This is a genomic window from Halomonas sp. 1513, assembly GCA_001971685.1.
GTDB lineage: Bacteria > Pseudomonadota > Gammaproteobacteria > Pseudomonadales > Halomonadaceae > Franzmannia.
Map to the genome: position 1 here is coordinate 3,147,907 of CP019326.1, position 57,671 is coordinate 3,205,577.

53 protein-coding genes (2 of these 53 only partly in view) are annotated in these 57,671 nt (G+C 65.4%); 21 read left to right on the forward strand and 32 right to left on the reverse strand.

Features of this window, described 5'->3' with window-relative positions; genetic code table 11:
• Positions 1 to 298: the end of a hypothetical protein gene (locus tag BWR19_14290; protein ID APX94007.1), read on the forward strand. It extends 335 nt beyond the left edge of the window; only the last 298 of its 633 coding nucleotides appear in the window; its start codon lies beyond the left edge, outside the window; its stop codon occupies positions 296 to 298.
• Positions 299 to 301: 3 nt separating this feature from the next.
• Here the strand turns inward: BWR19_14290 and BWR19_14295 are convergent, their stop codons facing one another.
• Both BWR19_14295 and BWR19_14300 read right to left on the reverse strand, forming a co-directional pair.
• Positions 302 to 667, reverse strand: coding sequence for a hypothetical protein (locus BWR19_14295; protein APX94008.1), 366 nt, complete (start codon positions 665 to 667; stop codon positions 302 to 304).
• A 68-nt stretch (positions 668 to 735) separates the two neighbouring features.
• The gene (locus tag BWR19_14300; protein ID APX94009.1) at positions 736 to 1,083 is read right to left on the reverse strand and encodes a molecular chaperone DnaK; all 348 of its coding nucleotides are present in this window, start codon (positions 1,081 to 1,083) and stop codon (positions 736 to 738) included.
• Positions 1,084 to 1,201: 118 nt separating this feature from the next.
• On the opposite strand from BWR19_14300, the gene BWR19_14305 reads away from it, so the two are divergent.
• The gene (locus tag BWR19_14305) at positions 1,202 to 2,398 is read left to right on the forward strand and encodes an MFS transporter (GenBank protein APX94010.1); all 1,197 of its coding nucleotides are present in this window, start codon (positions 1,202 to 1,204) and stop codon (positions 2,396 to 2,398) included.
• A gap of 54 nt (positions 2,399 to 2,452) precedes the next feature.
• Here BWR19_14305 and BWR19_14310 read toward each other — a convergent pair whose 3' ends face one another.
• The 18 genes from BWR19_14310 to BWR19_14395 all read right to left on the reverse strand — a co-directional run bounded on the left by BWR19_14310 (position 2,453) and on the right by BWR19_14395 (position 21,475).
• A complete protein-coding gene (locus BWR19_14310; GenBank protein ID APX94011.1) occupies positions 2,453 to 3,307 on the reverse strand; it encodes a universal stress protein UspA in 855 nt (284 codons plus the stop codon).
• A 110-nt stretch (positions 3,308 to 3,417) separates the two neighbouring features.
• A complete protein-coding gene (locus BWR19_14315; GenBank protein ID APX94012.1) occupies positions 3,418 to 3,597 on the reverse strand; it encodes a hypothetical protein in 180 nt (59 codons plus the stop codon).
• Between the two features lie 28 nt (positions 3,598 to 3,625).
• Complete coding sequence (locus BWR19_14320; GenBank protein APX94013.1) at positions 3,626 to 4,657, reverse strand: hypothetical protein; 1,032 nt, start codon at positions 4,655 to 4,657, stop codon at positions 3,626 to 3,628.
• Positions 4,658 to 4,705: 48 nt separating this feature from the next.
• A complete protein-coding gene (locus tag BWR19_14325; protein APX95041.1) occupies positions 4,706 to 6,673 on the reverse strand; it encodes a hypothetical protein in 1,968 nt (655 codons plus the stop codon).
• Between the two features lie 202 nt (positions 6,674 to 6,875).
• Positions 6,876 to 7,616, reverse strand: coding sequence for a hypothetical protein (locus BWR19_14330; protein APX94014.1), 741 nt, complete (start codon positions 7,614 to 7,616; stop codon positions 6,876 to 6,878).
• A 76-nt stretch (positions 7,617 to 7,692) separates the two neighbouring features.
• Complete coding sequence (locus BWR19_14335; GenBank protein ID APX94015.1) at positions 7,693 to 8,076, reverse strand: hypothetical protein; 384 nt, start codon at positions 8,074 to 8,076, stop codon at positions 7,693 to 7,695.
• Between the two features lie 18 nt (positions 8,077 to 8,094).
• Positions 8,095 to 9,048 (reverse strand): hypothetical protein, encoded by a 954-nt coding sequence (locus BWR19_14340; protein ID APX94016.1) that lies wholly within the window; start codon positions 9,046 to 9,048, stop codon positions 8,095 to 8,097.
• A gap of 43 nt (positions 9,049 to 9,091) precedes the next feature.
• On the reverse strand, positions 9,092 to 10,030 hold the full coding sequence (locus tag BWR19_14345) for a hypothetical protein (GenBank protein ID APX94017.1): 939 nt from the start codon (positions 10,028 to 10,030) through the stop codon (positions 9,092 to 9,094).
• A gap of 76 nt (positions 10,031 to 10,106) precedes the next feature.
• Positions 10,107 to 11,606: a hypothetical protein gene (locus BWR19_14350; GenBank protein APX94018.1), complete on the reverse strand. Its 1,500-nt coding sequence runs from the start codon at positions 11,604 to 11,606 to the stop codon at positions 10,107 to 10,109.
• A gap of 119 nt (positions 11,607 to 11,725) precedes the next feature.
• A complete protein-coding gene (locus BWR19_14355; GenBank protein ID APX94019.1) occupies positions 11,726 to 12,658 on the reverse strand; it encodes a hypothetical protein in 933 nt (310 codons plus the stop codon).
• A 24-nt stretch (positions 12,659 to 12,682) separates the two neighbouring features.
• Entirely contained in the window at positions 12,683 to 13,699 is a 1,017-nt protein-coding gene (locus BWR19_14360; protein APX94020.1) for a peptide ABC transporter ATP-binding protein, read from the reverse strand.
• Positions 13,700 to 13,701: 2 nt separating this feature from the next.
• Positions 13,702 to 14,721 carry a dipeptide ABC transporter ATP-binding protein DppD gene (gene dppD / locus BWR19_14365; protein APX94021.1) on the reverse strand — a complete coding sequence of 340 codons (1,020 nt, stop codon included), beginning with the start codon at positions 14,719 to 14,721 and terminating at the stop codon, positions 13,702 to 13,704.
• 62 nt (positions 14,722 to 14,783) lie between these two features.
• Positions 14,784 to 15,827 carry a D-arabinose dehydrogenase gene (locus BWR19_14370; GenBank protein APX94022.1) on the reverse strand — a complete coding sequence of 348 codons (1,044 nt, stop codon included), beginning with the start codon at positions 15,825 to 15,827 and terminating at the stop codon, positions 14,784 to 14,786.
• A gap of 280 nt (positions 15,828 to 16,107) precedes the next feature.
• Positions 16,108 to 16,962, reverse strand: coding sequence for a universal stress protein UspA (locus BWR19_14375; protein APX94023.1), 855 nt, complete (start codon positions 16,960 to 16,962; stop codon positions 16,108 to 16,110).
• Between the two features lie 39 nt (positions 16,963 to 17,001).
• Complete coding sequence (locus BWR19_14380; protein APX94024.1) at positions 17,002 to 17,229, reverse strand: hypothetical protein; 228 nt, start codon at positions 17,227 to 17,229, stop codon at positions 17,002 to 17,004.
• A 75-nt stretch (positions 17,230 to 17,304) separates the two neighbouring features.
• Positions 17,305 to 18,795 (reverse strand): sodium-independent anion transporter, encoded by a 1,491-nt coding sequence (locus BWR19_14385; GenBank protein ID APX94025.1) that lies wholly within the window; start codon positions 18,793 to 18,795, stop codon positions 17,305 to 17,307.
• A gap of 389 nt (positions 18,796 to 19,184) precedes the next feature.
• Positions 19,185 to 19,979 (reverse strand): hypothetical protein, encoded by a 795-nt coding sequence (locus tag BWR19_14390; GenBank protein ID APX94026.1) that lies wholly within the window; start codon positions 19,977 to 19,979, stop codon positions 19,185 to 19,187.
• Positions 19,980 to 20,017: 38 nt separating this feature from the next.
• The gene (locus tag BWR19_14395; GenBank protein ID APX94027.1) at positions 20,018 to 21,475 is read right to left on the reverse strand and encodes a serine protease; all 1,458 of its coding nucleotides are present in this window, start codon (positions 21,473 to 21,475) and stop codon (positions 20,018 to 20,020) included.
• 294 nt (positions 21,476 to 21,769) lie between these two features.
• Here BWR19_14395 and BWR19_14400 point away from each other — a divergent pair, with 294 nt between their 5' ends.
• From BWR19_14400 to BWR19_14430, 7 genes are read left to right on the forward strand one after another with little or no spacing between them, the layout of a single operon-like run.
• Entirely contained in the window at positions 21,770 to 22,390 is a 621-nt protein-coding gene (locus BWR19_14400; GenBank protein ID APX95042.1) for a hypothetical protein, read from the forward strand.
• Positions 22,381 to 23,493, forward strand: a complete 1,113-nt coding sequence (locus BWR19_14405; protein ID APX94028.1) for a hypothetical protein — start codon at positions 22,381 to 22,383, stop codon at positions 23,491 to 23,493. Before BWR19_14400 ends, BWR19_14405 begins: the two co-directional genes overlap by 10 nt.
• Positions 23,493 to 24,719: an ABC transporter substrate-binding protein gene (locus BWR19_14410; protein APX94029.1), complete on the forward strand. Its 1,227-nt coding sequence runs from the start codon at positions 23,493 to 23,495 to the stop codon at positions 24,717 to 24,719. The genes BWR19_14405 and BWR19_14410 overlap by 1 nt, the downstream gene beginning before the upstream one ends.
• 15 nt (positions 24,720 to 24,734) lie before the next feature.
• Complete coding sequence (locus BWR19_14415; protein ID APX94030.1) at positions 24,735 to 26,429, forward strand: ABC transporter permease; 1,695 nt, start codon at positions 24,735 to 24,737, stop codon at positions 26,427 to 26,429.
• A complete protein-coding gene (locus tag BWR19_14420; GenBank protein APX94031.1) occupies positions 26,426 to 27,055 on the forward strand; it encodes an ABC transporter ATP-binding protein in 630 nt (209 codons plus the stop codon). Before BWR19_14415 ends, BWR19_14420 begins: the two co-directional genes overlap by 4 nt.
• Complete coding sequence (locus tag BWR19_14425) at positions 27,052 to 27,732, forward strand: glycosyl transferase (protein APX94032.1); 681 nt, start codon at positions 27,052 to 27,054, stop codon at positions 27,730 to 27,732. Before BWR19_14420 ends, BWR19_14425 begins: the two co-directional genes overlap by 4 nt.
• Before the next feature lie 4 nt (positions 27,733 to 27,736).
• Positions 27,737 to 28,384 (forward strand): hypothetical protein, encoded by a 648-nt coding sequence (locus BWR19_14430; protein APX95043.1) that lies wholly within the window; start codon positions 27,737 to 27,739, stop codon positions 28,382 to 28,384.
• A gap of 8 nt (positions 28,385 to 28,392) precedes the next feature.
• Here BWR19_14430 and BWR19_14435 read toward each other — a convergent pair whose 3' ends face one another.
• From BWR19_14435 to BWR19_14485, 11 genes are all read right to left on the reverse strand, one after another.
• Positions 28,393 to 28,863 (reverse strand): hypothetical protein, encoded by a 471-nt coding sequence (locus tag BWR19_14435; protein ID APX94033.1) that lies wholly within the window; start codon positions 28,861 to 28,863, stop codon positions 28,393 to 28,395.
• A 231-nt stretch (positions 28,864 to 29,094) separates the two neighbouring features.
• Positions 29,095 to 29,763: a haloacid dehalogenase, type II gene (locus tag BWR19_14440; protein ID APX94034.1), complete on the reverse strand. Its 669-nt coding sequence runs from the start codon at positions 29,761 to 29,763 to the stop codon at positions 29,095 to 29,097.
• A 142-nt stretch (positions 29,764 to 29,905) separates the two neighbouring features.
• Positions 29,906 to 31,309: a hypothetical protein gene (locus BWR19_14445; protein ID APX94035.1), complete on the reverse strand. Its 1,404-nt coding sequence runs from the start codon at positions 31,307 to 31,309 to the stop codon at positions 29,906 to 29,908.
• Between the two features lie 257 nt (positions 31,310 to 31,566).
• Positions 31,567 to 33,048: an NAD-dependent succinate-semialdehyde dehydrogenase gene (locus BWR19_14450; protein APX94036.1), complete on the reverse strand. Its 1,482-nt coding sequence runs from the start codon at positions 33,046 to 33,048 to the stop codon at positions 31,567 to 31,569.
• Between the two features lie 191 nt (positions 33,049 to 33,239).
• Complete coding sequence (locus tag BWR19_14455; protein APX94037.1) at positions 33,240 to 36,023, reverse strand: ornithine decarboxylase; 2,784 nt, start codon at positions 36,021 to 36,023, stop codon at positions 33,240 to 33,242.
• Positions 36,016 to 37,044, reverse strand: coding sequence for a hypothetical protein (locus BWR19_14460; GenBank protein ID APX94038.1), 1,029 nt, complete (start codon positions 37,042 to 37,044; stop codon positions 36,016 to 36,018). The genes BWR19_14455 and BWR19_14460 overlap by 8 nt, the downstream gene beginning before the upstream one ends.
• Positions 37,045 to 37,049: 5 nt before the next feature.
• Positions 37,050 to 38,516, reverse strand: coding sequence for a biotin carboxylase (locus BWR19_14465; protein APX94039.1), 1,467 nt, complete (start codon positions 38,514 to 38,516; stop codon positions 37,050 to 37,052).
• Positions 38,517 to 38,696: 180 nt separating this feature from the next.
• Positions 38,697 to 39,572 (reverse strand): carbon-nitrogen hydrolase family protein, encoded by an 876-nt coding sequence (locus BWR19_14470; GenBank protein ID APX94040.1) that lies wholly within the window; start codon positions 39,570 to 39,572, stop codon positions 38,697 to 38,699.
• Positions 39,573 to 39,754: 182 nt separating this feature from the next.
• Positions 39,755 to 40,225, reverse strand: coding sequence for an AsnC family transcriptional regulator (locus tag BWR19_14475; protein APX94041.1), 471 nt, complete (start codon positions 40,223 to 40,225; stop codon positions 39,755 to 39,757).
• 23 nt (positions 40,226 to 40,248) lie between these two features.
• Entirely contained in the window at positions 40,249 to 41,262 is a 1,014-nt protein-coding gene (locus BWR19_14480) for an N-alpha-acetyl diaminobutyric acid deacetylase DoeB (protein APX94042.1), read from the reverse strand.
• A 216-nt stretch (positions 41,263 to 41,478) separates the two neighbouring features.
• Positions 41,479 to 42,678, reverse strand: coding sequence for an ectoine hydrolase DoeA (locus BWR19_14485; protein APX95044.1), 1,200 nt, complete (start codon positions 42,676 to 42,678; stop codon positions 41,479 to 41,481).
• A 330-nt stretch (positions 42,679 to 43,008) separates the two neighbouring features.
• On the opposite strand from BWR19_14485, the gene BWR19_14490 reads away from it, so the two are divergent.
• The 5 genes from BWR19_14490 (at position 43,009) to BWR19_14510 (ending at position 47,816) form a co-directional block, all read left to right on the forward strand.
• On the forward strand, positions 43,009 to 43,935 hold the full coding sequence (locus BWR19_14490) for a glyoxylate/hydroxypyruvate reductase A (GenBank protein APX94043.1): 927 nt from the start codon (positions 43,009 to 43,011) through the stop codon (positions 43,933 to 43,935).
• Between the two features lie 75 nt (positions 43,936 to 44,010).
• Positions 44,011 to 44,577: a nicotinamidase gene (locus BWR19_14495; GenBank protein ID APX94044.1), complete on the forward strand. Its 567-nt coding sequence runs from the start codon at positions 44,011 to 44,013 to the stop codon at positions 44,575 to 44,577.
• A complete protein-coding gene (locus BWR19_14500; GenBank protein APX94045.1) occupies positions 44,574 to 45,923 on the forward strand; it encodes a nicotinate phosphoribosyltransferase in 1,350 nt (449 codons plus the stop codon). The genes BWR19_14495 and BWR19_14500 overlap by 4 nt, the downstream gene beginning before the upstream one ends.
• A gap of 150 nt (positions 45,924 to 46,073) precedes the next feature.
• A complete protein-coding gene (locus tag BWR19_14505) occupies positions 46,074 to 46,751 on the forward strand; it encodes a hypothetical protein (GenBank protein APX94046.1) in 678 nt (225 codons plus the stop codon).
• A 138-nt stretch (positions 46,752 to 46,889) separates the two neighbouring features.
• Entirely contained in the window at positions 46,890 to 47,816 is a 927-nt protein-coding gene (locus tag BWR19_14510) for a hypothetical protein (protein APX94047.1), read from the forward strand.
• Positions 47,817 to 47,903: 87 nt separating this feature from the next.
• On the opposite strand, the gene BWR19_14515 is transcribed toward BWR19_14510, so the two are convergent.
• Positions 47,904 to 49,388, reverse strand: coding sequence for a porin (locus BWR19_14515; protein APX94048.1), 1,485 nt, complete (start codon positions 49,386 to 49,388; stop codon positions 47,904 to 47,906).
• A 475-nt stretch (positions 49,389 to 49,863) separates the two neighbouring features.
• On the opposite strand from BWR19_14515, the gene BWR19_14520 reads away from it, so the two are divergent.
• The 7 genes from BWR19_14520 to BWR19_14550 all read left to right on the forward strand — a co-directional run.
• Positions 49,864 to 51,135, forward strand: coding sequence for an ABC transporter substrate-binding protein (locus tag BWR19_14520; GenBank protein APX94049.1), 1,272 nt, complete (start codon positions 49,864 to 49,866; stop codon positions 51,133 to 51,135).
• Between the two features lie 15 nt (positions 51,136 to 51,150).
• Complete coding sequence (locus BWR19_14525) at positions 51,151 to 52,131, forward strand: ABC transporter permease (GenBank protein ID APX94050.1); 981 nt, start codon at positions 51,151 to 51,153, stop codon at positions 52,129 to 52,131.
• Positions 52,128 to 52,970 carry a sugar ABC transporter permease gene (locus BWR19_14530; protein APX94051.1) on the forward strand — a complete coding sequence of 281 codons (843 nt, stop codon included), beginning with the start codon at positions 52,128 to 52,130 and terminating at the stop codon, positions 52,968 to 52,970. Before BWR19_14525 ends, BWR19_14530 begins: the two co-directional genes overlap by 4 nt.
• A 207-nt stretch (positions 52,971 to 53,177) precedes the next feature.
• Entirely contained in the window at positions 53,178 to 54,797 is a 1,620-nt protein-coding gene (locus tag BWR19_14535; protein ID APX94052.1) for an alpha-glucosidase, read from the forward strand.
• Between the two features lie 84 nt (positions 54,798 to 54,881).
• Entirely contained in the window at positions 54,882 to 55,988 is a 1,107-nt protein-coding gene (locus BWR19_14540) for an ABC transporter (protein APX94053.1), read from the forward strand.
• 126 nt (positions 55,989 to 56,114) lie between these two features.
• The gene (locus BWR19_14545; GenBank protein ID APX94054.1) at positions 56,115 to 57,146 is read left to right on the forward strand and encodes a LacI family transcriptional regulator; all 1,032 of its coding nucleotides are present in this window, start codon (positions 56,115 to 56,117) and stop codon (positions 57,144 to 57,146) included.
• 129 nt (positions 57,147 to 57,275) lie between these two features.
• Positions 57,276 to 57,671 carry the start of an efflux transporter periplasmic adaptor subunit gene (locus tag BWR19_14550; protein APX94055.1) on the forward strand. The gene runs 864 nt beyond the window's last position, so only the first 396 of its 1,260 coding nucleotides appear in the window; the start codon lies at positions 57,276 to 57,278; the stop codon falls past the right edge of the window.

The following is a 57,671-nucleotide window of genomic DNA, read 5'->3' on the forward strand; positions in this document are numbered from 1 at the left end:
CCCCAACAAGCGCAGCGTACTGCGCTGCCTTGCGGTGGACGCCATGCGCGGCAACACCGGCCGCGGCGATCCCAATATCGCGCGACTCGGGCGCCTGTTCGAATGGCTGGCCGGCGAGGCCGAGCAGGCCAGCGGCGATAGCGCCCGCCTGGGCCTGATCGATCCGGTGCTGCGCCAGTATGCCGAGATCGCCGAACAGCTATGTCAGGTAGGTGAATGCGATGCCGAGCGTATGGCGGTGTTTTTACGCCACCAGCCGCGACAGCCGGCCGCGGCGAGTGACGAAGCCGCCGACTAGCACTTAGGCGCTGCCGGGCACCAAGGCGGTGACGGTAATCTCGACCTTGAGCTCATCGGCCGGCAGCGCCGCGCATACGCAGGTGCGCGCCGGTGCATGCCCCTCGGGCACCCAGGCATCCCAGACCGCATTCATCGCCGCCACATCGTGGCCATCCTTGAGGTAGATCGTCGCCGACAGCAGGTGCTCGCGATCGGAGCCGATCTCGGTGAGGAGCGCATCGACCCGCGCCAGCATGCTCTCGGTCTGGGCGGTGATATCGCCGTGCCGCGCCTCGGGCCCGGCCACCTGGCCACACAGCCAGGCCACGCCGTTGTGGATTACCGCGCGGCTCATGCGCGCCTTGGTGTCATGACGGGTGATAGACATTGCCCTGCTCCTGATTAGACTGCATAAGTGGCATGATGAACTGAAATTTTATCTGAATGCGACGGTTTTCACTGCGCTTTCGCGCAGTCGATGCATTTCAACACCAGCGGATCCCATTCGAGACGTTTGGCGGCGATCCACTCGCCGCAGCCGATACACTCGCCGAAGTCGCCGCGCTCGATGCGTATCAGTGCCGCCTCGATACGCTTCAGGGCCAGCTGGCGGCGCTCCTCCTCGGCCTTGGCCATGGCCTGGCCCTGCATCGCGTCCATCCGCGACAGCCGCCCCACCGAGGTCTGGTCGAGCACCACGGTGTCGCGTGCTTCGCTGCTCGACGCGCTATCGGCGAGCAGTTCCTGGCGCAGCGCCGCCAGCCGCGCCTCTACCGTCGGCATGTCGAGTTCGGGGTGGTTCATCTCGGGCTCCTCGCTAACCTGGCTACGCCGCACTTGTTATGCTGCACGCCTGCCGGCGTCGCGCCGACCATGCCATCATCTTGCCATCCGCGGCACGTCGACGCACAGGGAGGCGCAAATGGGGTATCGCACCCTGCTACGTCAGCACTACGGCCTGCTGGGCATCGCCTTCCTGGCGATGTTCACCTCGAGCCTCGGCCAGAGCTTCTTCATCGGCCTGTTTCAGGCACCGATCAGCCAGCAGCTGGGCCTCAGCGCCGGCCAGTTCGGCAGCGCCTACGCCCTGGTGACGCTGGCCGCCGGCTTCGCCATGCTGCGCTTCGGTCCCGCCATTGACTGGATCCCACCGCGACGCTTCGCCGCGCTGGTGCTGGGCGCGCTGCTCGTCGGCATCCTGCTGCTGACGCTCTCGCCGTGGTGGCTAGCCGGCCTGCTGGGGCTCGGTCTGGTGCGCTTCTGCGGCCAGGGCATGATGACGCATCTGGGCAACACCCTGGCCGGGCGCGAATTCAGCCATCAGCGCGGCCGCGCCCTGGGCCTGGTCGGCCTGGGGATGATGCTCGGCGAAACCCTGCTGCCACCGCTGATGGCGGCGCTGTTGATCTGGCTCGGCTGGCGTGAACTATGGTGGCTGTTCTGCCTGGTGCTCGCCTCGCTGTGGCTGCCGCTGCTGCTGCGCGCACGCTGGCCCGACGCACCGCGCCAGCGTCCGCGGCGCGGCCAGCCGCAGCAAGGCCCGCGACCGTTTCGCGACCACCGCTTCTGGCGCCTGCTACCGCTACTGATGATCCTGCCGGTGACCATGACCGGGATGTTCATCTACCAGGCCAGCATGACCGCCGACCTGGGCAGCAGCCTGGCCGTCTATGCGCTGGCACTAACCGGGATGGGCATTGCCAAGCTGCCCGGCGCGCTGCTCGGCGGGCGCCTGGTGGACCGTATCGGGCCGCTGCTGCTGGCGCGCTGCTACCTGTTGCCCTTTGCCCTGGCCCTGCTGCTGGCGCTGGTGGTGGGTGGCCACGTTGGCGTGTGGGCGCTGATGGTCGGCGGCGGACTGTCGATGGGTGCCCAGGAGCCGGTCGCCACCAGCCTGCTGGTCAAGCTGTGGGGCGTGGAGCACCTCGGGCGGGTGCGTGCCACCCTGAGTGCCTGCATGGTCTTCGCCACCGGCCTGGCGCCGGCAGTGCTGGGCATCGCTCTCGACCTGGGCAGCAGCTTCGGCCACATCCTGGCCGGCATGCTGGCGCTGCTGGTGGCCGGCTGGGGCCTGGCCCAGGGGCCGCTGACCCGCCTGCCGTCAACGCCGCGCGATTGACCGGCGTCCAGAGGGCAGCATGCCGCCAATGACGTATTGAAACGTCCGGGGGGCTCAGCGCAGCAGCAATACCGGCACGCTGGCGCGGCGCAGCATCGCCGTGGTGGTGCTGCCCACCAGCAGGTGACGAATCCGCGAATGGCCGTAGGCACCCATCACCAGCAGGTCGATGCCCTGCTCTTCCTTGTAGTTGCGCAGGGTCTCCTCCACCTCGCCGGCGCGAATCGCCCCCTGCGCCTCGAGCCCCGCGGCGCGCAGGGTCTCGAGCGCCCACTCGAGCTGCGAGCGGTTGTCGCCGGTCTCGGCGCCGACGATCACCACGTGCACCGGAATGCCCTCGAACAGCGGGCTCTTGGCGATCATCTCGACGCCCTTGCGGGTGGTCTTGCTGCCGTCGAAGGCGATCAGCACCTGGCTGGGTGTCTGGAACTGGTCCGGCACCATCAGGATCGGCCGGTGCAGGCTGCGCACCACCCGCTCGAGGTTCGAGCCCAGGTGGTCGACGGCCTGGTGAGCGGTCTCGCCGCGCTTGCCGATCACCAGCAGGCGGATCTCGTTCTCCAGCTCGCTGAGCGTCTCGACCAGGGTGCCGTTGCGCTGGCGGGTGGCCGGCTCGTCGACACCGGCTCCGACCGCCCGGGTCTTGGCCGCAGACAGCATCACCCGGCCCTGCTCCTGGGCCAGCTTGGCGCGCTGCTCATCGAGGTTGGCCAGCTCCTCCAGCAGGTGCTCCCGCGAGCCCAGGCCGATGTTGCCGGACAGGTCCGCCTCGGCGACCTGCGGGTGGTTGTCCACCACGTGCAGGAAGGTCAGCGGCGCCGCCAGCGCCTGGCTGGCCCAGGCTGCGTAGTCGCATACGCCTTCAGAAAAGTGCGAGCCGTCGATGGCGGCCATTACCTGATCTGTCATCGTGTCGTGTCCCGAACTGGCGTGGGTTGGCGCTCGGCGTCGAGCATCATGTTGCTGCCATATCCACTCGTTCTACACCATCGACTTGTGGAATCCCAGCGCATGGATCGTTACGAAACAGGCGCCACCCCTGGCGACGTCAACGCCGCCAGTGAAAAGAGCAGGCCCGAGATCGCAAACAGCGCACTGAAGCCCCAGTGGAACCACTGGCGGCCGGCGCGGTTGCGCTTGACCGCCTGGGTCACGGCGATATAGCTGAACAGCGCCGACAGTACGGTGAGCCACAGCATAGGAACACCTCCAGAAGCGCCTTGGCTGTTAGAGTCCGAACAGGTCGGCCTTGGGCGGCATGCCCACCTCCTCGACCAGTGCGTACACCTGGTCGAGCAGGTCGCGCTCGGGATAGTTGCCGTCGCAGGCCGCCAGCATCGCCTCGACCTGACGCTCGTTGTTGGCGCTGACCACCAGCGAGGTCACCGCTGGGTGCGCCAGGGCGAACTTGAGCGCGAAGTCGGTCCAACCGCCGTCCGGCTCGCCGATGTGCGCACGGATCTTGTCGAGCAGGGCGTAGCGCGAATCCCAGCCGGCGCGGTGCTTGAGGTCGTCTGCCGGCAGGCCCTCGCGCTGGACTCGCTTGTCGGTCAACATGCCCTGCAGCAGCGGGCGAATGGCCAAAAATCCCCGGCCCTCCTGCGCCAGGCGATCGAGAATCGGCAGTGCCTCGGGCTCGATGACATTGAAGAAGTGCGCCACGCCAGCATAGGCGTCGGTGTCCAGCGCCGCCCGGGCGTAGCCCATGGTATGCGGGAAGGTGATGAAGTGGCCCACCTTGCCTTCGCGCTTGAGCGCATCGAAGGTCTCGACGAGCGGTTCGAGTATCGCCGGCAGCGCGCCGATGCGTCGCGCGTCGCCCTCAGCCGCGTAGGCCTCGACCTTGGGCACGTGGGGGCCGCGCTGAAGGTGCTGGACCACGGCGATGCGGTCGGTATGCAGGTCGCGCAGCGCCTCCTCGACGCTGTCCCGCAGCACCCGGGGATCGACCTGCCCCTCCTCGTAGTCGGGCGTGGTCATCTTGATCACATGGTGGATGTCGTGGCGCTTGGTGTGCCGAGCGAGTATCTCGCTGAGCATCCAACGCGTGCCATAATCGCCGCTGGAGTGGATACAGTTGACGCCTGCATCGAGGGCTGCCTCGAGGGCCCGGCGCCCCTCGCGGTTCTGCTGCTCCGCCTCGGCCTGGCTGCGCTCGCCGGGAAGCGTCACGTGGTCCGCTGTACTGGTGAAGCGCATCGCGCCGAAGCAGAGCTCTGAGAGTTCCAGGTCGGTGTTGCCGAATCGTCTATAACGCATGGGATTACCTCGATGTTGTCGTTATCGGGAGGCCTGGCACTTGATATCTCAAGGCCGCTGTTTCAGGTATTTATAAACGGTGCTGCGCGAGACCCCGACCTCGCGTGCCACCTTGGAGACGTTGTACATGTGCCGCTGGCAGGCTTGCAGGATCTGCTCGGCGAGCAGTCGCTGGCGAGTGTCAGCGGCACCGCTTGGCGGCGTTGACGAAGCGTACTTCTCCTGGCGGCCTGGCGGCGCTGTCTGACGCTGGCGCGCCGGATCGGGAATCCCCACCAGCGTTTCCATCTCGAAGGTTGCCAGGACATGCTTGCGGGTGATCTTGCTCTCGTCGTTCAACACCACGAGACGCGTGAGAAAGTTACGCAGTTCACGGATATTGCCGGGCCAGTCATGACGGTGGAGTTCATCGAGGCCGCAGCGCGAAAGCGTGACCTCGGGGTCGATCTTGCCCAGGATATGCCTGGCCAGCTCGGCAAAGTCCGCACGCTCACGAATATTGGGCAACTGGATGGAAATCGTGCTCAGGCGGTAGAACAGGTCGGAGCGAAAGTCACCCGCCTGAACCGACTCTTGCAGGTTGGCATTGGTGGCCGCTACCACCTGGATGTCGACATCGATATCCGTGGTTCCACCCACCGGGCGATAGCGTCGATTGTCCAGCACGCGGAGCAACTTGACCTGAGTCGCCAGCGGCAGTTCGCCCAGCTCATCCAAAAAGATGGTACCGCCATTCGCCTGATGGAAAAGCCCGTTGGCGCCGCCCTTTCGCGATCCGGTAAAGGCGCCATCGACATACCCAAACAGTTCGGATTCGACGAGGTTCTCCGGGATCGCCCCACAGTTCACCGGTACGAATTGCCCCTCGCGGCCGCTGGCCTGATGGATATACTTTGCGAACACCTCCTTGCCGGTGCCGGTCTCGCCGGTAATCAGAATCGGCAAGGTGCGCTTGACCGCATTTTTCAAGTACTTCAGCTGCTCGAGCAGCTGTGGGTCGTTGGCCACGAAACGCGCGTTCGGGCAAGGTTCCGGCTCGGGTTCGGTGCTGTCGGCACCCCTGGAATCACAATCGCTGGAGGCGTCGCCACGCGACTGAAGGGTGTGCGTGGTCTGCAGCACGTTGGTATTCTCCACCGCCAGGAAGTAGTGGCTCCCCACATGGTCGGCGACCATGGTCTCGCCGGTGGCCAACACCTTGTCGATCACCTCGCCAAAGGGGGTGGTGAAGAGGTCATTGAAGTGGCTGTCACGGGAGACCCCCATTCCGTCGAGGATGAACAGTGCCTGACGGTTGGCGGCCAGCAAGTGCCCGTCAGGGGTCAGCGCAACCAGCCCGGCACTGACGGTGTAGCGATACTCACGCCGGCTATGAAACGATAGGATGAGATGCTGCTGATAACGCTCGCGGAAGTAGCCCATCTCGATGTTCTTGGCCGAGAAATTGACCAGCGCCAGGGTGTGCGGTGGCCGCGGGCAGGAGTCGGACGAGGCATCGAGAATCGCGATGATATTGCCGTCGGGATCAAATACCGGAGCCGCAGCACAGGTCAGCGTCTTGTAACGATCGAGATAGTGCTCGCCGGCATGCACCAGCACCGGCTGCTTGACCAGCGCACAGGTGCCGAGGGCATTAGTGCCTTGGAGAGACTCCTGCCACAGCGAGCCGAGGCGAATATTGCGCTGCCGCGCAACGCGCTTGAAATCGCTGTCGGCCCGCGCATCCATGATCAAGCCGGTCTCGTTGGCCAGCGCCACCGCAAAGCGCGTCCCGGCGATCTGGCCATAGAGAAGATCGAGTTCGGCCCTGGCGATACGACGTATCACGTTGAGTCGCTCGCGCTCTGCGCACAGCACGTCCTTGGCCACATAGTTGAGTTCCGGTTCATCCTGCGGCGAGAGGCCCACCGCCTGGCAGCGTCGCCACGACGCCTCGATCAACGCCTCCTGCGGTAACTCATTGTATGTCGTACTGGCTGACGTGATGCCGATGGCACTCTGGTTGTCGCGTGCCAACGACGCGTGTCGATGGTGGTTATCGCTGGATAGCATGGCGCACTCCTCCCGATACGCCGGCAGCACAGTGTGCCACTGGCGATGATTGTTATTGTTATTAAATAACATTCTTGAAGGATCCAACTTCATTCAAAGTTAACCATGTTCGCGGCAGAAGAGTCCAACCAAGGATGTAAGTGATTGACGACACCTAAACCGAGATTCAAGTTGTCTCACCGGGCAGCGGTGCGGCGTCGCCATCGGTGCCTACCGAAAAGACGTCATACTCGCGAATACCTGGCTCGCGCTGGCCGGTGATGCCGACCCAGCCGTTGGCGCCGACACGCTCCGGTTCGATATCCGCCACCTCGTAGTGCCACCAGTCCGGCTCGGCCTCACCGTCCCGCCACCCCTTGGCCTTGACCTGCAAGGCACCGCCCTCGGCCTCGACCCGAACGCGCAGCCAGCACCAGGCATCGGGCTGCCAGGGGAAGAAGCTCTCGCCCCAGATTCTGGCCACGCCGTGGGGGCGTTGCGGGCCGCGTTCGGCCTCGCCCTCAGGGTTGTAAGCAACCAGAAACAGGGTCTGGCGCTGCTCGAGCTTGGGCGCTTCATACTCCACCAGGCCGTGGTTAGCGCCCTTGAAGCACTCGCAGGTGATGCCCTGCTCGGTGCCGCGCTCGCCCTCGCCGTCACCGCGCACGATGACACCGAAACGCGAATCGCCGCTGGTGCTGCGCATGCGGGTCAGCACCTCATAGCTCACGGCTCCCCGAGGCACTCGCTCCCAGGCCCAGGCGCGCCGGTTGTTGGTATCAATGCGGTGCCGCAGCAGTTTGCCGCCGATGGCATCCGCTGCGTCCTGGACCTCGAGGCGATGCCCGCCGGGAATCCAGGCATCCCGCCAATCGGCCGGCGGCTCGCCGCTGGGATAGTCGGAAAAGTCGGTCAGATATTGCGCCACTGTGTTCTCCTTGCACGCACCGAGAATTGTCGATAGCGCCCTTGCGGTCAGGAAGGGCGCTATCAAAGGCCTGCCCTCAGGCCGTTTCCGGCATCTCGCGCAGCTCGAGCTTGTAGCCCGTGGGGTCTACGGCAAAGGCGATGCGCATGCCGTTCTGCATGGTCTTGGGCGGCAGCGAGAACTCAACGCCACGTGACTTCCACTCCTCATAGGTATCGTCGACGCTGACCACGTCGAAGGCCATGTGGCCGTAACCATCGCCCAGGTCGTAGGAGCGCCCGTCGTGGTTGTAGGTCAGCTCGATCTCATGACCGCTCTTGGGCTCGCGCAGAAAGGCGATGGTGGCATCGTTGCCGGGCAACTCCTCCCTAGCGACGAGCTCGAGGCCTATCTTCTGGGTGTAGAAGTCGATGGACTCGTCCAGGTCTTCGACACGTATCATGGTATGTACCAGTCGCATTGCTTGCTCCTCACTCGGCTATTTGATGTTCTCGTTGGCCCACTTCTTGTGAACCGCCAGTGCCATCAGGCGGCGGTCACGCCACTGCTGACGCGCCTTGTGCTGATCCATGGGCACGCGTTCGCGAAAACTCTTGTCGATGTAGTCCAGTAGCGGCCCAGCCCAGGGCACCAGGTCGCGCTGTTCCATTGCGATATTGCGGTTCATGGCCTCGTACTTCTCGGCATATTCCTTGAAGCCGTTGGGCGCGTTGAGATCACCGACCTCCAGCGGCCCGATGAACGACCAGCGCTGGCTGATGCCCTCGGACATCGCCTTGTCCACGTCCGCAGGCGACACCACACCCATGGCCACCAGGCGGAAGGCTTCCTGTAGGATCGGCGACTGGAAGCGGTTCATGATGAAGCCGGTGATCTCCTTGTGCAGGGTGATGGGGGACATGCCCATCGCTTCGAGCCGCTCGCGGGTCTTCTGGGTGACCTCGGGATCGGTCCAGGGCGCTGGCACCAGTTCGAGAATCGTCACCACATAGGGAGGATTGGTGGGATGGACGATCATGCAGCGGTGTCGGCCCTCGAGTCCCTCGGTGAACTTGGAGGTCACGATCGACGACGATGAGCTGGCCAGCACCGCATCCTTAGGGGCGATCTTGTCCAGCTTGGTAAACAGCTCGCGCTTTAGCTCGAGCACTTCCGGGGCATTTTCCTGAACATGGATGGCCCCCTCGACGGCTCCCTCCATGCTTTTGACAGGGATCATCCGGCTCATCACGTCATCGGTGGTGCGGTCGTTGAGCAGACCGTTCTGCTCGAGATCGGCCACCGTCTCGCGCATCAGGGGGATCGCCGCCTCTGCCGCACCATCCTTGGGGTCATAGAGGGTGACCTCGTAGCCCCCGCGTGAGAAACAGATGGCAAAGGCACGTCCGATAATGCCGCTTCCGATCATTGCTACGCGTTCCGCCATGATCATTCTCCTTGGTCTATCGTGTGGTTGTTCGACGCGTCGGATCCGTTCAGCGATTCACGACCCTCGGATCCAGCAGGGTATAAAGCATGTCAGCCAGCAGGTTGAGGGTGATATAGAGCGCGGCCACCGTGGTCAGCCCCGCCGCCACCACCGGGATATCGAGCATGCGGATGGAGTCCATCAGCAGGCGCCCGAAGCCGGGCCAGGCGAAAACGGTTTCGATGACCATCGAGCCGGCCAGTATCCAGCCGAACTGCAGGGCGTACAGCGTGACGTAGGGGATCAAGGCGTTGCGCAGGGCATGCACGTAGATCACCTTGGTTTCGCTGAGCCCCTTGGCGCGTGCCGTGCGCACATAATCCTCGTTGATGACCTCGAGCACCGTGGAGCGCATCATCCGCGTCAGATAGGCCATCGGCATCAGCGACAGCACCACCATCGGCATCAGGATATAGCGCGCCTGTGTCCAGATCGGCGAGCCGGGGTCCGCACGGCCGGAGGAGGGCAGGATGCCCAGCGCCGACGAGAACAGCAGGATGGCCATGATCCCAACCCAGAAGTTGGGCGCGGCCTGACCGATCAGGGCCACGAAACGCGCCACGTAATCGATCATCGAGTTGCGGTGAACGGCGCTGATCACCCCCACCGGAATCGAGACCAGGGCGGCCAGCAGCATGGCGGGAAGCGCCAGCTCGGCGGAGCGGCCGAGGCGCTCGATAATGATTGGCACCACATCGGTGCGTTGACGATAGGAGACACCAAAGTCCAGCTGTACGGCACTGCGCATGAACTCGAAGTACTGCACGATCATCGGGCGATCGAAGCCCATCGAACGGCGATAGCGCTCGAGTACTTCAGAGGACGCATCGGGCCCCACGTACATCATCGCGGGGTCCCCGATGACGAACATCATCAGAAAGGCCAGGGTCAGGGCGGCCAGGATAACGATCAGGCCCTGGACCACGCGGTTGGCTAGGTAGAACATCGACGGCGCTCCCGGAAAGCTATCTTGTTATGGTGGCCAAGGCGCAGCCGGCCAGTGCCGGCCGCGCCAAGGTAGGTCACTCCCTCACGTAGATGGAGGCCCAGTCTTCCACGAGCATCGAAGGATGCGGGTAGTAGCCGCCGATACGCTCGTTGACGCCCATCGGGATCGGCATCAGATAGGTGTAGAGCCACGGCGGATCCTCGTGGAGGATCTCCTGCATCGCATAGTTGAGCTCCTGGCGACGCTCCTCATCGATGGTCGAGGACAGCTCGCGATACATCTCCTCCCACTCTTCGTAACGATCGCTGTAGGTCGCCCAGTGGGTCGAGTTGGTCTGGCGCCCGTCGTGGACCGCCCACATATCGGTTTCCGGTGTGTTCTCGGCCGCCGACCAGGCGAAGGCATGCACGCTCAGGGTCCGCGCCGCCCAGCGCTCACGCACCACGCTCCAGTCGAGCTGGCGCACCTCACCCACATCCACGCCAATCGCACCCCAGTAGGCAGCGGCGATTTCGGCATAGTCGAAGGACTCTGGTGTCATCACATCGATGGTGTCGATACGGAAGCCATCGGGATAGCCGGCTTCAGCCATCAGTTCCATGGCCCGCTCGAGGTCGAAGGGATAGGGATCGAGGTCGGGATGGTCATTGGGGGGGTTGACCACGTTGACCATCTGCAGATCCTGGTTGCCGAAGGCCAGGGCATCTACCATCTCTTCACGGTCGATGGCGTAGTTGAGGGCCTGGCGAACCCGCGGATCGCGCAGCTCCTCGTACATGTCCATGTTGAAGCCCAGCATGCCGCGCACCAGGCTTGGCCCGATGACCGTGGTCACGCCATCGGCCTCCTCGGCACTATCCACCAGGTCGGGGCGCAGCCGGATGATATCGACATTGCCATCGATCAGTTCCGAGAGTGCCGTGGACTCTTCAGGGATATTGCGGAAGACCAGTTGCTCGACGTTGCTGTTGTCGTGCCAGCCCCAGTAGTCGTCATGGCGATCGAGGATCACCCGATCGTCGGCGCGATACTCGTTGAGCTTGTAGGGGCCGGTGCCCATGGGCTGGAAGCGCTTGTCATCGATCTCATCGATGGCCTGGTAGTGGCCCGGTTCCATGATGAAGGCGCCGTTGCGCGATAGCTGGCTCGGCAGGATCGGCGCCGGCTCGGTGGTGTGGATGATGACCTCGTAGTCGTTGACGATCTCCACGTGATCGATGGGCACGTCGAGGAACTTGTCACCGCTGGGAAAATCGTCCCGGAAGGGGCGCTCGATGCTGTACTTGACGGCCTCGGCGTTGAACGGCTCGCCGTTGTGGAAGGTCACGCCCTCGCGCAGCTTGAAGCGCCAGGCGTTGTCGCCTTCCGGTTCCCACTCGGTGGCCAGCGCCGGGCGCAGACCACTCATCTCACCCTCTTCGGCACGGGCATCGAAGTCCCACACCAGCGGCTCGAATAGAGCATTCGAGACCATCTGCTCGGAGTAGTTGACGTTCATCACCGGATCGCCGATGACATCGATGGTCTCATACAGCACGTAGGTAACCGTATGGGCTTGCACGGCACTCGCCATCGCCGTCAAGGCAAGCGACGGTAGTAGTGCACGACGTATCATCTTGGATGGCATTTTCATTGTTGTCTCCCGATTGCTGTTAGCGTGCTTTTCTGCGTTTGAAACGTCTTGCAACCTCCTCATTCAGCCTTTACGTCGAAGTGATCCCTCACCCAATCCCCGAGGAGATTGAAGGCAAGGACGGTGAAGGTAATCGCCAGGCCGGGGAACAGCGCGAACCACCAGTTGCGCAGCATGACGTCACGCGCATCGGCAATCATGTTGCCCCAGGTAGGAATTGCGGGAGGAATCCCCAGGCCAAAGAAACTCAGGGAGGCCTCGTAGTAGATGGCGATGGCGAGGGTAAAGCTGGCCACCACCAGCATCGAAGCCAGCGCATTGGGCAGCACATGCTTGAAGATCAGGCGCACGTTGCCGGCGCCCAGCGCTCGCGCGGCCTGTACGTACTCGGTCTCGCGCACCTTGATCACCTCGGAGCGCACGATGCGCGCGTAGTAGGCCCACTGAGTCAGGGCGATCACGAAGATCAACTCGACCACCCCGGAGCCGATCAACGCCATCACGATCAGGCCGATCAGCAGGCTGGGAAAGGCCAGCTGCAGGTCCGCCAGGCGCATGATGATGCCGTCGAGCCAGCGGCCGAAGAAGCCGCTGATCAGGCCCATGAAAATCCCCACCAATCCACTGACGATGACCGCTGCCACCGCCACGATCAGGGTCATCTGGGAGGCGTGTATCAGACGGCTGAGAATGTCACGTCCCAGTGAATCGGTGCCCAGGAAGTAGATGGGATTCGAGTTGGAGTCGGTCCACACCGGCCACAGCATGCGGTTGCTGATATCCACCGCCCGCGGATCATGCGGCGCGATCCACTGCGCTGTCAGCGCCACGATCACCAGCATCAGCAGAAGCAGTGCCGATGCGAGTGCCGCCTTGGAGCGATACAGCGAGCGCAGCGCGCGTTTCCACTCGCTTTTCCTGGGGGCCACTATCTGGGCATCGTGCTTGCCGTTGCCAACGGGAGGCTGAGATGTTGCTGTCGTTGTTGTCATTGTGCTGACTCCTGGTCCGCTGTTTCAGCGATGAATGCAGGCCTTGAAGTGACCGGGACTCTTCTCCTCCAGGGGCGGCACGACCTCGGCGCACTCCTTGGTGGCGATCGGGCAGCGCGTGCGAAACACGCACCCTGAGGGCGGGTTGATCGGACTCGGTATATCGCCCTTGAGGATGATGCGGGTCTTGTCGTCACGACGACGGGGGTCGGGGACCGGCATCGCCGACAGCAGCGACTGGGTATAGGGGTGGGTCGGGTCGGCGTACAGCTTGTCTGCGGGCGCCATCTCCATCACCTTGCCCAGGTAGAGCACGATCACCTTGTCGCAGGCGTGCTCGACGACACCCAGATCGTGGGAGATCATCAGCATGGAGAACTCGTACTCCTCCTTGAGATCCTGCAGCAGGTTGAGCACCTGGGCTTGCACCGAGACGTCCAACGCCGACACCGGTTCATCGGCGACCAGCAGCTGCGGGCTCACCGCCAGGGCCCGGGCGATGCCGATACGCTGACGCTGGCCCCCTGAGAACTCATGGGGGTGACGGTTGACGTGGGCAGGCCCCAGCCCCACGGTTTCCAGCAGCCTGGCGATGCGCTCGTTGCGCTCTGCCATGCCGTACATGCGATGCACGTCGAGGCCTTCGCGGATGATCGGCCCCACCTTCATGCGCGGGTTCAGGCTGCCGTAGGGATCCTGGAAAATGATCTGGATCGCCTTGCGCATCGCCATCAGCTCCTTGCCTTCCGCCGTGGCGACATCGGTCTCACCGAATTGGATGCTGCCCGAGGTCGGGTCGATCAGGCGCATGATCATCCGCCCGATGGTGGTCTTGCCCGAGCCGGATTCGCCGACTAGCCCCACCACCTCGCCCTTCTTTACCGTGAAGGAGACATCGTCCACGGCCTTTACATGGCGCCGATTCTTGATGAAAAACGTCTTGCCAACCGGGAAGTATTTCTTGAGATTCACGACGCGGAGCAATTCGTCGTCGGGGAGCGCCTGCTGGTCGGCATCCTGCTTGAGTGCTGCTTCGCTCATGATCAGACGCCTCCTGCCTTGGCATGGTCATTGATTTCCTTCCAGCGCACGCAGCGCACCCGGTGGTCGTCACCGATGGACTCCAGCGGCGGCACCTTCTGGGTACAGATGTCCTTGGCATACCGACAACGCGGCTCGAAGCTGCAGCCCGGCGGCAAATTGTGCGGGCTCGGCACATTGCCGGGAATCGCCACCAGACGATCCCGCTTGCCCTGCTTGTGGCCAACCCAGGAGGGAATCGAGTTGAGCAGCCCCTGGGTATAGGGCATGCTCGGGCGCTCGTAGATATCGAAGACGCCGGACTCCTCGACGGCGCGGCCGGTGTACATCACCACCACCCGGTCGGCCATTTCGGCAACCACGGCCAGATCATGGGTAATGAACAAGATGCTGGTGCCGATCTCCTTCTGCAGGTTGCGCATCAGATCGAGGATCTGGGCTTGGATGGTGACGTCGAGCGCCGTGGTCGGCTCATCGGCGATCAATAGACGCGGATTGCACGACAGCGCGATGGCGATCATTACTCGCTGGCGCATACCGCCGGATAGCTGATGGGGGTATTCCTTGGCACGCTGGGCGGGCTCGGGAATGCTGACCAGGTCGAGCATCTCGATGGCGCGGTTCCAGGCCGCCTTCTTGTCGAGTTTCTGGTGCAGAGCCACCGCCTCGGCGATCTGGTAACCCACGGTAAACACCGGGTTAAGGCTGGTCATGGGTTCCTGGAAGATCATCGAAATGCGATTGCCACGCAGGGCTCGACGCTGCTGGGGCGTCATCTTCACCAGATCCTGACCCTCGAAGAATATCTCGCCGCCGGCGACATAGCCCTTGCCCTTGGGCAGCAGGTCCATGATGCCGAGGCTGGTGACGGATTTGCCGGAGCCGGACTCGCCGACCACGGCCAGGGTCTCGCCCTCGTTGATATCGAAGCTGACCCCGTCCACGGCGGGGACGATGCCGTCGTCGGTCTTGAAGTGGACCTGGAGGTCCCTGACGCTGAGAAGCGGTTTGTTAGCTGTCATCGGAAAGTGCTCTCTCTAGCAAAGGAGTGTCGCGGCCCGCCTCTGCGGGCCACTGCAATGGGCTAGGGAATCAGGACGGCGCGTCCTGGCACTCTTCCGTGATGCAGATCGTGAAGCGCCTGGTTGGCGTCTTTCAGCGCGTACTCGCGGGTCGCCAGTTCCACGGCGCCGCGGTCGGCCAGCGCCATCAGCTCTACCAGTTCCGGGTAGGTACCCACCAGATTGCCGATGATGCGCTTCTCGGTGACGACCATGTCGATGGTGGGGATCTCGATCTTGCCGCCGTAGCCGATCACGTAGTAGCCGCCGTTGGTGCGGGTCATCGCCAGGCCCTTGCTGACCGCGTCACCCTCGCCGACGAAGTCGAGCACCGCCTCGGCACCGTGACCGTTGGTCAGCGACATTACCGCCTCGACTTCACCGCCGTCGGCCTTGATGGCGTGGTGGGCACCCCCCGACTCGGCCAGCTTGAGGGCCGACTCGGCGCGATCGATGGCGATGATCTCGGCGCCGCACAGCGCGGCCAGGACCTGGACGCCAATATGGCCGAGGCCGCCAACACCCAGCACCACCACCTTCTGGCCGGGCACTAGATGCTGGGCGGCCTTCTTAGCCGCGTGGTAGGCGGTGAGACCGGCATCGGTGTAGGGTGCAACATCCTTGGGGGCCAGGCTGCCCGGCAGCGTGATCAGCGCCCGCTCATTGGTATACAGGTAGTCGGCATAGCCGCCCTGAGCGTTGATGCCCGGAAAGCTGCTCTCTTCGGCGTGCATGTCGTTACCTCGCCGGCAGGCAAGGCAGTGGCCGTTGGTGGCCAGGGGGTGGCAGATCACCGCATCGCCGGGCTTGACGCTGGTGACGCCGGGGCCAACCTCCTCGACCCAGCCGGCGTTCTCGTGACCCATGACGAAGGGCAGATCGATCGGTGCGTGCTCGCGCCAGATACCCTCGATGATATGCAGGTCGGTGCGGCAAACCCCGGCCCCGCCGATCCTGACGATGACATCATCGGGCTTTTCGATACTGGGGTCCGGCCAATCTTCATAGGTGACCAGATCCGGACGCTCGACCTTTTCGTCGTAGGCATGCAGCACGGCTGCTTTCATGGTCGATCTCCTTACGCATTGTGATTGTTATGGTGACGCTGAGCGGCGGCTCTTCGTTACTCTTTCCATTACTACGGCAAGAGTCGTGCCATACCATAACTTTCAATGAGTTAAGAAATACGATCCGGGGAATGTGTGTGTTTGTGCAGTCTGCGAGGCGTGCTCGGCGGGCACTTCTGGACAGTTTTGTACAAATACAGAAGGGGCTTAAGGAGATAGGCGTCGATGAGAGGGGTAGCTGCACGGCAACCGGCAGGGCGCCGGTTGCCGGCAGACCGGCTCAACGCAGCAGCAATACCGGCACGCTGGCGCGGCGCAGCATCGCCGTGGTGGTGCTACCCACCAGCAGGTGACGAATCCGCGAATGGCCGTAGGCACCCATCACCAGCAGGTCGATGCCCTGCTCTTCCTTGTAGTTGCGCAGGGTCTCCTCCACCTCGCCGGCGCGAATCGCCCCCTGCGCCTCGAGCCCCGCGGCGCGCAGGGTCTCGAGCGCCCACTCGAGCTGCGAGCGGTTGTCGCCGGTCTCGGCGCCGACGATCACCACGTGCACCGGAATGCCCTCGAACAGCGGGCTCTTGGCGATCATCTCGACGCCCTTGCGGGTGGTCTTGCTGCCGTCGAAGGCGATCAGCACCTGGCTGGGTGTCTGGAACTGGTCCGGCACCATCAGGATCGGCCGGTGCAGGCTGCGCACCACCCGCTCGAGGTTCGAGCCCAGGTGGTCGACGGCCTGGTGAGCGGTCTCGCCGCGCTTGCCGATCACCAGCAGGCGGATCTCGTTCTCCAGCTCGCTGAGCGTCTCGACCAGGGTGCCGTTGCGCTGGCGGGTGGCCGGCTCGTCGACACCGGCTCCGACCGCCCGGGTCTTGGCCGCAGACAGCATCACCCGGCCCTGCTCCTGGGCCAGCTTGGCGCGCTGCTCATCGAGGTTGGCCAGCTCCTCCAGCAGGTGCTCCCGCGAGCCCAGGCCGATGTTGCCGGACAGGTCCGCCTCGGCGACCTGCGGGTGGTTGTCCACCACGTGCAGGAAGGTCAGCGGCGCCGCCAGCGCCTGGCTGGCCCAGGCTGCGTAGTCGCATACGCCTTCAGAAAAGTGCGAGCCGTCGATGGCGGCCATTACCTGATCTGTCATATTCCTCTCCCTGGCGGCAGCAATGAGCGTTGGTAGCGCTTAACGAAACACGCCGTGACACGCCGCACGCGCGGTCAGGTCGGCGCTACGCCGAGCGTGGTGAGCGCCACCGCCGATGAATGCGTCGCCATGGCGCGGCGTGGCACGACGGTTTTCCCACGGCATGAAGACCCGGCAGACGTCTTCTAGCCGCTTGCTGCGGTAGGTCGGCACCACGGTGGAGGCAATCGGGGCAAAGCCTAGGTTGAGTAGCTTGAGAAAGTACATGCGAGTCTCCTCTTAAGGTGTATTGAAAATGGCGCGGCCGCCGGCTGCTGTGCAGCAACGGCCGCAGGGATCGAATCAGTGCCCGCCCATCAGTTTCTCGACGGCCGCGGGGTCGTCGTGCACCGCGTAGCGGTCGACGATAGTGGCGCTGGCTTCATTGAGCCCGATCAGCTCGACCTCGGTGCCCTCGCGGCGGAACTTGATCACCACGCGGTCCAGCGACTGGACGGCGGTAATGTCCCAGAAGTGGGCGCGGGATAGGTCGATGGTGACCTTCTCCACGGTCTCCTTGAAGTCGAAGGACTCACCGAAGCGCTCGGAAGACGCGAAGAACACCTGGCCGACGATCGTATAGATGCGGCGGCTGCCCCCGTCGGCCTCTTCGGAGCCGATGTAGAGGATGTTGCCGACCTTGTTGGCGAAGAACATCGCCGCCAGCAGCACGCCGACGAACACCCCAATGGCCAGATTGTGAGTGCCCACGGTGACCACCACGGTGGCCAGCATCACGATATTGGTGCTCATCGGATGCTTCTTGAGATCGCGGATCGAGGCCCAGCTGAAGGTACCGATGGAGACCATGATCATCACCGCCACCAGCGCCGCCATGGGGATCTGTGACACCCAGTCGGCGAGGAACACCACCATCATCAGCAGCACCACGCCGGCAATCAGGGTCGACAGCCGGGTGCGCCCACCGGACTTGATGTTGATCACCGACTGGCCAATCATCGCGCAGCCGGCCATGCCACCCATCAGGCCGGAGCCGATGTTGGCGATGCCCTGGCCCTTGCACTCGCGGTTCTTGTCACTGGGCGTATCGGTGAGGTCGTCGACGATGGTGGCGGTCATCATCGACTCCAGCAGGCCGACCACGGTGAGCATCAGCGCATAGGGCAGCACGATCCACAGCGTCTCGAGGTTGAGCGGCACGTCCGGCCACAGGAACACCGGCAGGGTATCCGGCAGCTCGCCCATGTCGCCTACGCTGCGGATATCCATGCCGCTGATCATGTACACCGCGGTCAGCACCACGATGCACACCAGCGGCGAGGGGATCGACCTGCCGATCACCGGCAGGTAGGGAAATCCGTAGATGATCGCCAGGCCCGCCACCGTCATGGCGTAGACGTGCCAGGTGACGCCAGTCAATTCCGGCAACTGGGCCATGAAGATCAGGATCGCCAGGGCGTTGACGAAGCCGGTGACCACCGAGCGTGATACGAAGCGCATCAGCTCGGCGAGCTTGAGATAGCCGGCGATGATCTGCAGCACCCCGGTGAGCAGGGTGGCCACCAGCAGGTACTCGAGGCCGTGATCGCGGACCAGGGTCACCATCAGCAGCGCCATGGCGCCGGTGGCAGCCGAGATCATCCCCGAGCGACCGCCGGTGAAGGCGATGATCACGGCGATGCAGAAGGAGGCGTAGAGGCCGACCTTGGGGTCGACCCCGGCGATGATCGAGAAGGCGATGGCCTCGGGAATCAGCGCCAGGGCAACGACGATGCCGGCGAGGGTGTCGCCCTTTATGTTGGAGAACCAACTCTGTTTCATTGTTTCGAACATTCTGCGGTCCAATCGAAGGTGGTTGTCGGGCCCGAAGGCGACAAGGATCTATCGACACCAGTTCGTGTAGCGCTGCGATCAGTCGAGGGTGTCGGCCGGATGGCGAATAGGGGCTATCCAGGCACAAGCGTGCCTGGCGATGAGCAAGGCATCGCTGAAGAAGTCGTGCGCTAGGGCGGCGTGGCGCCGGCCTGCTGGAGGGTGCTACTGGTCGTCACGATGGAGTATCCGTTACTCGTGTCGGGTGACGGGTCGCGCCATTGGCTTCAAGGTGTTAGACCTTGGTAGTAGCGATGACCACATGCGAGCCGCGGATTCTAGCAGAACTTATGCTGCATTGCACCTGAGGGGCGGGGAAAGAGGCCTGCCGAGGCGGCAGGCCGGAGAGGTCACGCCTCGGGGTCCGAGGAGGCCTGGGTACGCGCCTGGGCAGCAGGCGATGCCTTCATCTGCTTGAAGGCCTCCATGATGTCCATCGGCAGCGGGAAGACGATGGTCGAGGCGTTCTTGTTGCTCATGTCGCTCATGGTCTGCAGGTAGCGCAGCTGCAGTGCAGCGGAGTTCTCGGCCATGACGTTGGCGGCCTCGACCAGCTTGCGCGAGGCCTGCAGCTCACCCTCGGCGTGAATCACCTTGGCACGACGCTCGCGCTCGGCTTCGGCCTGGCGGGCGATGGCGCGGATCATGCTCTCGTCGAGGTCGACGTGCTTGATCTCGACGTTGGCCACCTTGATCCCCCAGGATTCGGTCTGCGAGTCGATGATCTCCTGAATATCATCGTTGAGCTTGTCGCGCTCGGAGAGCATCTCGTCCAGGTCATGCTTACCGAGCACCGAACGCAGCGTGGTCTGGGCCAGTTGGCTGGTGGCCACGGTGAAGTTCTCGACCTGGATGATCGCCTTCTCGGGATCGACGACTCGGAAGTAGAGCACCGCGTTGACCTTGACGGTGACGTTGTCCTGGGAGATCACGTCCTGCTCAGGCACATCCATGGTGATCACGCGCAGATCGACCACCTCCATCTTCTGAATGCCGGGAATGATGATGATCAACCCCGGCCCCTTGACCGCCTGATAGCGGCCCAGGAAGAACACCACGCCGCGCTTGTACTCCGGCAGGATACGGATCGATGCCGCCAGTATCATCACCACCAGTACCAGCGGTACGAGATAGGAAATCATCATGGCTGTCTCTCCTTGCATGCGTTGAGGATTGCAAACGTTCAGTGCGAATCGGCGACCGCTTCATCCTGCGGGGCGACCTCGACGGTCAAGCCATCCAGGGCGGTGACCGTCAGCGTCTGACCCTTGGTCACGGGGGTACGGCTATGCGCCCTCCAGGACTCGCCGTGCAGCCTGACGCGCCCCGCGCCGTCGAAATCTTCCAGCGCCACGGCGCGGGCGCCGAGCAGCTGCTCCTGACCGGTGCGCACCCGGGTCTTGCGCAGTCCCATGAAGCGGGTCATGGTCCACAGCATGAAGACCGCGGCGATCAGCGCCACGCCGCCGATCAGCGGCAGCGATACCTGCAAGTTGTCTGCGTCCATAAGAATCACCGATCCGATCACGAAAGCCACGATTCCGCCAATGCCGAGCACCCCGAAGCTCGGCATCAACGCCTCTCCCACGATCAGCGCCAGGCCGGCAAGAATCAAGGCCAGACCGGCGTAGTTGATGGGCAGCACCTGGAAGGCGAACAGCGCCAGCAGCAGCGAAATGATGCCGATGGTGCCGGGAATCAGGCTACCGGGGCTGGAGAGTTCGAAGATCAGCCCGTAGAAGCCGATGATCATCAGGAAGTAGGCGACGTTGGGGTTGGTGATCACCGACAGCAGTTGGGTACGCCAGTCGGGATCGAAGCGCTCGATGGTCAGGTCGGCGGTCTCGAGGGTGCGCTCGCCGCGCTCCATTACCACCTCGCGGCCGTCGATCTGCGCCAGCAGGTCGTCGATGTCGCTGGCCACCACATCGATGACGTTCATCTCCAGCGCCTGGCGCGCGGTCAGGTTGACCGCCTCGCGCACCGCCTCCTCGGCCCAGTCGGCGTTGCGGTCGTGGCGCTCGGCGAGGCCACGAATGTAGGAGACCGCGTCTTCGAGCACCTTGCGCTCCATGGCGGTCTCGCCGCGGCGCGGCTCGCGCTCGGCATCGTCGTTGCCGTTGGCCGCTTCTTCCTCGCCATTGGCGGCCTCATCGTCCTGGCCACCGTTGGCGTCGTCGGCATCATCGTCGCCGATACCCGGCAGGCCACCGCCACCCATCTGCACCGGCGTGGCAGAGCCGAGATGCGTGGAAGGCGCCATGGCCGCCACGTGACTGGCGTAGGTGAGGTAGGTGCCGGCACTGGCGGCGCGGGCACCGCTGGGCGAGACATACATCGCCACCGGCACGTCGGCGGTGAGCATGGCGCGAATCATGTCGCGCATCGAAGCGTCGAGGCCGCCGGGGGTATCGAGCTGTACGATCACCAGCTCGGCGCCGTCCTCGCTGGCCTGGCGCAGGCCGCGCTGAAAGTAGTCGCTCGTCGCCGGGCCGATGGCGCCGTCTATGGTCAACACCAGCGCCGTGCGCGGTGACTCCTGGGCCTGGGAGTGCCAGGCCAGCAGGGCACCCACCAGCAGACTCAAGAGACTGACCCACAGCAACCATCGACGGCTGAAAAGGTGCGCGCTCGTCAACATGATCCCCGTGCCTCACATTAGCGTTAATGATGTGATGCCGAGCCGAGAAGTTCGTTCACTCGACTTCGGAGCGCGGCGTATCGGTAACCCCATGTAGCCTGCCCCATCGCGGCAGTTGCCCTCAAGCGTTGAAAGCCGCGCATGGCACCGTCGGGCAACCCCAAGGTCATGATAGGGTGTAAGGCTGCGTCGATGGCTGCGACTGAGCCTGTGTCACCGCTATTACAAGGATCTCGTATGCGCCCAGCGTTGCCGCTCTCCGGCACGATTCTGACCCTCGCCGTCGGCTGGCAGGTGCTGGCCAGTGCCGCTGCCCCCCATCAGGAGATCCGCTTCGAGGCGGCCGATATCATCGACTGGCCGACACGCTCCTTCGAAGGCGAGACCCAATACCGCCTGGTCGACAAGGATGGCAACGAGGTGCTCCAGGCCCGCGCACGCCAGCAGGCGTCGGCCAAGTACCTGGAAGGCGAGTTCGACCTCGACGAGACCCCCTACCTGCATTGGTGCTGGCAGGTCGACGGCATCTACCCGGGACTCGATGAAACCACCAAGGACGGCGACGACTACCCCGGGCGGGTCTACGTGGCGCGCAAGACCGGCCTGCTGCCGTGGCAGGTGCAGTCGGTCAACTACGTGTGGTCGTCGACCCAGGAGGCCGGCAGTCACTGGCCCAACGCTTTCACCTCCCGCGCTCAACTACTGGCCCTGCAGGGCGGCGAGGCGCGCGTCGGCGAGTGGGTCGCCGAGGTGCGTGACCTGCGCGAGGATTTCGAGACGCTGTTCGGCGACCGCGTCGACAGCATCGACGGCCTGGCCCTGATGGTCGACGGCGATAACGCCGGGGTCGACGGCACCGCCTGGTTCACTCATCTCGGCCTGTCCTCCAGCGACGAGACGCCGACATGTCCGTGATCTCCCTCGACGCCGTCCGCAGCGCCCTGGCCAACACCCCCTGGGCCGATTCGCCGCTGCTGCCGCTGGAGGACAGCGGTCTGGCCCATTGGCACCTACGGCTGGGCGATAGCGGCGGGCTGCTGCGCATACCCAAGCAGAGTCAGATGGGCCTGGAGCCGTTAGCGCACCTGACCTACGAAGCCTGCTGCTTTGCACGCGCCGAGCCCAGTGGCGTAACGCCGGCACTGGCCAAGCACCTTCCGCCGGCCACCTCGCTGCCCCGCGGCGCGCTGGTGGTCACGGCCATCGAGGGCCGCCACGCCACGCTGCCGAACGACCTGACGGCGCTGATGCGCAGCCTGGCCGCCATTCACCGCCTGCCACTGCCCGACACGCCCGGGCGCGCCCCGCTGCTGGCACCCCACGACCCGCTGGCGGCGATGCATCATGAAGTACTCGACCAGGCGCGCTACCTGGCCGAGGCCGGCCTCGAGGCGTCAGCCGAGCGCGCCATTCGCGACGAGCTCGACCAGTTCGCCGCCACCCTCGATGCATCTGAGCGCCCGCCGCAGCGGCTGATCACCTTCGATGCCCATCCCGGCAATTTCCTGATCGACGGCCACGGCCGGGCCTGGATGGTCGACCTGGAAAAGGCCCGCTATAGCTACCCGGGCTTCGACCTCGCCCACGCCACCCTGTACACCTCCACCACCTGGGACCTCAACAGCCAGGCGGTGCTCGACTGCGATACCATCCTCGACGCCTACGCCGCCTGGGAGCAGGCCATGGGTGAGGCGGGCCGCGCCCATCGCGCCTGGCACCTGCCGCTGCGCCGCGCCATGTGGCTGTGGTCGATCACCTGGTGTGCCAAGTGGCAGGTGACCTCGGGGGCGCCGCCGCTGCGCGATGCCCGCGGCCAGGACTGGTCACGCCAGCACAACAGCGATGCCCTCAACGACCACGTGCAGGACCGCGTGGCACACTATCTTTCGGCACCGGTGGTCGAGGCCATGGTCGCGGAGTTTCGCACCCTCGCCGCCGCCTTCGGCGACGATGCGCGGCGCCCCCTCTCCACCGCTCCCCACGTCAATCTCAGCCAGTCACAAGGAACCCAACGCTGATGTCACTGCCTCGTTCATGTCACGCTCTCGCCGCCAGCCTGCCGCTCGTCGCCCTGCTCGCCAGCCCCACCGCCCTGGCCACCCCTGACCCCGGCGACTGGCAGGCGGTGGTCGACGAGGCCCGCGGCCAGACCGTCTACTGGTACGCCTGGGCCGGCGAGGAGCGCACCAACGACTACATTCAGTGGACCGCCGACCGGGTCGCCGAGCGTTACGACATCGACCTGGTGCATGTAAAGCTCAGCGACACCGCCGAGGCGGTGTCGCGGGTGCTGGCAGAGAAGCAGGCCGGCAACGACGAGCGCGGCAATGTCGACATGATCTGGATCAACGGCGAGAACTTCGCCACCATGAAGGCCAACGATCTGCTGTTCGGCCCCTGGTCGGAGCAGCTGCCCCACTATCCGCTGACCGATCCGGACAATACCCCGGCGGTACGCTACGACTGGACCATCCCGGTGGATGGGCTAGAGTCGCCCTGGAGCAGCTCACAGGTGGTCTTCTACTACGACACCGCACTGGTCGATAGCCACCCGCGCTCGATGCCCGAGCTGCTCGACTGGGCACACGACAATCCCGGCGAATTCACCTATGCCCGGGTGCCCAACTTCCTCGGCAACGCCTTCATTACCCAGGCGCTGCTGGAGCTGGCCGATGACACCGAGATCCTCTATGAGCCGATGCAGGAAGAGGACTTCGAGGGGGTCACGGCACCGCTGTGGGCCTTCCTGGATGAGCTGCATCCGCTGCTGTGGCGCAGCGGCCGGGCCTTTCCCAGCAATAGCTCGGAGCTGCGCCGCCTGATGGGCGACGGCGAGATAAGCATCGGCCTCTCCTTCAGCACCACCGAGGCCTCCGGCGCGATTGCCAACTTCGAGCTGCCCGACAGCGTGCGCAGCTATGTGCACGACCACGGCATGATCGGCAACATGAGCTTCATGGCGATCCCCTACAACGCCCAGCACAAGGCCGGCGCCATGGTGGTGGCCAACTTCCTGCTGAGCCCCGAGGCCCAGGCCCACAAGCAGGACCCGGTGGTCTGGGGCAGCAACACGGTGCTGTCGCTGGAGGCCCTCGAGCCCGCAGATCGCGCCCTGTTCGACGACATCGACCTGGGCGTCGCCACCCTGGCGCCGGACGAACTCGGCGAGGTGCTCGGACAGCCCCACCCCAGCTGGGTAGACGCCCTGGCCGAGGCCTGGCAGGCCCGCTACGTCGGCCGCTGATCGACCGGCGACGTGATGCTCAGACTCGCCCCCTGGCTAATCATCGCCCTGCTGGTGGGGCCGATCCTGGCCGGGCTGGCCATGGCCGCCCTGCCCGCCTTCGGCTATCTGCCGGCGCTCGGCGGCGACGCTTTCAGCCTCGACCCGTGGCGGGCACTGCTGGCCCAGCCCGGCCTGGCACGCTCGGTGGCAGTCAGCTTCACCAGCGGCCTGGCCACCACGGCGGTGTCGCTGAGCGTCGTGCTGCTGTTCCTGGCCGCAGCCTCGGGCAGCCGGCTGGATCGCTGGATACGCCGCATGGTCTCGCCGCTGCTGTCGATTCCCCACGCCGCGGCGGCCTTCGGCCTGGCCTTCCTGATCGCCCCCTCGGGGCTGCTGGCACGACTCGCCTCGCCGGGCCTGAGCGGCTGGGAGCGCCCGCCGGACCTGCTCATCGTCAACGACCCCTGGGGGCTGTCGCTGATGGCCGGGCTGGTGATCAAGGAGATCCCCTTCCTGCTACTGATGAGCCTGGCTGCCCTGCACCAGATCGATGCCGAGCGGCGCGTGGCCCTCGCGCGTTCGCTGGGCTACCGCCCCACCATCGCCTGGCTAAAGGTGGTGATGCCGTCGCTGTACCCGCTGATTCGCCTGCCGGTCTTCGCGGTCATCGCCTACGCCTCTTCGGTGGTCGACGTGGCAATGATCCTCGGCCCAACGCTGCCTCCCACGCTGGCGGTATCGATCCTTACCTGGTTCAACGATCCGGACCTGTCGCGGCGCTTCATGGCCTCGGCCGGCGCCCTGCTGCAGCTGGGCGTGACGCTGGCGGCGCTGGCCAGCTGGTGGGGGCTCGAGTGCCTGGTGCGGCGCCTCGGTCATGGCTGGGTGGCCGGCGGCCAGCGCCGGCGCGGCGAGCGCCGCTTGCGCGTCGCCGGCAAGACGCTGATCCTGCTCGCCGCGGTGACCGCCCTGGTCGGCATCGCCGGCCTGGCCCTCAACTCCCTGGCCGGCTTCTGGCGCTTTCCCGACGGCCTGCCCCAGACCTTTACGCTGCAGCACTGGCAGCGCGCCCTGCCCGCGTTGGGCGGGCCGGTGGCCGCCACGCTGATGATCGCCAGTACGGCGACGCTACTCGCCGTGGGACTGGTACTCGCCGCCCTGGAGAACGAGCAGCGCAGCGGTCGCCAGCCGGCCCAGGGCCAGCTCACGTCGGCACTCACCCTGCTCTACCTGCCGCTGATCGTGCCACAGATCGCCTTCCTGTTTGGCCTGGTGGTGGTCATGGAGGCACTGGGCACGCGCCCCACCCGCTGGCTGGTGATCTTCGGCCATCTGATGTTCGTGCTGCCCTACGTGTTCCTGTCAATGTCGGAAGCCTATCGGCGCTTCGATCCGCGCTGGTCGCGGGTTGCACTGACCCTGGGCAGCACGCCCAACGGCGCTTTCTGGCGGGTGCGCCTGCCGATGCTGCTGGCACCGCTGCTCACCGCCATGGCGGTGGGCCTGGCGGTAAGCATCGGCCAGTACCTGCCGACCCTGCTGCTGGGCGCCGGACGCGTCTCCACCGTTACCACCGAAGCAGTGGCCCTGGCCGCCGGCGGCAACCGCCGCCTGATCGGGGTCTGGGCGCTGGCCCAGGCCAGCCTGCCGCTGCTGGGTTTCATCATCGCCGTGGGCCTGCCGCGGCTACTCTGGTCAAACCGCCGCGGAATGCGAGGAACGCCATGACTGCTCCCTGCCTCGAGTTCAATCAGGTACACATCGCCCTGCAGGGCAGAACGCTGCTCGAGCTGGATGCCCGCGTCGCCCCCGGCGAGGTGCTCACCGTGATGGGCCCCTCCGGCTCGGGCAAATCGACGCTGCTGGCCTATGCCGCCGGCTTTCTGGCTCCCGCCTTCCACGCCTCGGGGCAGGTTCTCCTCGGCGGGCAGGACGTCACCGCGCTGCCGGCGGAACAGCGCGGCATCGGCCTGCTATTCCAGGACCCGCTGCTGTTTCCACATCTTTCGGTGGCCGGCAACCTGCGCTTCGGCCTGCCGCGGGCGACGCCCGACAAGTCGGCCAGGGTCGAGGCCGCCCTGGCCGACATCGGCCTGGCCGGTTTCGGCGCGCGCGACCCGGCCACGCTGTCCGGCGGCCAGCAGGCGCGGGTCGCGCTGATGCGCCTGCTGCTCTCGGCGCCGAAGGCGGTACTGCTCGACGAACCCTTCTCCAAGCTCGACATGGCGCTGCGTCATGAGATGCGCCAGCTGGTGTTCGACCAACTGCGTGCCGCCGGCCTGCCGAGCCTGCTGGTCACCCACGACCACGCAGATGCCGAAGACGCCGGCGGGCAGGTGGTCGAGCTGTCATGAGCCTGAGCATTATCGTCCCCGCCCTCGATGAGGCCGCGACCATCGCCGCCCAACTCGATACGCTACAGCCGCTGCGAGCCCGCGGCGGCGAGCTGATCGTGGTCGACGGCGGCAGCCGCGACGCGACACGGGAGCGCGCGGCGCCACTGGCGGACCGGGTGCTGACCAGCCCAGCAGGGCGAGCCACGCAGATGAACGCCGGCGCGGCCGCCAGCCGCGGCGACCGGCTGCTGTTTCTGCATGCCGACACTCGCCTGCCGCAAGGCGCCGACCGCCTGATCGAGACGGCCCTCGCCGGCGAGCGCTGCTGGGGGCGTTTCAACGTCCGCCTCGAGGGCCGCCACCCACTGCTTCCAATCATTGCCGCCGCCATGAACTGGCGCTCCAGGCTGACCGGCATCGCCACCGGCGACCAGGGCATATTCATGACCCGCGCGGCCTTCGACGCGGTGGGTGGCTTTGCCGATCAACCGCTGATGGAGGATATCGAGATATCGCGGCGCTTGAAGCAGCGCTCGGCGCCGGCCTGCCTGTCGGCAAGGGTTAGCACCAGCGGACGCCGCTGGGAAACACATGGTATGTGCCGTACCGTGCTGTTGATGTGGCGGCTGCGCTACCGCTATTGGCGCGGCGAGTCAGCGGCAAGTCTGGCGCGGGAGTACCGCCATGTGCGCTGATGCCATGTCCTGCAATTTTCCGCTGGCCATCCTGGCCAAGGCCCCCATCCCCGGCTTGGCCAAGACCCGGTTGATTCCGGCACTCGGCGCGAAAGGCGCCGCACTGCTCCACGAGCGCCTTCTACGCCACACCTTAGAGGTCGCACTGGCCTCCACCGCCGCCAAGTCCATCACTCTTTGGACAGCCCTCGATCACTGCCACCCCGTGTTCCAGGAGCTTGCCGATGATCATGGCATCATGCTGCGCCCTCAGCCGGAGGGGGATCTCGGGGTGCGCATCCATCGGGCGTTGCACGCCATGCCAGAACCGGGGCTGCTGATCGGCACGGATTGCCCCGTCATCACCCCTAGTCTCCTGGCGCATTGCCATCTGGCGCTGGATCAGGCCGACGTGGCGATGCTCCCCGCCGAAGACGGTGGCTATGGGCTGATCGGCATGCAGCGTGCCGATCCACGGCTATTCACCGGCATCGACTGGGGCAGCGCACGGGTGATGGCTCAGACGGCACGCAAGGCCGCCGCACTGGGGTATCGGCTGACCTGCTTGGAGACGATTTGGGACCTGGACCGCCCCGCCGACCTGACCAGGCTCTCGGCCTACCACCCACAGCTGCTGGCGGGGCTGGAAAATACCAACTCCGACGAGGATTGAAGGGAGTGTCAGTTGCCCAGCGCTTCGCTGGCCACCTCTGAGAGCACGTCGGCGACGTTGTCCAGCGGCAGCTCGCAGTCGTCGAGGCCGTGGCGCTCGGCCAGGTAGTGCGGGTCGTTCCACTCGATGTGCACCTGATCACCGTCCTGGCGAATTAGCATCTTCTGTGGCAGATCGAGCGCCACGCTGCCCTGGCACTGCATCATCGGCGTGCCGACCTCGGGATTGCCAAACAGAAACAGCCGGGTATCGGCCAGCTCGAGGTCGACATTGGCGGCGTTGGCGGCGTGGTCGACCATCTCGACCAGAGCCAGCTCGCGCTCGTCCAGCGCCTCGCGCAGGCGTGCCTCTACATCGTCGATATTGGCGCTACCGCTGAGCCGTTCGACGCCGTGTGGGGTGTCATCGGCATGCAACGGGCCGCTGACCAGGACTCCAACAGCCAGTGCAGCCGCCATGTACGCGGGATTTATGATCATTCTGTCTACCTCCATGTGGGTGAGCCCGGCCAGGCAAGCGTAGGCCGCCAACATGGGATGGTGAGACCCTAGGGAAGTTCATCGCACTCAGAGGGTGTTTACAAAACAGGCGAACGAAGGCAAGACGAGGCAAAAATTGACGAAATAGCGGAGTTTACGGGGTGTAAATGAGCATATTGAGTCAATTTTTAACGACGTATTGTCGAGTGCAGTCCTTTTGTAGACACCCTCTCAGAAGCGCTCGGCCAGGCTCAGCAAGTCGCTCACCGTCATGTCCGGCTCGCCGCCCCAGGGGTCGAACGGCGCCTCGCTGCCGCGCCGCACCCAGACCGCATGCAGGCCGGCGTGGCCGGCACCGATCACATCGAAGGCGTTGCTGGAGATCAGCCAGGTATCCGCGGCGCTGGCCTCGAGCCGGGTGCGCAGATGGGAGTAGACGGCGGGGTCGGGCTTGAAGCGCTTGATCTCGTCGACGCTGACGATATCGCTGAAGTGCTGGTCGATGCCGGCCTGGCGCAGCAGGCCGTCCACCGCCTCGCGGGTGCCGTTGGAGAAGGCCACGCAGCGGATGCCGCGGCGGCTCAGCTGCTCCAGCGCCTCGGGCACCTCCGCGAACGCCGGCAGCCGACCGTAGACGGCCATCAGATGCTCCTTGGCGGTCTCCGAGAGATGAGTCCCCAGCGCACGATCGGTGTACTCCAGCGCCTCCTGTGTGCATACCGAGAACTCGGCATAGGCGCCCATCAGGCCACGCCGAAAGCTGTACTCGAGCTGCTTGTCGCGCCAGCGCCGCGAAAACTCAGCGGCGCGGGCCTCGCCCAGCAGCTCCTCCAGCTCGGCGACTACGCCGTGGGTGTCGATCAGGGTGCCGTAGACGTCGAAGGCGAGTAGCGTTGCCATGCCGTGCATCTCCTTTCCAGGCAATCGGTGAGGTCGTGTTGATAGCTTGGCTCAGCGGCACCGCCCCCTCAACTCACGAAGGCACAAAGCGTAACGCCCCCACTTCTGTGAGAAGCGGGGGCGCAGGCAAGCCTGACGTGGCTTACTTGAGGTCTTCGTTGTTGGCCAGCTCGTCGAGCACCCGATCCACCGCCCGCCGGGCGCGGGCGACGATCTCGTCGACCTCGGCGCGGGTGGTGACCAGCGGCGGCGCAAAGCCGAGGATATCACCCTGTGGCATGGCCCGGGCGATCAGGTTCTCGTCCATGGCCGCCGCGGCGATGCGCGGGCCGACCTTGAGGCCGGGGTCGAAGGAGACGCGCTTGGCCGGGTCCGGCGAGAACTCGAGGGCCGCCAGCATGCCCACGCCGCGTACGTTGCCGACGATGGGGTGATCGCCGAACGCCTTGGCCATGGCCTGCTGCAGGTAGCCGCCGGTCTCGGCGGCGTTCTGGGTCAGCCCCTCACGCTCGATGATCTCGAGATTGGCCAGGCCCGCGGCACAGCCCAGGGCGTGGCCGGAGTAGGTCCAACCGTGGCCGATGGGGCCGAACTCACCGGTGCCCTGCTCCAGCACCTGCCATACGCGGTCGCCGACGATCACCCCGGAGAGCGGCTGGTAGGCGCTGGTAAGGCCCTTGGCGACGGTGATCAGGTCGGGCTTGATGCCATAGAAGTGGCTGCCGAAGTCGGTCCCGATACGCCCGAAGCCGCATACCACCTCGTCGGCGATCAGCAGCACGTCGTACTTGGCCAGCACGGTCTGGATCGCCTCCCAATAGCCCTCCGGCGGCGGCACGATGCCACCGGTGCCGAGCACCGGCTCGCCGATGAAGGCGGCCACGGTCTCCGGGCCTTCGGCGAGGATCATCTTCTCGAGCTGGGTGGCGCAGTAGTGCGAGAACTCGCGCTCGCTCATGCCCGCCTGTTCGGCACTGCGCTGGTAGTAGAACGGTGCCTCGGTGTGGCGAATGGTCTCGATGGGCAGGTCGAAGTGGTCGTGGAACGCCTTGAGCCCGGTCAGCGAGCCGGAGGCGATGCCCGAGCCGTGGTAACCGCGCATGCGCGAGATCACCTTCTTCTTCGCCGGGCGGCCCAGCACATTGTTGTAGTAGCGCACGATCTTGAGCTGGGTCTCGTTGGCATCCGAGCCGGACATGCCGTAGTAGACCTTGGACATGCCAGGGCCAGCCAGCTCGAGGATCTTCTCGGATAGCTGGATCTGCGGCTCGTTAGAGTGCCCGACGTAGGTGTGGTAGTAGGAGAGCTCCAGCGCCTGGCGGTAGATTGCCTCGGCCACCTCGGTGCGACCGTAGCCGATATTGACGCAGTAGAGCCCGGCGAAACCGTCGATGAACTCGCGGCCGTCCTTGTCGACGATATGAATGCCCTTGCCGCCGCTGATCACCCGGCCCGGCGCGTCGCCGTGGGCGAAGTCACGCAGGTGGGTGGAGGCGTGAAAGGTGACCTTGCGGTCGCGGTCGATCAATTCCTTGTGCAGGCTCATCGCTGTTCTCTCTTGGCAGATCCCCGTTCATTCGGGGCGTTCGTATTTTTGCTAACGTTTGAAGAGCCGCCATGCGCCCTCTCACGATGCCCAAGGACGAAACCCTGAGGCTGCGCTTGCGGCCTGCGCGTCGAATCGGAACAAGGTCCCTCTTGCCGATTCTCGATCGACATCCCTGTCGATCGCCGCGCGCCGCTGCACTTGCCCCAGCGTCCTTGGAAATATCGCTCGATTGCCCATCACGGCCCTTGTTGTCGCTAGCTCCCTGATACAGATCCCAGGGCACCCAGGCAGTAGTACTTGGTCTCCAGGTACTCATCGATACCGGTGATGCCGCCTTCGCGGCCCAGGCCCGACTGCTTGACGCCGCCGAACGGCACCGGCGGGCCGGTCATCTTCACCGAATTGACGCTGACCATGCCGAACTCCAGAGCGCGCAGCAGCTTCCAGATGCGGCGGATGTCGTGGGTATAGACGTAGGCCGCCAGGCCGTACTCGGTGTCGTTGGCCATCTCGATGACCTGGTCGTCGTCGGCATAGGCGGTAATCCCCGCCACCGGCGCGAAGTTCTCCTCGCGCCACACCTGCATCTGCGGTGTCACCCCGGTGAGCAGCACCGGCATGAAGAAGTTGGGACCCGGCGCCTGGCTCTGGTCGCCGGCGACCAGGGTCGCACCGCGGGACAGGGCGTCGTCGACGATGCTCGCGGCCTTGTCCACCGCCTGGCCGTGAATCAGCGGGCCGAGGTCGACCTCGCTGTGCAGCCCATTGCCGACGGTCAGCGCCGCCATGCGCTCGGCAAAGTGCTCGACGAACGCATCGTGGATCGATTCGTGGACCAGGATGCGATTGGCCGCCAGGCAGTCCTGCCCCGCCGTCTGGAACTTGGCGGCCACCGCCGCCAGCGCGGCTTCCTTGGGGTCCATGTCGGGGCCGACGATAAACGGCGCGTTGCCACCCAGCTCCAGCGACACCCGCTTGACGGTGCCGGCACACTGCTCGAGCAGCAGCCGCCCAACGCGGGTCGACCCGGTGAAGGACAGCGCCTTGACCCGCTCCTCGGCGCACAGGATCTTTGAGACTTCGGGCGGGTCGCCGAGCACCACGTTGAAGACTCCGGCAGGAATGCTGGCGCGCTCGGCCAGCTCGGCCAGCGCCAGCGCCGTGAACGGCGTCTCATTGGCCGGCTTGACGATCACCGGGCAGCCGGCGGCCAGGGCCGCCGCAGCCTTGCGGGTGATCATCGCCAGCGGGAAGTTCCACGGCGTGATCAGCGCGGCGATGCCCACCGGCTCCTTGAGCGTGCCGAGTGCGGCGTTGGGAATATGGCTGGGAATGGTCTCGCCGAAGGTGCGCTTGCCCTCCTCGGCGAACCAGCGCACGAAGCTCGCGCCGTACTCGACCTCGCCGCGGGCATCCGGCATCGGCTTGCCCTGCTCCAGGCTCATCAGCGTCGCCAGGTCCTCGCGATGGGCCTGCAGCAGGTCGTACCAGGCCAGCAGGCGCTCGCAGCGCTCGTCGGCGCGCAGCGCGCGCCAGTGGACGAAGGCCGCCTCGGCGGCATCCACCGCACCGCGGATCTGGTCGGCCTCGAGCAGCGGGATGTGGCCCAGCACCTCGCCGGTGGCGGGGTCGGTCACCGCCTCGTCGCGGCCACCGTCACCGTAGGTCCACTTGCCGTCGATATAGGCATGCTGACGAAACAGGCGTGGATCTTCGAGCTTGATGGACTGGGTCATGGGACACCTCCCCCTGTCGCGCCGGCACGTGCTGATCACGCGCCCGGCATTGGCAAAACGTGTCGCGAGCGGCCGGGGCCGCTCGCTGCATGCCTACAGGGTACCGCCCCGGCGGCGGCGAGACTTTTCGTTCGCCGCCGCGGGAGATGCGGTTTTTTTTGTCTCAGCCCGGGGAAAACCAGAATTTTCTGTCAGTCACACCCCTGCTCGGTATCCGCCAGCGCCGCCTCGGTGAACACGATCAACCCAAGCTCCGGGCGATAGCCGTGGATCTCCTTGACGTCGAGGGCCTGCAGGAAGCGCAGGATCTCGGCGCTGATCACCTGCCCGGGTACCAGCACCGGGAAGCCCGGCGGATAGGGAATCACGAAGCTCGCCGAGACCACCTCGCGACCGGCCTGCATCTCGGCCTGCAGCGCACCGTTGTCGAACCGCAGGTACTCGGTGTTCTCCTCGTCGTAGCTGAGGAAGTAGGCGCGACGGATATCCCCTTCGGGACTGTCGACCAAGGGCCGGAAGGCCGTATGGAAGCGGCTGAAGTCGGGCAGCGGCGGCAGCTCCTGGGTCAGCGACTTGATCTGGTGCTCGATGATCTTGCGCTCGGGCCGGCTGCTATCTTCCCAGCGCCGGTCGAAGGACTTGGCCAGCTTGATCAGCACGTCGAGCAGGTAGGCGATGGAGCCGCGGGTAGTGCCGATATTGGTCATGAACAGCACGGTATTGCGCGAGGTCTTGTTGATCTGAATACCGAACTTGTTCATCAGGTACTCGTTCTTGAACGCATCGCCGTCGATCCCGGTCTTGCCGATCGCCATGGTGATACGGCTGGGGTCGACGACGAACTCATCGTGGGCCCAGGCCTCCTCCATCTTGTTCCAGCCGGTGTTGGGATCGTAGAAGGTGTCGACGCCGGACTGGCGGTACTCCAGCGGGATCATGTCACTGTTCTTGAGCACCTCGAAGTACTTGAGCAGCAGCGGGTTGGTGTAAAGCTGCTCGCGCAGCGACAGCGCCGTCTCGACCTGGGCATGCACCAGCTCGAAGCCCTCCATCTCGGCCTGCATGCGCCCCACGTCCAGGGACGCCACGATCTGGTAGTTGGGTGAGGTCGAGGTGTGGGTCATGTAGGCCTCGTGGAACGGCCCCTCGACTTTCTGCCGGAAGTCCTGGTCGTGAACATGGATCATCGAGCCCTGGCGCAGTGAGGTCAGGGTCTTGTGGGTCGAGTGGGTAGCATAGGCACGCACTCGCACCTCGTCCGGGTCGGGCAGCAGGCGTTGCTCGAGCCAGGTAGCGTCATCCTCCGGATCGCACTGATCGAACTCGGCCTTCCAGGCGGCGTACTCCTCGCGGTAGGCGTCGCTGCGGTAGCGGTCGAGCAGGGTGCGCGCCGCGTGCATGGCGGTGCGCGGCCGATAGGTGGGGTTGAAGGTGGCAAAAGCGAACCACGCCTCGTCCCACAGGAATACCAGGTCGGGCTTGATCGCCAGGCACTCCTCCATTACCCGGCGCACGTTGTAGACCACGCCGTCGAAGGTGCAGTTGGTGAGCAGCAGCATCTTGACCTTGTGCAGCTGGCCCGAGCGCTTGAGCGCCAGCAGCGTCTTCTTGATCTCCTTGAGCGGCACCGCGCCGTACATCGAGTAGTCGTTGAGCGGGTAGGAGTCGAGGTAGGCGACGTGGGCGCCGGCCAGCACCATGCCGTAGTGGTGCGACTTGTGGCAGTCGCGGTCGATCAGCACGATGTCGCGGGGCTTGACCAGCGCCTGGACCACGATCTTGTTGGCGGTGGAGGTGCCGTTGGTGACGAAGAAGCTCTGCCGCGCCCCGAAGGCACGCGCGGCATACTCCTGGGCTTTCTTGATCGGCCCGTAGGGCTGCAGCAACGAGTCGAGCCCGCCGGAGGTCGCCGAGGTCTCGGCGAGGAAGATATTGATGCCGTAGAAGTCGATCATCTGGCCCGCCCAGTGCGAGCGGGTCACCGACTTGCCCCGCGAGATGGGCATGGCGTGGAAGACCCCGGTGGGCTTCTTGCTGTACTCGCGCAGGGCATCGAAGAACGGCGTGCGGTAGCGGTCATCGATGGCACGCAGGATGGTGTGATGCTGTTCGATGTAGTCGGTCTCGCGGTAGAAGATCCGGTTGAAGTGGCGGATATCCTGGCTGGCGGTGGCCTCGACGTCGCCGCTGGTGACCAGGAACTGGTCGATCTCCGGGCGGATCTCGCGAATCATCGAGCTGAGCAGGATGCTGCGCTCGGCCTCGGATTTGCTCTCCAGCTCACTCTCCGACAGCCCCTCCAGATAGTTGCGCAGGGCGCTGAGGTTGTACTTCGACTTGTAGGGGAACTCGTAGCGGATCAAGCAGGCCTGGATATTGGGATTGACCAGGATCGCGATCAGGGCATCCTCGAAGCTGCGTACCGTAACCACGTCGTAGACGAAGCGGTCTTCGGGGCGGCGCAGGTTGTGGAAGGCCTCGCGCACCACCTCCTCTTCCTGCACCGACATGGCGTCGACGATCAGCAGCTCGAAGTAGGGCTGCGACGAACTGTTGGAGGCCGGATGACCCCGGCGCAGCTGAGCCAGGGCGTCGAGCGCCTCGAGATCCTCGGCGCCTGCGTCGGATTCGCTGAGATCGACGTTACGGCGGCGGTAGGACTCGCTGATCAGTGCCCGCACCAGGCGCTTGACCACTTTCTCCAGCAGTGAATACTCCTCGCGGTCGAACAGCGACCAGAGATGGCGAAAATCCTCCTTGGACGGGAAGGCGTGATAGTCCTCGATGATCTCCAGGCGAGTGAGCTTGACGTCGACCGCCTTGACCAGCTTGCGCACCTGAGCCTCATCGCTGAGACGCACCAGCTTGCCCAGGTCGCGCTTGAGAGCATTCCAGGTGTCGGCCCGCAGCTGCGAGATCTTGTGGTAGAAGCCCAGCGCTGTGTACGGAGTATCCGACTCGGTTATCTCACTCATTGTAATGTCCCGTCCTGTTGCCCTCAGCCGCCCGCTGCGTGCGGCTGCCGTAGTGGATCGTCAACTGCTGCTCCCGCGGGTCGGCAAACGACATCGCCAGCGTCGCCCCGGGCCAGAAGAAGCTGGCCCGCCCCTCCTCCGGGTGGTAGACCGCGGTATAGATAGTGCCCAGGCCGCGCCGATAGTCGCGGCGAAACAGCGGCGGCGCGAAGAATGCCGACACCAGGCGCTGTTCGGTGGTGGCCTCGTCGGCGACCAGGATCGACAGCTGGCGCTCGCGGATTAGCGTCTCCGAGGCCAGCGCGTGGGCGTACCACTCGATCTTCTTCTGGTGGTTGGTGGCCACCGGTATGCGTCGGATCGAGGCCGGGCGGTCCGGCGAGATCATCGCCGTGACGTAGCGCCCGCGGGCATCGCTGACGGTGATGTTGTAGGCCATGTGGGTGGGCACCCGGGCCAGCACCTCCACCGCCTCGGGGGTGGTCTCGCAGAACTCGAGGATATAGCGCAGGATGATCGGCGCGCCGAAGCCGTCGCCCACGGTGGTGCGCCCGCCAAACGCCAGCGACACCGTCAAGCCCTGCTCGTTGATGCCGTCGAGCACGCCCCACAGGCAGTCGCTCATGGCAATCACCCGGCGACCGTTCCAGCAGCTGGCGAGGATGGTGCCCTCGCACAGCTCAGGCGGGTAGTCGTAGTTGCGCACCAGCAGGTTGGCATGGGCGTTGGCCAGCACCGCCTGGGAGCAGCCGGTGATATAGGCCGGCGGCCGATACAGGCTGAGCATGCGCGACGCCAGGTCGCCGCCGCCGGCCAGCTCGCAGAGCCGCTCGTAGGTCGGCAGCAGTTCCGGCATGTGCCGGCTGAGCGCGTTGTAGCAGGCCAGGTAGCCGGGGCGCTCGCGCTCCGTCTCCGACAGATACCAGCGCTCATAGGCCGGCCAGTGGTGGTCAAACAGCGCCTGCCACTTAGCGCCAGGCTGCGCTTCCGCGACGCTGCGAAACTCGAGCTGCTTGTTCATGGCACCTACAGAATCTTGAAGTTGCCGCCGCCGATGGCGTGGCTGACGGCGACCTCCTCGACCACCGGGTCCTGCAGCGCCTGACCGGCAAACTGCCCGCGTATGCCCTCGATCCAGGCCTTGGCGCGCTCGTTGAGCTGGAAATCGTCGTCCATCAGCCGGCCACGGGTGATCAGGATGCCCAGGTCGGCGCCCTCGTAGCGGAAATCACCGACACCGCTGATACGCACGAAGAAGGCTTCCTGCTCGCTCTCCGCGGCGTGGGGATGATAGCTGTAGTGGTCGTAGTCGATACTGCCGTCGGCGGCCATCTTCCAGACCCCTGACTGTGGCGCCTGGGTCAACAGGTCGATGCTCTCGTCGGTGTGCTTGATGACCAGCTGGCTCCAGCTGTCGATGCTGTCGGGATGCGCCCAGCGCTCGTTGATCTCGGCGATGTCGATATCGAACTCGACGTCGGAGAATTCCAGCAGGTGGAACAGGAACAGCGGCACGTCGGAGTGGGCAAAGGCGGCCACGTTGGTCAGCGAGCTGGCCCCGGTGACCCGCGGGTTGAGCTCGCCGAGGAAGACTTCTTCGGTGTCCATGTCGATCAGGAAGTCGAGCTCGAAGTAGCCGCGATAGCCCTCGTCGCGCAGTGCCTCGCCGAACTTGAAGGTGTACTCGCGAGCCTTGTCGCGCACTTCCTGGCTGAAGGCACCGGCGAACATCTCGTTGCCGCACCAGCCACCCTTGTAGGGAGTCAGGGTCTTGAAGCCCACCAGCTCGGTCATCAGCGGCCCCACTACGGTGCCGCAGCGGGTGGTACAGGCCTCGATGGCCGACCCGCGGCAGTTGATGCGCTTCATGATCTTGACCTCGGGCTCGGCCTCGATCTCTTCGGCGTACTTATAGTACTCGTCCTCATTGGAGACGAAGAAGGTGGTGTGCCCGGAGTCGCCGTAGGCGGACTGGATCACCAGGTCCTGGGTGCCCAGCTCGGCGCTGACCTCCTGCAGATGCGCATAGCTGTCGACCTTGGCCAGCACGTTGGGCACGCTGGGCACGCCGACCTTGTTGCCAATGCGCACGGTCTCGATCTTGTTGTCCATGCGCGAGCGCAGCTCTGCAGGCGGGAAAGCGACCTTGAGGCCGAGCTGCTCGCACACCTCTTCGGTGTGCTCGTCGAACATCAGGAAGGTCGCGGTGCCTTCGCCGCCGCGGGTCTTGAGGAAGTCGATGACTTCCTTGTGCTCGAGCAGGTAGTTGTTGATGTCCTCGATGCTCTCGAAATCCCGGGGAAACTTCTCCTTGGGCACGAAGACGTTCTTCTGGCGTCCGTCGAAACAATCGATGTAGTTGATATGACGAAAGTTGCCCACCCAGTCGCCGATACCCAGCAGATTGAAGTTGGTCGCCGAGACGAAATAGATCGGTGTCTTATTATTGTGAAAATAGCGACGAACATCGGAAATGCTTGTGATCTTGTTCATTTCTCTTGCTCCTTGGCGAGGTCCTGCCCGATGGATGGTCTGGGACGACTCGGCCGCGGCAGGCGGCGAGTCCTGGCGGCCGTCCCCCGGAGCGGACAGCTGCATGAACAGTTGACGCAGCTGGTAGATGATCCTGTTCAACATCGCGAGGCTCTCCCTAGTGCTGCGCCAGCGGCGCGATCAAATATCGTGATGGCCATTATCGGGCCGGCGCGGCTTGACCAGTGGCCCGAGCGTGTCGAGGTACGGTGTCGGCGCGTTCTCGCTGCGGTAGACGCCGAAGTCGACGCTGCGATCGCGGAAGCTCTTGAGCGGCTGGCCGAGACAGCGCAGACCCACTTCGCGCTCGCGGCGTACCCGGTTGAGGTCGATCTCCACCGGGATGATCTCCTCGCCAGTGCCGGACTGGTGAATCACGTCACCGGCCGGGCCGACCACGATCGAGCGGCCGTTGCCCATCGCTCCGGTACCGTTGATGTCGAAGAAGTAGCACTGATTGATCGCCGCATTGGTGCGCGCAATGGAGAGTTCGATATCGCGGTCGATGGTGTCGGTCATGGTCGGGTGCAGTATCACTTCGGCGCCCATCGCCGCCAGGGTGCGGGTGGTTTCGGGGAACCACATGTCGTAGCAGATCGACACCCCGAAGCGGCCTACCTGAGGCACGTCGAAGACCACGAACTCGCTGCCGCCCTCGACGCCCTCCTCGAAGGGCCGGAACGGAAACATCTTGCGGTAGCGCGCCACTACCTGCCCCTGAGGGTTGATCACGCTGAGGGTGTTGTAGACCTTGTCGCCCTCGCGCTCGAACATCGAGCCGGGAATCAGCCAGATGCGATGCTCCTCGGCCAACTGGCAGAACATCGCCTCCATGTTGCTGGGCATCGGCTCGGCGTGGTGGGTGGAGGCACCGTTGGCCACCAGCTCGCTGAATAGCACCATCTGCACGTTGGGAAAGCGCGCCATCAGCAGGTTGATGCGATGGCGCATGGCATCGGTGTTGTCACCGTGGTGCAGGGCATGCAGTTGTACCCCGGCAATCGTGAAATAGGACATGCTGTTCCTCTCGAATGGCGAACGCCTAGAAAAAAATGACATCGTGGGGGACTTCCCCTGCAAGGCGGTATCGCCACAACCCGCTTACCAAATCAGCTTATGCCAAATTCAGCAGACGTGTAACCAACGTTAACGGCTTGACAGGAGGAAAACACGCGGTACGTATGGCGAAACGCCAGGCCTCAGCGGCTATCTAATTGAATTTGAGGGGCTTGTTGCTTGACCGTCTTGGTCACGATGTAGGTGAAGTAGCGCTCGATTCCCACCTCAGAGACCAACCAGGCGTCAATTAGGCGTTGATAAGCATCGATGGAATCGGCCTCGACCTTAAGCAAATAGTCTACGCCACCGCCTACCGCCACGCACTCGCTGACCTCGGGCGTGGCATGGACCAGCGCCTCGAAACGCTGGAAGCTCTCGGCGTTGTGGGCCTTGAGCTCGACCTGCACCCACACCGGCGTGCGCTTGACCAGTACGTTGGCATTGATGCGCGCCGAATAGCCCTCGATGATGCCGGCCTTCTCGAGTCGTTTGACGCGCTCCCAGCAGGGGCTGACCGAGAGGTTGATGGACTCGGCCAGCTTCGACTTGGTGATGCGCCCATCCTGGGCCAGGATCTCGAGGATCTTCAGATCGTAGCGGTCGAGCTTCATGCGTTTTCCAGTGTGTGGGAGCCTCAGCCGAGCGAGTCGACGACATCGGCGATCACCGCGATGGTATCACCCATATTGACCAGCGACGGATGACGCCGCGCCGCCAGTACGCCGCTGCGGCTGGCGCGGTACTCCACCGGCGCCGCACCGCTGCGCGTCATGTCGTAGACTCGGGCTACCACCGCGCCCTCCTCGACCTTCTCACCCAGCGCAAAACAGAGCTCCAGCACGCCGGCGTGCTGGCTCTGCACATAGCAGCTGGCGTCGGGCATATCGAGGAAGACCTGCGGCTCGGCGGGCATCTCCACCTCGCCCGCCAGCAGGCCGTAGTGGATCAGGAAGTTGCGCACGCCGCGCTCGGTGATGGCCATGCTCTCGGGGGTCGAGGTCCCGCCGCCGCCGAGCTCGGTGGCGACGAAGATCTTGCCCTGGCGCTCCACCGCGGTATCGAAGAGTGCCGCGGCATCGAGTTCGAACATCATCATCGCGTAGGGCGCGCCGAAAGCCTTGGCGCCTTCCAGGGCGCGGCGCTGCTGCTCGGGGTCGTCGAGCACGTGGGAGGCGCCGAACGGGATGATATCCAGGGTGCGCCCGCCGGAGTGCAGGTCTAGCACCACGTCACACATCGGCGTCATCACCCGGGTGAAGTAGTCGGCGATCTTCTCGGTGACGCTGCCGTCGGGGTCGCCGGGAAAGCTGCGGTTGAGGTTGCCGCCGTCGAGCCCCGAAGTGCGCTTGCCGGCCATCACCGCCGGGGTGTTCATGCACGGCACGATGATCACCCGGCCGCTGACGTCCTCGGCGCGCAGGCTGCTCGACAGCTTGAGCAGCGAGGTGATGCCCTCGTACTCGTCGCCGTGGTTGCCGCCGGTGAGCAGTGCGGTGGGACCGGCGCCGTTCTTGACCACGGTGACCGGGATCATCACCGCACCCCAGGCGGAGTCGTCCACCGAGATAGGCAGCTTGAGGAAACCGTGCTGAACGCCGTCGGCATCGAAGTCGACGGTAGCGCTGATCGGGCTAGGGCGCTTGGCCATAGGGTACTCTCCTTGTGCTTGTACGGATTGCCGCGGTGCAATACTCGAGGCTGCTCCTGCGGCAGTCCCCAGCGCTCGGAGCTGATCCGGCGACAGGCCTGCGAGGGGGCGCTGTAAACCCTTCCCTGGGCGCTTCCTACGCCATCCATGGCGTAGAACCCCCTCTACGACCTATCGCCGGCGCTCCTCGCTATGCGTTGTTGCTTCATCTCGGGGTCAGCGGACGAAGAGCTGGCGCGGGAAGTCGGCCAGGGTTTCGCAGCCGGTCTCGGTGATCAGGATACTCTCGGTGATCTCCAGGCCCCACTCGTCCTCCCACAGGCCGGGCATGAAGTGAAAGGTCATGCCTGGCTTCAGGATAGTCTCGTCCGAGGGGCGCAGGCTCATGGTGCGCTCGCCCCAGTCCGGCGGGTAGGAGATGCCGATCGGGTAGCCGCAGCGGGCGCCGCCGCGGTCGAAGCCATACTTGTCCATCGCCGCGCCCAGCGCCATGGCGATATCCGCGGTGCGGTTACCGGGCTTGGCCACCGCCAGGCCGTTCTCGATGCCCTCGAGCAGCGCCGACTCGGCGCGCACGAAGTCCCTGGGCGGCTTGCCGAGAAATACGGTGCGCGACAGCGGCGCATGGTAGCGCTTGAACACGCCGGCAATCTCGAAAAAGGTGCCTTCGCCCTCGCGGAACGGCGTGTCGTCCCAGGTCAGATGCGGCGCGGCGGCGTCCTTGCCAGTGGGCAGCATCGGCACGATGGCGGGGTAGTCACCGCCGTACACCTTGCCGTGCTCATCGACCCAGCCCTCGATGCCGACGCGATAGATCTCCGAGACCAGCTTGCTCTTGGGCAGGCCCGGCTCGATCACCTCGAGAATCCGCGAGTGCATGCCCTCGACGATCTTGCCGGCGACGCGCATGTAGGCGATCTCCTGGGGCGACTTGATGGCGCGACACCAGTTGACCAGCGCATTGGCGTCCATGAAGCGCGCATGGGGCAGCTCGCGCAGCAGGCTCTGGTAGGCCTTGGCCGAGAAGTAGTAGTTGTCCATCTCCATGCCCACCACGCCCCGATGCCAGCCGCGGTCAGGCATGATCGACTGGGCCAGGTAGTCCATGGGATGCATGTCCGGATTCTGCACGTAGTAATCCGGGTAGTAGGTGATGTTGGACGGGTCGATCCAGCAGGTGCGCAGCGCCCCGTTGGCGTCCATGCGCCGGCCGTACCACACCGGCTCGCCTTCCAGCCCCAGCAGCACGCACTGATGAACATAGAACGACCAGCCGTCATAGCCGGTGAGCCAGGCCATGTTGGAGGGGTCGCTGATGATCAGCACATCGATGCCGCGATTGGCCATCTCCGCCCGTACCTTCCATAGGCGGCTGGCATACTCTTCACGAGTGAAAGGCAGGGTTACCTGAGTCATGTGGCCACTCGCCATTACCGAAAATCACCAAAACCGGCTCTTTCCCCTCGGAAAAGGCCGAGCCTGCGCATCAACCAGCTTGCACTACCTGCGTCGGAACCCGCGGTTCGAGCACTGTTGGCAAGACCATCGGTGACCGCGGCGAGGGCTCCCTGCCAGCGGGCACGATATTGGAGGGGGGTCGCGCCCCATCAACGTCCTGGCGACGATACTAGCACCATCGCCAAGCCCGCCGTCAAAGGCTTTATTGCCCGATCCACCCCGGCGACTTTACTCCACGCCCCGCGCAGGCCGATGATGCATTACGGACACCATCACCGAGGAGACATCATGCGAATTCTGGTGCATATCGACGATGCCGCCGGCTGGCAGGCAGCCCTGCAGGAGCGACTCCCCGACGCCGAGGTTTTCACCAGCGACCAGGCGGTCGACGACATCGACTACCTGGCGGTCTGGAAGCCGCCCGCCGAGCTGCTCGAGCGCCACGCCGAGGCCCGCGGCATCATCAACCTGGGCGCCGGCGTCGATGCCCTGCTGAGCAACCCGGGGCTACCGGACGACACCCCCATCGTCAAGCTGCGCGATGCCGGCATGGGCGAACTGATTGCCGACTACTGCCTCTACGGCCTGCTGCATGTACAGCGCGACTTCGACCGCTATCGCGACCAGCAGCAGCGCGCCGAGTGGCGCGAGCACCAGGTAATCGACAAGGGCGACTGGCCGGTGGGCGTTCTTGGGCTGGGCGCCATCGGCCGCCATGTCGCCGAGCGCATCGCCGCGGCAGGCTTTCCGGTTCACGGCTGGAGCCGCTCACCCAAGTCCCTCGACGAGATCCACTGCCACCACGGCGAAGAGGGCCTCTTCGACCTGCTGGGCCAGGTACGCACGCTGATCACCCTGCTGCCCAACACCCCCGAGACCCATCATCTGATCAACGCCGAGACCCTGGCCGCCCTGCCCGATGGCGCCAGCCTGATCAACCCCGGCCGCGGCACCCTGATCGACGAGCATGCGCTGCTCGAGGCGCTAGGTGATGCCGAGCACGAGGGTCGTCTGCGCAGCGCCCTGCTCGACGCCTTCCCCGAGGAGCCGCTGGCCGCCGACAGCCCGCTGTGGCAGCACCCGCGACTGCTAATCACCCCGCACATGGCCGGCCCCACGCCGCTCGGCGCGGCCCTCGACCAGGTAGTGGAAACCCTCGAGGCCTGGCATGCCGGGCGCGAGGTGCCGACCATCGACCGCAGCGCCGGCTACTGAGCGGCGCCAGGTTTCAACGCGGCGCCGGGGAACGCTAGGCTGTAAGCAATCAGGCCCGATAGGGAGAGGCAAACGATGACCATGCACATCGATTACGGCCCCGGCGACGCCCTGCTGGTGGTCGATATGCAGAATGACTTCTGCGAGGGTGGCGCCCTGGCCGTGGCCGGCGGCCGCGGCCTGATTCCCGGCATCAACGCCGAGATCGCCGCCGCCAGCGCGGCGGGCGCCCTGGTGATCGCCTCCCGCGACTGGCACCCGGTCGACCACGCCAGCTTCATCCATCGCGGCGGAAGCTGGCCGCCGCACTGCGTTCAGGACACCCACGGCGCGGCCTTCCATCCCGACCTGGCACTGCCCGGCGACGCCCTGCGGGTGAGCAAGGCCACCGCCTTCGACGCCGACGCCTACTCGGCCTTCGACGCCACCGGCCTGGCCGGCTACCTGCACGAACGCAATATCACTCGGGTGGTGATCTGCGGCCTGGCGCTGGACGTCTGCGTTCGCGCCACGGCCCTCGACGCGCGCCATGCCGGCTTCGCCGCCCTGCTGCTGGCGCCGCTCAGCGCCGCCGTAGACCCCGGCGCGGCGGGCGACTGCCTGGCCGAGCTCGAGCGCGCCGGGGTCGAGGTGCGCCAATGAGCGCGGCCCCGCCCCTGCAGGTCGCCGACGATGACCTGGCGCTACTCACCGACCTCTACCAGTTGACCATGCTCCAGGCTTACTGGAAGGAGGGCCTGCGCGAGCGCGCCACCTTCAGCCTCTATTTCCGCCAGCTGCCCGACACGCGCCGCTTCATGCTCGCCTGCGGCCAGCAGCATGCCGCCGCCGTGGCCAGCCGGCTGCACTTCCAACCGCACCACCGCGAGCGCCTGGCCGCGACTGGCCAGTTCGAGGCCGAGTTCCTCGCCTGGCTCGGCGAGTGGCGCTTCAGCGGCGATATCTGGGCGCTGCCCGAGGGCACGCCGGTGTTTCCCAACCAGCCGCTGCTCGAGGTCGAGGCGCCAATCGCCGAGGCCCAGCTGCTCGAGAGCCTGCTCATGAACCTGGTGCAGCTCGAGACCCTGCTGGCGTCGAAGGCGGTGCGCCTGGTACTGGCCGCCGACGGCCGGCCTGTGGTCGACTTCGGCATGCGCCGCATGCACGGCGTCGATGCCGCCGTGCGCGGCGTGCGTGCCTACCGCAGCGCCGGCCTGGCCGGTACCAGTAATGTGCTCGGCGGGCTGCGCCACGACCTGCCGCTGCGCGGCACCATGGCGCACAGCTATATCCTCGCCCACGACCACGAGCGCGAGGCGTTCCGCGCCTTCCTGCGCCACTACCCCGGCACCACCCTGCTGGTGGATACCTATGACACCCTGGACGGCGTGCGCGACCTGATCGCGCTGCTGGATGCCGAACCCGAGCTGCACCTGGGCGCCATCCGCCTCGACTCCGGCGACCTCGGTTCACTGGCCAAGACGTCGCGTCGCCTGCTCGACGACGCCGGCCACACCCGGGTCAAGATCGTTGCCAGCAGCGGCCTCGACGAGCACAAGATCGCCGCGCTGGTGGCCCAGGGCGCGCCCATCGACGTGTTCGGCGTCGGCACTCAGCTCGGGGTCTCCGCCGACGCGCCGGTGATCGATCTCTCCTACAAGCTGGTCGAATACGCCGGCACACCCCGCGCGAAGCGCTCGCCGGGCAAGCTCAACCTGCCCGGACGCAAGCAGGTCTATCGCCGGCTTGACGAACGCGGACAGCTGGCCGGCGACACCCTGGCCCTGCGCGACGAGGCGCCGCCGTCCGGCACCCCGCTGCTGGTGCCGCTGGTCGAGGGCGGGCGCCTGGATGCCGAGCAGATGGCCCTGGCCGAGCAGGCACCACCGCGGGGCGCCGAGACCCTGCAGCGCCTGCCGGCGTCACTGCGCATGCTGGAGGACGGCGAGTCCGGCTATCCGCTGTCGCTCTCCCCAGCGCTTGCCAGGCTGGCCGAACGCCACCGCTAGGCGTTGACGAAAACTGCCTGCGCTCGCCGGCTTTTCGTACAACGCCTAAGGCCCGCATCGCGCAAAGAATGCGCAACTCGCCCGGTAGCGGGAACCTCGCGCCGGGCCGGGGCTCTCAGGCATGTCGTTCACTGGCCCAGGGAGTCCCAGGTGTCGATCATCCGTACACTGCTGATCGCCGCGCTGCTGGTCGGCGCCAGCACCAGCGCCGCCGCACAGGGCATGGCCGAGCCCACGCCGTTCACCGCCCACTACCAGCTGCAGATCAGCGGCTGGCCCAACGCCCGCGTCGAGCACCGCCTCAGCCAGCACGGCGAGCAGTGGCAGAGCGACATGCGCGCCGCCATCGCCGTGGCCCGCGGCACCGAGCGCAGCCGTTTTCGCGTCAACGCCGACGGTGTGCGGCCCAGCGCCTATTCCAGCGGCTATTCGCTGCTCGGCATCGGCGGCGACTACCGCCTCGGCAGCGAGGAGCTGAGTGCGCTGCCCGACCGCCAGGCGGCGCTGTTCGACCTGTCGCGGCGCAGCGCGGCGTCAGGCAGCTGTGAAGGTCAGGAGGCGACGCCCTGCGAACTGCGCTTCGTCGACCACAAGGGCGAGGAGGAGACGCTGCTCTACCGGGTGGTGGCCCGCGACCCGGTGGAGAGCCCCGCTGGCACCTTCGACGCGGTCAGCGTCGAGACCTGGGACCCGGAGACCCCCGAGCGCCAGCTGGTGTTCGACTTCCATCCCGAACTCCCCGGCCTGCTGCTCGGCGTCGACTACCACCGCGACGGCGAGCGCCGCAGTCGGCTGACGCTGAGTGCCCTCGAGACCGCCACCCGCTAAGCATCGATGCCGCTAATGCAGTATCAGCGAAATTGGCTTCCCTGGCGTCCAGGCAATCCGTAAAGTAGCCCCCGGCAGCCATACTGGCTGCCTTTTTGTTGACCTACCCGCCCCCCCTGTCGACTCACAAGGAACGCCATGTTCACCGGCCTGCTGATCGTCCTCCTGCCGCTGCTGCTGGGCTACCTGGTACCGGTGCGCCACGCCGGCGCCATGGCGCTGATCAATCGCGGGGTCAACGCGTCGGTCTATCTAATCCTGCTGCTGATGGGCATCAGCCTGGCCGGACTCGACAACCTCGCCGGGCAGCTGTCGCAAATGGGCGTTCAGGCCGGCCTGCTGTTCAGCATTACCGCCGCCACCAACCTGCTCGGCCTGCTGTGGCTATCACGCCGGCTGCGGCTGCGCGTCGGCGACTCGCCGGTGGTGGCCAATGCGCCGACCAGCAAGCTCACCGCGATGTTCGGCTCGCTGGCGCTGGTCGGGGTGGTCATGGCCGGGGTGCTGATCGGGCTGCTGCTCGGCTGGCTGGTCGGTGAACCGGCCTACGCCTGGGCCGAGCGGCTCGCCGAATGGGCGCTGTATGCGCTGCTGGCGCTGATCGGCTGCCAGCTGCGCAACTCCGGCATGTCGCTCAAGCAGATCCTGCTCAACCGCTTCGGCCTGGCGATCGCCGCCACCGTTGCCGCCTGCTCGCTGCTCGCCGGGCTACTCGCCGCGCCGCTGCTGGGGCTGAGCTGGAACCAGGGGCTGGCGATGGCCTCGGGGTTCGGCTGGTACTCGCTGTCGGCAATCCTGATCGGCGACCAGCTGGGTCCGCTGCTCGGCGGCGTGGCCTTCTTCAACGACCTGGCCCGCGAGCTGCTGGCCTTCGTGCTGATCCCGCTGCTGATCCACCGCGCCACGCCGCTGGCCATCGGCTACGGCGGCGCCACCTCGATGGACTTCACCCTGCCGGTGATCCAGCAGCACGGCGGCGTGGCCTGCGTGCCCATCGCCGTGGTCAGCGGCTTCATCCTGTCGCTGCTGTCGCCGCCGCTGATCCTGTTCTTTCTATCGCTGTAGGTGGAGGTATCTGACGCAAAGACAAAGAGCCCGCGTCGAGAGACGCGGGCAAGGATCGAAACGGCTAGCGAGGGGGACGCGCTACCCTCAGAACCACACCTCGGTCTGCACGCCGAAGCTCCACTGACCTCCGGTGAAGCCCTCTTCGCCGAAGCTGCCACCGAAGTTGTTGAGGTCCTCGTCCCAGTCGGTATAGGACGCGAACAGACGAATCTCGGGGCGCTGCCAGAAGCCCCCCACCTGGGGCTTGAAGGTGGGCGCCACGGTGAGCTTGCCGAAGTCGCCCTTCACGGCGTTGCCGCCCTCCCCCTGGTCGAGGTCCATGTACTGGTAGCTGGCCTCGTACTGCATCTCGAAGTTCTCGGTCAGTTCGTTGGCCAGGCGCACGTTGAGGCCCGCCCAGTTGAACTCATCGCCCTGGACATAGCGATCCTTGCTGGTCTCGGCGAGCAGCGAGGGCGCCACGCGCCAGGTCGGCGCCAGGTAGGTGGTGCCATAGAGGCCCAGGCGGGTGGCCTGGGCGTCATCGGTGAGGTTGCCGTCGGCACCCAACACCTTGGCCTCGGCGCCCAGGCCCTGGCCGTGGATCAGGGCCGCCTTGAAGTTGCCCTCACTCAGGCCGAAGAAGCTGTCGCCGTGGTACGCCACCATGCTATGAAAGCCGCTGTCGGCGGCGGTCTGGCCGGCGGCGATGTCGCGCTCGTCGTTATCCGCCGCGGAGAGGCCGCTGACCATGAACTGCCAGTTACCGACGTAGTTGTTGGACGTCAGGATCAGGCTGTCGGTGCTACCCGGATCTTCGCTGCCGATGATCTCGAAATCGCTGAAGCTGCGGCCGTAGAGCGACATGTTAGAGGTCCAGTTGTCGGCCAGCTGCATGTCGTAGATCCCCGCCCCGGTGCCGGCCAGGAAGACGACGTCGCTGTCGATCCAGTGAATGTCGAAATTGTCACGGTCGAAGCGCTTGCCGGCCCAGATCGAGGCGTTCTCGAACACCCCGGTGAAGCTCGGCAGATCGCTGAATTCGGCGAAGACCTGGCGCACGTTGAGGTTCGACTCGTCGGCGGTCCAGTCGTTGCTGGTGCTCACCGAGTCGGCCAGCATCATACGGTAGAGGGCCCGGGCGCCGTTGTCGTAGCGCGTACGGTAATTGAAGATGCCCTCGACATAGGTGTCTCCCTCGTTGCCTAGACGGCCCACGGCACCGCCCAAGGACCCGGCGGGCGTCACATAGGGCCCACCCGGGATGCTCTTACGATCCTCGCCGAGCAGCAGCCCGGAGCGCGCATAGGCACCGAACGAGAACCCTTCCTCGCCGCTGGCCTGGCGTTCGACGCTGGCCAGGCGTTCCTCCACCGCATCGCTGGAGAGGGGCTCCTCGGCCTGGGCCTCGGCAACCTCGGCGCGCTGCTCGGCGGCATCGGCACGCTGCTCGGCGGCGGCGATGCGCGCCTCGAGGTCAGCCAGACGCTGGTCGAGATCGCTCGACTGGGCACTGGCGGTACTGGCCAGGGCCATGCCGGACGCGGTGATTGCGATGGCGAGCGGTGTCTTGAAAATCGCGGAATTCATCGTCGTCTACTTCCCTTTTGTTGTGCTTGGTGGTGCGCCGCGGGGGATGCTTGCCGCTTCCCGGTATCGCGACATGGCCTCTTCGCTGGTCACCTCGCGGGCATCGGGGCCCTGCGGGACGTGACATCGAGCAAATCTGTATCGATTAAGTCCCGTGACACAGGTTTGCCCTTGGAATGCGAAGAGCACGAGCAGAACTTAATCGTTTAAGCCGCTTCCCTCAACGCCAATCGGTGCAACTGCGACCAATGTCTAGCGACGGACACTCCTCCAAGTCATCGCCAGCCCTTCGAGCAGTTTGACGCGTGGCACGCCAACGCCAACTGCGACGACCTGGGCCTTGTCCTAGACAAAAGTCTTGGTTGAAAGAGTGGCCACCGGTGGTCTTTACTTAGCAGCGCTAACTTAATCGTTTAAGATTATCCTTCAGCACCACCTCATATAACAATTCACAGCACCCCCCGAGGATTCGAGCATGTTCAAAACGCCTCTCATCACTACCATCGCCCTGGCCACCGCCGCCCTGACCCATGCAGGCCATGCTCAGGCCGCCGATCTGACCATCTCCTGCGGCGCGGTAGGCGCCGAGCTCACGCTGTGCCAGGAGGGCGTCAGTGCCTGGGAAGAAAAGACCGGTCACCGGGTCGACGTGGTCTCCACCCCCAACTCATCCACCGAGCGGCTGTCGCTCTATCAGCAGATCCTGTCCGCCAACTCCAGCGATATCGACATCATGCAGATCGACGTGGTGTGGCCCGGGCTACTCGCCAACCACCTGCTAGACCTGCATGAAGTACTCGGCAGCGACGCCGCAGAGGGTCACTTCGAGGCCATCGTCACCAACAACACCATCGACGAGCGCCTGGTCGCCATGCCCTGGTTCACCGATGCGGGGGTGCTGTACTACCGCGCCGACCTGCTGGAAAAGCACGGCTTCGAGGTTCCCGAGACCTGGGTGGAGCTCACCGAGACCGCCCGTCACATCAAGGCAGCCGAACGCGACGCCGGCAACGATCGCATGCATGGCTTCGTCTTTCAGGGCCGTGCCTATGAGGGCCTGACCGTCAATGCCCTGGAGTGGGTGGCCAGCCACGGCGGCGGCAGCCTGGTGGAGAGCGACGGCGAGATCAGCATCAATAACCCGCTGGCCGCCGAGGCCCTCGAGCTGGCCGCCAGCTGGGTCGGCGACATCGCGCCCAGCGGCGTCCTCAACTACACCGAGGAGGAGGCCCGGGGGGTCTTCCAGGGCGGCAATGCGGTGTTCATGCGCAACTGGCCCTACGCCTGGGCACTGGCCCAAAGCGACGACAGCGACGTGCGCGGCAAGGTCGGGGTGACCCAACTCCCCCATGGCGATCAAGGACACAGCGCCGGCGGCCTGGGCGGTTGGAACCTGGCGGTGTCCCGCTACAGTGACAACCCCGAACTCGCCGCCGAACTGGTGGCCTTCCTGACCGGGCACGACGAGCAGAAGCGCCGCGCCATCGAGGCCTCCTATAACCCCACCCTGGATGCCCTCTACCAGGATAACGAGGTACTCGACGCGGTGCCCTTCTTCGGCGAGCTCTACGACACCGTCGTCAACGCCGTGGCGCGCCCCTCGGCGCCTACCGGCGACGCTTACGGCCGGGTCAGCAACGCCTTCTTCAGCGCCACCCACGACGTGCTCTCCGGCGACAAGGATGGTGCCACGGCGGTCGCGGACCTCGAGCGCGAACTGTCTCGCATCAAGCGCCGCAACTGGTAACCCGGGAGCTCTCCCATGACAACGACCACCGATCACGGCGCGCCGACCACGGCGCGCCTCACGGCCAAGGCCTACCGTAGTACCAAGGTGCGCCGCCAGCGCGTACGCGCCGCCTGGACCTTTCTCGCGCCGATGCTGGTGGCCCTGGCCCTGGTGGCCGGCTGGCCGCTGCTGCGCACGTTCTACTTCAGCTTTACCGACGCCTCGCTGTCGGACCTGAGCCTGGCAACCTTCATCGGCATCGAGAACTACCTGATCTACGAGGAGGGCCGTTGGTACGGCGTGCTTGCCGATCCGATCTGGTGGCGAGCAGTGTGGAATACCTTCTATTTCGCCATCGTCTCGGTGTCGTTGGAGGTGGTGTTCGGGGTGATCGTCGCGCTGATCCTCAATGCCGAGTTCAAGGGACGCACCCTGGTGCGCGCCGCGGTGCTGATCCCCTGGGCCATTCCCACCATCGTCTCGGCACAGATGTGGGCGTGGATGCTCAACGACCAGTTCGGCATCATCAACGACCTCCTGATGGCACTGGGCATCATCGGCGACCCCATCGCCTGGACCGCCGACGCCTCCTACTCCATGTGGGCGGTGATCATGGTCGATGTGTGGAAAACCACGCCGTTCGTCGCCCTGCTGGCGCTGGCCGCCATGCAGATGCTGCCCAAGGACTGCTATGAGGCCGCCGAGGTCGACGGTATCCACCCGGTGAGAGTGTTCTTCAAGGTGACCCTGCCGCTGATCACTCCCGCCCTGATGGTCGCGGTGATCTTCCGCCTGCTCGACGCCCTGCGCGTGTTCGACGTCATCTATGTACTGACCTCAAATTCCACCAGCACCATGTCGATGTCGATCTACGCCCGCCAGCAGCTGGTCGAGTTCCAGGACGTGGGCTACGGCAGCGCCGCCTCGACCCTGCTGTTCCTGATCATCGCCCTGGCCACCGTGGCCTATCTCTACCTGGGCCGTCGACAACTCAACCTGGGAGGTGACGCATGACGGTGCGCCAATTCAACAAACTCGCCACCCGCATCGGCTTCTGGGCCCTGGTGGCCTTGATCGTGGTGGTCGCGGTGTTCCCCTTCTATTACGCGGTGATCACCTCCTTCAAGCCGTCCAGCGACCTGTTCCGGGTCGAGCTATGGCCGTCCACCTGGAGCCTGGCCAACTATGTCCAGGTGTTCACTCAGCGCAGTTTCCTGCAGGCGATCTTCAACTCCATCCTGATCGCCACCAGCGTAGTGTTCATCGCCCTGCTGCTCGGCGTCACCGCCTCCTACGCCCTGGGCCGGGTGCGCTTTCGCGGCCGCTCCACGGTGCTGCTGGTGATCCTCGGCGTATCGATGTTCCCCCAGGTGGCGGTGCTCTCCGGCCTGTTCGAGGTGATCCGTGCGCTCAACCTCTACAACAACCCGGCCGGGCTGATCCTCAGCTACACCATCTTCACCCTGCCGTTCACCGTCTGGGTGCTGACCACCTTCATGAAGCAGCTGCCCATGGAGCTCGAGGAGGCCGCGATCATGGACGGCGCCACGCCCTGGATCACCATCACCAAGGTGTTCCTGCCGCTGATGTGGCCGGCCATGGCCACCACCGGGCTGTTGGCGTTCATTGCCGCCTGGAACGAGTTCCTGTTCGCGCTGACCTTCACCCTCACCGACAGCCAGCGCACCGTGCCGGTGGCCATCGCCCTGCTCTCCGGCGGCAGCGCCTACGAGCTGCCCTGGGGCCCGATCATGGCCGCCTCGGTGGTGGTCACCGTGCCGCTGGTGGTGCTGGTGATCATCTTCCAGCGCCGCATCGTCTCCGGCCTTACCGCCGGCGCCGTCAAGGGCTAACTCCATCATCACCATCGGGCCCGAGCCTCTGAGGGACGCCGAGGGCAGGTCGAAGCGAAGGTCTTTTGCCATGGATGGCAAAAGTAGCGCCCAGGGAAGGGTTTACAGCGCCTTCGCGCAGGCCTGCCGTCGGATCAGTCCCGGTGTCGGGAAACTGATAGCGACCTCAATGAATACCAAACGCTTCCCATGACCCAAGGATTCAAGATGCAGGACAACACCCTCTGGTGGCGCGGCGGCGTCATCTACCAGATCTATCCGCGCAGCTTCATGGACGCCAACGGCGACGGTATCGGCGACCTCAAGGGCATCACCGACAAGCTCGACTATGTGGCGAGCCTCGGCGTGGACGGTATCTGGCTATCGCCCTTCTTCACCTCGCCGATGCTCGACTTCGGCTACGACGTCAGCGACTACCGCGGCGTCGATCCGATGTTCGGCAGCCTGGACGACTTCAAGGCGCTGCTGGAGAAGGCGCATTCACTGGGCCTCAAGGTGATGATCGACCAGGTGATCAGCCACTCCTCGGACCAGCACCCGTGGTTCCAGGAGAGCCGCGCCGATCGCACCAATCCCAAGGCCAACTGGTACGTCTGGGCCGACCCCAAGCCCGACGGCACCCCGCCCAACAACTGGCTGTCGATCTTCGGCGGGCCGGCCTGGACCTTCGATCCGCGCCGCCGCCAGTACTACCTGCACAACTTCCTGTCGAGCCAGCCGGACCTCAATTTTCATCACCCTGAGGTACGCGCCGCTCAATTGGACAATATGCGCTTCTGGCTGGAACTCGGCGTCGACGGCTTCCGCCTGGATACCGTCAACTTCTACTTCCATGACGCCGCGCTACGCGACAATCCGCCGGTGCCGGCGGGCGCCGCCAAGACCCTCGGCGCCCCGGAGGCCAACCCCTACACCTGGCAGCGCCACGTCTATGACCTGAGCCGACCGGAGAACCTCGAGTTCCTCAGGGAGCTGCGCGCCCTCATGGATGCCTTCCCCGGCACCACCACGGTGGGCGAGATCGGCGACGACAATCCGTTGGAGCGCATGGCCGAATACACCGCGGGCGGCGACAAGCTGCATATGGCCTACACCTTCGACCTGCTCAACGCCCCCCGCTCACCGGCCTATCTCCGCGAGGTCATCGAGCGCTTCCAGCGCCTGGCCGGCGACGCCTGGCCGTGCTGGGCGCTGTCCAACCACGACGTGGTGAGAAGCGCGACCCGCTGGGGCGCCGGAGAGGACCCCGTCGCCTACCCCAAGGTGGCACTGGCCATGCTCTTCTCGCTGCGCGGCAGCGTCTGCCTCTACCAGGGCGAGGAGCTCGGCCTGCCCGAGGCCGAGGTGCCCTTCGAGCACATCCAGGACCCCTACGGCAAGGTACTGTGGCCGGAGTTCAAGGGCCGCGACGGCTGTCGTACCCCCATGCCCTGGGAAAATGCCGAGCACGCTGGCTTCACCGCCGCGGACGTGACGCCCTGGCTGCCGGTGGAGGCCCGCCAGCTGCCGCTGGCCGTGGCCGAGCAGCAGGACGACGCGGGCTCGATGCTCAGCGCCACCCGCCGCCTGCTCGACTTCCGCGCCGCGCATCCGGCACTGGTCGAGGGCGAGCTGGCGCTGGTCGATGTCGGCGACGCACTGCTGGGTTTCGTGCGCGAGACGGGCGAAGAGCGCATCCTGTGCGTCTTCAACCTGACCGGCCAGCCACGCGAGACCCGGCTGCCACTGACGGTCAAGGCTTCTTTGGAGGGCCACGGCTTCGAGGCCGAACGCGACGGCGAGAGCCTGCGGCTGCCGCCCTACCAGGCCGCCTACTTCGCCATCTGAGCCACACTCATAACAGCGACTCATAACAACCCAGGCCGGCTTACGGTGAGGCCATTCATCACCGGGCCGGCAAGGAGACACCCCATGGCAAGCGTCACCCTCGACAAGGTCAACAAGGTCTTCGGCAGCACCCATATCATCAAGGACGTCGACCTGGAGATCGGCAACGGCGAGTTCGTAGTCTTCGTCGGCCCCTCCGGCTGCGGCAAGTCGACCCTGCTGCGGCTGATCGCCGGGCTGGAGTCGATCAGCGACGGCGAGCTCAGTATCGGCGACAGCGTGGTCAACGAACTGCCGCCCCGTGAGCGCGGCGTGGGCATGGTCTTCCAGTCCTACGCCCTCTACCCCCACATGACCGTCTACGACAACATGGCCTTCGGCCTCAAGCTGGCCAAGACCGCCAAGGAGACGGTCCATGAGCGGGTCATGGCCACCGCCCGCATCCTGCAGTTGGAGGAGCTGCTCGAGCGCAAGCCCAAGGCACTCTCCGGCGGCCAGCGCCAGCGCGTGGCCATGGGCCGCGCCATGGCCAGGGAACCGCGCATCCTGCTGTTCGACGAGCCGCTCTCCAACCTCGACGCCTCGCTGCGGGTGCAGATGCGCAACGAGATCGCCCGCCTGCACCAGCGCCTCGAATCGACCATGATCTACGTTACCCATGATCAGGTGGAGGCCATGACCCTGGCCGACAAGATCGTGGTGCTCAACGCCGGCCGCATCGAGCAGGTGGGCAGCCCCCACGAGCTCTACCAGCGCCCGGCGACCAAGTTCGTGGCCGGCTTCATCGGCTCGCCCACCATGAACTTCCTGCCCGCGGAGCTGGTGTCCAGCAGCACCGACGGCTGCCGGGTGGATACCGCCGGCATCGGCGAGCTGGCGCTGCCCCAAGACGCCGCTGGCCACGCCGCAGGCGCAGCGCTGACCCTGGGCGTGCGCCCCGAGCACCTGCGCCTGGCCGAGCCCGGCGGCGACAACGCCTTCGAGATTGCCAACGTCGAGTATCTGGGCAACGAAGTCTACGTCTACCTGGTGCCCAAGACCGGCGATACCCTGCTGATCCACCGCAGCGAAGCACCCAGCCAATGGCGGGTCGGCCAGCAGGTAGCCCTAACGCCGGACCCCGAGCACGTCCACCTGTTCGACGGCCTGGACCGCGCCCTACCGGCAAGGCGCGCGCAGGCGGTGGCCTGACGCGCGGTCGTCGGCGGGCTTGTATCCATGGTCGCATTGGCCAAGGGGCGCCATGGGGACTATGATAGCAAGCTAACTGAATCGATCCAGATGGCAAAGGAAGGGCGCGTGTCCACTCCCAGACGTATGACTCTCAAGGATCTGGCCCGGGAGCTCGGTGTCTCCACGGCGACCGTGTCCAATGCCTTCAACCGCCCCGACCAGCTGTCGCCGGCGCTGCGCGAACGCATCCTCGGCGAGGCCAAGCGGTTAGGCTATCGCGGCCCCGATGCCAAGGCGCGCAGCCTGCGCACCGGTCGCTCGCGGATCATCGCCGTGGTACTCGCCGAAAGCCTCACCTACAGCCTCAACGACGCCGTGGCCAGCGAGTTCTTGTCCGGCGTTGCCGAGGTCCTCGATGCCCACGGCCACACCCTGCTGTTGCTGCCCGGCCGCGAGCATGCCTCCCAGGCGCCGGGGTCGGCCAATATCGCCGACGGCTTCATCGTCTACGGCCTGATGCCGACCCTGGCCCTGCTCGGCGACCTGCCGGCCCAGCGCCCGCTGGTGGCGGTGGATTTCGATATCGAGGGGCGCCCGGCGGTGCACGTCGACAACCAGGCGGCGTGTCGGGCCATCGCCCGCCACGCCCTGGACACTCCGACCCAGCGCCCGGCAGTGATCAACCTGCGCCTCACCGCCGAGCCCTGCAACGGCCGGATCACTCCGACGCACACCCTGCTGCCGGGCAATCGCACCATCACCCGCTCGCGGCTCGACGGCTTCTACTACGCGCTGGAGGAGCGCGGCTTTACACCCGCGGACGTGCCGCTGTGGAACATCGAGGAGAACACCTTCGAGGTCTGCTCACCGGTGGTCGAAGAGATCCTCGACCTGCCCGACGCCGAGCGCCCCGACCTGCTGCTGTGCATGTCCGACCGCATTGCCCTGACCGCCCTGACCCTGGCCGAACAGCGCGGCATTCGCGTTCCTGAGGACCTGCGCCTGATCGGCTTCGACGGTATCGCCGAGGGGCAGTATCGCGCGCCGCGCCTCACCACAGTGCGCCAGGACAGCGTCGGGAAGGGGCGCATCGCCGCGCAGATGATCCTCGGCCTGGCCCCCCCCGAACAGCGCCTGCTGAGCACCCAGCTGATGATCGGCGACAGCTGCCCGTAAGCGCGAAACGCGACCAGCGCTGGCGTCGACAGTTGCCAACGCTTGCACCTTGCTTGCACAGTTCATGACCAATAGCTGCATCCGCGACAGCGATGCTGTGTGCTGCCTTTCCCTCGTCATGAGCCGCCCATGCCCGTCACTTCGGTACGCCCTGCCTTGCCCCGCCGCGCCCACGCCCAGCAGCGAGGGCGCAGTCGGCTGGGGGCGGTTGCCGCGCTGCTGGTGCTGGGGGTCGGCCTGGCCGTGGCCTACTGGCTGATCAGCCAGCCGCCGCGGGTCGAGCGGCGCCCGCCGCCCGAGGTGCCGCCGCCGGTGGTCGACGTGATCGAGGCCACCCGCGGCCCCGCGGCTCCACAGATTCACGGCTACGGCCGGGTCCAGGCCGAGCGCGAGACGCTGCTCTCGAGCCGCGTCGCCGGCCGCCTCGAGGCCTTCGCCCCCGGGGTGATCCCGGGCCGGGTGGTAGAGGCCGGCGAGCCGCTGCTGAGCATCGACGACCGCGACTATCGCCTGGCGCTGCGCGCT

Excerpts from the sequence above, each read along its gene's own strand:
- BWR19_14470 (APX94040.1), bottom strand. The coding sequence starts at position 39,572 with ATGTCCTATTTCACGATTGCCGGGGTACAACTGCATGCCCTGCACCAC.
- BWR19_14435 (APX94033.1), bottom strand. The coding sequence starts at position 28,863 with ATGATCATAAATCCCGCGTACATGGCGGCTGCACTGGCTGTTGGAGTC.
- BWR19_14415 (APX94030.1), top strand. The coding sequence starts at position 24,735 with ATGCTCAGACTCGCCCCCTGGCTAATCATCGCCCTGCTGGTGGGGCCG.
- BWR19_14380 (APX94024.1), bottom strand. The coding sequence starts at position 17,229 with ATGTACTTTCTCAAGCTACTCAACCTAGGCTTTGCCCCGATTGCCTCC.
- BWR19_14480 (APX94042.1), bottom strand. The coding sequence starts at position 41,262 with ATGGCCAAGCGCCCTAGCCCGATCAGCGCTACCGTCGACTTCGATGCC.
- BWR19_14390 (APX94026.1), bottom strand. The coding sequence starts at position 19,979 with ATGATGATTTCCTATCTCGTACCGCTGGTACTGGTGGTGATGATACTG.
- BWR19_14510 (APX94047.1), top strand. The coding sequence starts at position 46,890 with ATGTTCACCGGCCTGCTGATCGTCCTCCTGCCGCTGCTGCTGGGCTAC.
- BWR19_14300 (APX94009.1), bottom strand. The coding sequence starts at position 1,083 with ATGAACCACCCCGAACTCGACATGCCGACGGTAGAGGCGCGGCTGGCG.
- BWR19_14320 (APX94013.1), bottom strand. The coding sequence starts at position 4,657 with ATGCGTTATAGACGATTCGGCAACACCGACCTGGAACTCTCAGAGCTC.
- BWR19_14500 (APX94045.1), top strand. The coding sequence starts at position 44,574 with ATGAGCGCGGCCCCGCCCCTGCAGGTCGCCGACGATGACCTGGCGCTA.
- BWR19_14530 (APX94051.1), top strand. The coding sequence starts at position 52,128 with ATGACGGTGCGCCAATTCAACAAACTCGCCACCCGCATCGGCTTCTGG.
- BWR19_14375 (APX94023.1), bottom strand. The coding sequence starts at position 16,962 with ATGACAGATCAGGTAATGGCCGCCATCGACGGCTCGCACTTTTCTGAA.
- BWR19_14525 (APX94050.1), top strand. The coding sequence starts at position 51,151 with ATGACAACGACCACCGATCACGGCGCGCCGACCACGGCGCGCCTCACG.
- BWR19_14490 (APX94043.1), top strand. The coding sequence starts at position 43,009 with ATGCGAATTCTGGTGCATATCGACGATGCCGCCGGCTGGCAGGCAGCC.
- BWR19_14350 (APX94018.1), bottom strand. The coding sequence starts at position 11,606 with ATGGCGAGTGCCGTGCAAGCCCATACGGTTACCTACGTGCTGTATGAG.
- dppD (APX94021.1), bottom strand. The coding sequence starts at position 14,721 with ATGACAGCTAACAAACCGCTTCTCAGCGTCAGGGACCTCCAGGTCCAC.
- BWR19_14460 (APX94038.1), bottom strand. The coding sequence starts at position 37,044 with ATGAACAAGCAGCTCGAGTTTCGCAGCGTCGCGGAAGCGCAGCCTGGC.
- BWR19_14495 (APX94044.1), top strand. The coding sequence starts at position 44,011 with ATGACCATGCACATCGATTACGGCCCCGGCGACGCCCTGCTGGTGGTC.
- BWR19_14520 (APX94049.1), top strand. The coding sequence starts at position 49,864 with ATGTTCAAAACGCCTCTCATCACTACCATCGCCCTGGCCACCGCCGCC.
- BWR19_14355 (APX94019.1), bottom strand. The coding sequence starts at position 12,658 with ATGACAACAACGACAGCAACATCTCAGCCTCCCGTTGGCAACGGCAAG.
- BWR19_14310 (APX94011.1), bottom strand. The coding sequence starts at position 3,307 with ATGACAGATCAGGTAATGGCCGCCATCGACGGCTCGCACTTTTCTGAA.
- BWR19_14430 (APX95043.1), top strand. The coding sequence starts at position 27,737 with ATGTCCTGCAATTTTCCGCTGGCCATCCTGGCCAAGGCCCCCATCCCC.
- BWR19_14455 (APX94037.1), bottom strand. The coding sequence starts at position 36,023 with ATGAGTGAGATAACCGAGTCGGATACTCCGTACACAGCGCTGGGCTTC.
- BWR19_14425 (APX94032.1), top strand. The coding sequence starts at position 27,052 with ATGAGCCTGAGCATTATCGTCCCCGCCCTCGATGAGGCCGCGACCATC.
- BWR19_14295 (APX94008.1), bottom strand. The coding sequence starts at position 667 with ATGTCTATCACCCGTCATGACACCAAGGCGCGCATGAGCCGCGCGGTA.
- BWR19_14465 (APX94039.1), bottom strand. The coding sequence starts at position 38,516 with ATGAACAAGATCACAAGCATTTCCGATGTTCGTCGCTATTTTCACAAT.
- BWR19_14335 (APX94015.1), bottom strand. The coding sequence starts at position 8,076 with ATGCGACTGGTACATACCATGATACGTGTCGAAGACCTGGACGAGTCC.
- BWR19_14315 (APX94012.1), bottom strand. The coding sequence starts at position 3,597 with ATGCTGTGGCTCACCGTACTGTCGGCGCTGTTCAGCTATATCGCCGTG.
- BWR19_14410 (APX94029.1), top strand. The coding sequence starts at position 23,493 with ATGTCACTGCCTCGTTCATGTCACGCTCTCGCCGCCAGCCTGCCGCTC.
- BWR19_14305 (APX94010.1), top strand. The coding sequence starts at position 1,202 with ATGGGGTATCGCACCCTGCTACGTCAGCACTACGGCCTGCTGGGCATC.
- BWR19_14545 (APX94054.1), top strand. The coding sequence starts at position 56,115 with ATGACTCTCAAGGATCTGGCCCGGGAGCTCGGTGTCTCCACGGCGACC.
- BWR19_14340 (APX94016.1), bottom strand. The coding sequence starts at position 9,048 with ATGATCATGGCGGAACGCGTAGCAATGATCGGAAGCGGCATTATCGGA.
- BWR19_14360 (APX94020.1), bottom strand. The coding sequence starts at position 13,699 with ATGAGCGAAGCAGCACTCAAGCAGGATGCCGACCAGCAGGCGCTCCCC.
- BWR19_14440 (APX94034.1), bottom strand. The coding sequence starts at position 29,763 with ATGGCAACGCTACTCGCCTTCGACGTCTACGGCACCCTGATCGACACC.
- BWR19_14345 (APX94017.1), bottom strand. The coding sequence starts at position 10,030 with ATGTTCTACCTAGCCAACCGCGTGGTCCAGGGCCTGATCGTTATCCTG.
- BWR19_14450 (APX94036.1), bottom strand. The coding sequence starts at position 33,048 with ATGACCCAGTCCATCAAGCTCGAAGATCCACGCCTGTTTCGTCAGCAT.
- BWR19_14385 (APX94025.1), bottom strand. The coding sequence starts at position 18,795 with ATGTTCGAAACAATGAAACAGAGTTGGTTCTCCAACATAAAGGGCGAC.
- BWR19_14535 (APX94052.1), top strand. The coding sequence starts at position 53,178 with ATGCAGGACAACACCCTCTGGTGGCGCGGCGGCGTCATCTACCAGATC.
- BWR19_14540 (APX94053.1), top strand. The coding sequence starts at position 54,882 with ATGGCAAGCGTCACCCTCGACAAGGTCAACAAGGTCTTCGGCAGCACC.
- BWR19_14445 (APX94035.1), bottom strand. The coding sequence starts at position 31,309 with ATGAGCCTGCACAAGGAATTGATCGACCGCGACCGCAAGGTCACCTTT.
- BWR19_14420 (APX94031.1), top strand. The coding sequence starts at position 26,426 with ATGACTGCTCCCTGCCTCGAGTTCAATCAGGTACACATCGCCCTGCAG.
- BWR19_14395 (APX94027.1), bottom strand. The coding sequence starts at position 21,475 with ATGTTGACGAGCGCGCACCTTTTCAGCCGTCGATGGTTGCTGTGGGTC.
- BWR19_14485 (APX95044.1), bottom strand. The coding sequence starts at position 42,678 with ATGACTCAGGTAACCCTGCCTTTCACTCGTGAAGAGTATGCCAGCCGC.
- BWR19_14475 (APX94041.1), bottom strand. The coding sequence starts at position 40,225 with ATGAAGCTCGACCGCTACGATCTGAAGATCCTCGAGATCCTGGCCCAG.
- BWR19_14370 (APX94022.1), bottom strand. The coding sequence starts at position 15,827 with ATGAAAGCAGCCGTGCTGCATGCCTACGACGAAAAGGTCGAGCGTCCG.
- BWR19_14515 (APX94048.1), bottom strand. The coding sequence starts at position 49,388 with ATGAATTCCGCGATTTTCAAGACACCGCTCGCCATCGCAATCACCGCG.
- BWR19_14405 (APX94028.1), top strand. The coding sequence starts at position 22,381 with ATGTCCGTGATCTCCCTCGACGCCGTCCGCAGCGCCCTGGCCAACACC.